This is a genomic window from Microvirga sp. CF3062 (assembly GCF_036314045.1).
Lineage (GTDB): Bacteria > Pseudomonadota > Alphaproteobacteria > Rhizobiales > Beijerinckiaceae > Microvirga.
The window spans coordinates 1-53996 of the sequence record NZ_JAYGGN010000001.1 but is presented as its reverse complement, the minus strand read 5'-3'; the positions used below and the strand labels follow the sequence as shown (position 1 = coordinate 53996).

63 protein-coding genes (1 of these 63 running past the window's edge) are annotated in these 53996 nt (G+C 63.3%); 34 read left to right on the top strand and 29 right to left on the bottom strand.

Annotated features, from left to right (window positions below; all coding sequences use genetic code 11):
• The 3 genes from VB618_RS00315 to VB618_RS00305 form a co-directional block, all read left to right on the top strand.
• A protein-coding gene (locus tag VB618_RS00315; protein WP_329794494.1) for a cytochrome c oxidase subunit 3 crosses the window boundary here: on the top strand, nucleotides 1–157 show its 3' portion. Its footprint begins 707 nt before the window's first position; only the last 157 of its 864 coding nucleotides appear in the window; its start codon lies off the left edge, out of view; the stop codon is at nucleotides 155–157.
• 111 nt (nucleotides 158–268) lie between these two features.
• Nucleotides 269–640 carry a DUF983 domain-containing protein gene (locus VB618_RS00310; protein WP_329794493.1) on the top strand — a complete coding sequence of 124 codons (372 nt, stop codon included), beginning with the start codon at nucleotides 269–271 and terminating at the stop codon, nucleotides 638–640.
• Entirely contained in the window at nucleotides 637–1413 is a 777-nt protein-coding gene (locus tag VB618_RS00305) for an SURF1 family protein (RefSeq protein WP_329794492.1), read from the top strand. Before VB618_RS00310 ends, VB618_RS00305 begins: the two co-directional genes overlap by 4 nt.
• On the opposite strand, the gene VB618_RS00300 is transcribed toward VB618_RS00305, so the two are convergent.
• A complete protein-coding gene (locus tag VB618_RS00300; RefSeq protein ID WP_329794491.1) occupies nucleotides 1387–1743 on the bottom strand; it encodes a hypothetical protein in 357 nt (118 codons plus the stop codon). The two genes, VB618_RS00305 and VB618_RS00300, sit on opposite strands and share 27 nt — an antisense overlap.
• Nucleotides 1744–1974: 231 nt before the next feature.
• On the opposite strand from VB618_RS00300, the gene VB618_RS00295 reads away from it, so the two are divergent.
• The 4 genes from VB618_RS00295 (at nucleotide 1975) to VB618_RS00280 (ending at nucleotide 8356) form a co-directional block, all read left to right on the top strand.
• On the top strand, nucleotides 1975–2505 hold the full coding sequence (locus VB618_RS00295) for a GNAT family N-acetyltransferase (protein WP_329794490.1): 531 nt from the start codon (nucleotides 1975–1977) through the stop codon (nucleotides 2503–2505).
• 75 nt (nucleotides 2506–2580) lie between these two features.
• Nucleotides 2581–3996, top strand: coding sequence for a threonine synthase (gene thrC, locus VB618_RS00290; RefSeq protein ID WP_329794489.1), 1416 nt, complete (start codon nucleotides 2581–2583; stop codon nucleotides 3994–3996).
• Nucleotides 3993–5276, top strand: a complete 1284-nt coding sequence (locus tag VB618_RS00285; RefSeq protein WP_329794488.1) for a M16 family metallopeptidase — start codon at nucleotides 3993–3995, stop codon at nucleotides 5274–5276. Before thrC ends, VB618_RS00285 begins: the two co-directional genes overlap by 4 nt.
• A 200-nt stretch (nucleotides 5277–5476) precedes the next feature.
• Nucleotides 5477–8356 (top strand): EAL domain-containing protein, encoded by a 2880-nt coding sequence (locus VB618_RS00280; RefSeq protein WP_442931600.1) that lies wholly within the window; start codon nucleotides 5477–5479, stop codon nucleotides 8354–8356.
• 17 nt (nucleotides 8357–8373) lie between these two features.
• On the opposite strand, the gene VB618_RS00275 is transcribed toward VB618_RS00280, so the two are convergent.
• Nucleotides 8374–8985, bottom strand: a complete 612-nt coding sequence (locus VB618_RS00275; protein ID WP_329794487.1) for a YqgE/AlgH family protein — start codon at nucleotides 8983–8985, stop codon at nucleotides 8374–8376.
• Between the two features lie 106 nt (nucleotides 8986–9091).
• Here VB618_RS00275 and VB618_RS00270 point away from each other — a divergent pair, with 106 nt between their 5' ends.
• Together VB618_RS00270 and VB618_RS00265 are read left to right on the top strand one after the other, a co-directional pair.
• Nucleotides 9092–9919 carry a protein-disulfide reductase DsbD domain-containing protein gene (locus tag VB618_RS00270; protein ID WP_329794486.1) on the top strand — a complete coding sequence of 276 codons (828 nt, stop codon included), beginning with the start codon at nucleotides 9092–9094 and terminating at the stop codon, nucleotides 9917–9919.
• A 40-nt stretch (nucleotides 9920–9959) separates the two neighbouring features.
• On the top strand, nucleotides 9960–10442 hold the full coding sequence (locus VB618_RS00265; protein ID WP_329794485.1) for a peroxiredoxin: 483 nt from the start codon (nucleotides 9960–9962) through the stop codon (nucleotides 10440–10442).
• Nucleotides 10443–10460: 18 nt separating this feature from the next.
• Here the strand turns inward: VB618_RS00265 and rnhA are convergent, their stop codons facing one another.
• From rnhA to ispH, 3 genes are read right to left on the bottom strand one after another with little or no spacing between them, the layout of a single operon-like run.
• On the bottom strand, nucleotides 10461–10928 hold the full coding sequence (gene rnhA / locus VB618_RS00260; protein ID WP_329794484.1) for a ribonuclease HI: 468 nt from the start codon (nucleotides 10926–10928) through the stop codon (nucleotides 10461–10463).
• Nucleotides 10925–11890, bottom strand: coding sequence for a homoserine kinase (locus tag VB618_RS00255; protein WP_329794483.1), 966 nt, complete (start codon nucleotides 11888–11890; stop codon nucleotides 10925–10927). Before VB618_RS00255 ends, rnhA begins: the two co-directional genes overlap by 4 nt.
• 3 nt (nucleotides 11891–11893) lie before the next feature.
• Nucleotides 11894–12853, bottom strand: coding sequence for a 4-hydroxy-3-methylbut-2-enyl diphosphate reductase (gene ispH, locus VB618_RS00250; RefSeq protein ID WP_329794482.1), 960 nt, complete (start codon nucleotides 12851–12853; stop codon nucleotides 11894–11896).
• Nucleotides 12854–13149: 296 nt separating this feature from the next.
• On the opposite strand from ispH, the gene VB618_RS00245 reads away from it, so the two are divergent.
• From VB618_RS00245 to VB618_RS00235, 3 genes are read left to right on the top strand one after another with little or no spacing between them, the layout of a single operon-like run.
• A complete protein-coding gene (locus tag VB618_RS00245; RefSeq protein ID WP_329794481.1) occupies nucleotides 13150–14997 on the top strand; it encodes a monovalent cation:proton antiporter-2 (CPA2) family protein in 1848 nt (615 codons plus the stop codon).
• Nucleotides 14997–16376 carry an MATE family efflux transporter gene (locus VB618_RS00240; protein WP_329794480.1) on the top strand — a complete coding sequence of 460 codons (1380 nt, stop codon included), beginning with the start codon at nucleotides 14997–14999 and terminating at the stop codon, nucleotides 16374–16376. Before VB618_RS00245 ends, VB618_RS00240 begins: the two co-directional genes overlap by 1 nt.
• Nucleotides 16377–16412: 36 nt before the next feature.
• Entirely contained in the window at nucleotides 16413–17153 is a 741-nt protein-coding gene (locus tag VB618_RS00235) for a DUF937 domain-containing protein (RefSeq protein ID WP_329794479.1), read from the top strand.
• Here VB618_RS00235 and VB618_RS00230 read toward each other — a convergent pair.
• Complete coding sequence (locus tag VB618_RS00230; RefSeq protein ID WP_329794478.1) at nucleotides 17150–17476, bottom strand: DUF1127 domain-containing protein; 327 nt, start codon at nucleotides 17474–17476, stop codon at nucleotides 17150–17152. The two genes, VB618_RS00235 and VB618_RS00230, sit on opposite strands and share 4 nt — an antisense overlap.
• Nucleotides 17477–17732: 256 nt before the next feature.
• Here VB618_RS00230 and VB618_RS00225 point away from each other — a divergent pair, with 256 nt between their 5' ends.
• Nucleotides 17733–18623 carry a LysR substrate-binding domain-containing protein gene (locus tag VB618_RS00225; protein ID WP_329794477.1) on the top strand — a complete coding sequence of 297 codons (891 nt, stop codon included), beginning with the start codon at nucleotides 17733–17735 and terminating at the stop codon, nucleotides 18621–18623.
• Nucleotides 18624–18626: 3 nt separating this feature from the next.
• Here the strand turns inward: VB618_RS00225 and VB618_RS00220 are convergent, their stop codons facing one another.
• Complete coding sequence (locus tag VB618_RS00220; protein ID WP_329794476.1) at nucleotides 18627–19556, bottom strand: DMT family transporter; 930 nt, start codon at nucleotides 19554–19556, stop codon at nucleotides 18627–18629.
• Nucleotides 19557–19821: 265 nt separating this feature from the next.
• Here VB618_RS00220 and VB618_RS00215 point away from each other — a divergent pair, with 265 nt between their 5' ends.
• Nucleotides 19822–20424, top strand: a complete 603-nt coding sequence (locus VB618_RS00215) for a hypothetical protein (RefSeq protein WP_329794475.1) — start codon at nucleotides 19822–19824, stop codon at nucleotides 20422–20424.
• Nucleotides 20425–20576: 152 nt separating this feature from the next.
• Here the strand turns inward: VB618_RS00215 and VB618_RS00210 are convergent, their stop codons facing one another.
• On the bottom strand, nucleotides 20577–22448 hold the full coding sequence (locus VB618_RS00210; protein WP_329794474.1) for a calcium-binding protein: 1872 nt from the start codon (nucleotides 22446–22448) through the stop codon (nucleotides 20577–20579).
• A gap of 890 nt (nucleotides 22449–23338) precedes the next feature.
• Nucleotides 23339–23929: a hypothetical protein gene (locus tag VB618_RS00205; RefSeq protein WP_329795127.1), complete on the bottom strand. Its 591-nt coding sequence runs from the start codon at nucleotides 23927–23929 to the stop codon at nucleotides 23339–23341.
• A 213-nt stretch (nucleotides 23930–24142) separates the two neighbouring features.
• Between VB618_RS00205 and VB618_RS00200 the strand changes: the two genes are divergently transcribed.
• From VB618_RS00200 to VB618_RS00185, 4 genes are all read left to right on the top strand, one after another.
• The gene (locus tag VB618_RS00200) at nucleotides 24143–24964 is read left to right on the top strand and encodes an alpha/beta fold hydrolase (RefSeq protein ID WP_329794473.1); all 822 of its coding nucleotides are present in this window, start codon (nucleotides 24143–24145) and stop codon (nucleotides 24962–24964) included.
• Between the two features lie 5 nt (nucleotides 24965–24969).
• The gene (locus tag VB618_RS00195) at nucleotides 24970–26631 is read left to right on the top strand and encodes an ATP-binding protein (protein WP_329794472.1); all 1662 of its coding nucleotides are present in this window, start codon (nucleotides 24970–24972) and stop codon (nucleotides 26629–26631) included.
• Nucleotides 26632–26730: 99 nt separating this feature from the next.
• On the top strand, nucleotides 26731–27204 hold the full coding sequence (locus VB618_RS00190) for a VOC family protein (protein WP_329794470.1): 474 nt from the start codon (nucleotides 26731–26733) through the stop codon (nucleotides 27202–27204).
• Nucleotides 27205–27339: 135 nt separating this feature from the next.
• Complete coding sequence (locus VB618_RS00185) at nucleotides 27340–28050, top strand: L,D-transpeptidase family protein (RefSeq protein ID WP_329794469.1); 711 nt, start codon at nucleotides 27340–27342, stop codon at nucleotides 28048–28050.
• 11 nt (nucleotides 28051–28061) lie between these two features.
• On the opposite strand, the gene VB618_RS00180 is transcribed toward VB618_RS00185, so the two are convergent.
• The 4 genes from VB618_RS00180 to VB618_RS00165 form a co-directional block, all read right to left on the bottom strand.
• Nucleotides 28062–29072 (bottom strand): Lnb N-terminal periplasmic domain-containing protein, encoded by a 1011-nt coding sequence (locus VB618_RS00180; protein WP_329794468.1) that lies wholly within the window; start codon nucleotides 29070–29072, stop codon nucleotides 28062–28064.
• A gap of 112 nt (nucleotides 29073–29184) precedes the next feature.
• Complete coding sequence (locus VB618_RS00175) at nucleotides 29185–30405, bottom strand: metal-dependent hydrolase family protein (RefSeq protein WP_329794467.1); 1221 nt, start codon at nucleotides 30403–30405, stop codon at nucleotides 29185–29187.
• Nucleotides 30406–30852: 447 nt separating this feature from the next.
• Nucleotides 30853–32346 (bottom strand): tetratricopeptide repeat protein, encoded by a 1494-nt coding sequence (locus tag VB618_RS00170; protein ID WP_329794466.1) that lies wholly within the window; start codon nucleotides 32344–32346, stop codon nucleotides 30853–30855.
• A 60-nt stretch (nucleotides 32347–32406) separates the two neighbouring features.
• Entirely contained in the window at nucleotides 32407–33111 is a 705-nt protein-coding gene (locus VB618_RS00165; RefSeq protein WP_329794465.1) for a TetR/AcrR family transcriptional regulator, read from the bottom strand.
• Nucleotides 33112–33352: 241 nt separating this feature from the next.
• On the opposite strand from VB618_RS00165, the gene VB618_RS00160 reads away from it, so the two are divergent.
• Nucleotides 33353–33787, top strand: a complete 435-nt coding sequence (locus VB618_RS00160; RefSeq protein WP_329794464.1) for a RidA family protein — start codon at nucleotides 33353–33355, stop codon at nucleotides 33785–33787.
• 85 nt (nucleotides 33788–33872) lie between these two features.
• On the top strand, nucleotides 33873–35420 hold the full coding sequence (locus VB618_RS00155; RefSeq protein WP_329794463.1) for an MFS transporter: 1548 nt from the start codon (nucleotides 33873–33875) through the stop codon (nucleotides 35418–35420).
• Nucleotides 35421–35520: 100 nt separating this feature from the next.
• Here the strand turns inward: VB618_RS00155 and VB618_RS00150 are convergent, their stop codons facing one another.
• Nucleotides 35521–36912, bottom strand: coding sequence for a M10 family metallopeptidase (locus VB618_RS00150; protein ID WP_329794462.1), 1392 nt, complete (start codon nucleotides 36910–36912; stop codon nucleotides 35521–35523).
• A gap of 358 nt (nucleotides 36913–37270) precedes the next feature.
• Here VB618_RS00150 and VB618_RS00145 point away from each other — a divergent pair, with 358 nt between their 5' ends.
• Together VB618_RS00145 and VB618_RS00140 are read left to right on the top strand one after the other, a co-directional pair.
• Nucleotides 37271–37519, top strand: coding sequence for a DUF6894 family protein (locus VB618_RS00145; protein WP_329794461.1), 249 nt, complete (start codon nucleotides 37271–37273; stop codon nucleotides 37517–37519).
• Nucleotides 37520–37646: 127 nt separating this feature from the next.
• Nucleotides 37647–37784 carry a hypothetical protein gene (locus tag VB618_RS00140; protein WP_329794460.1) on the top strand — a complete coding sequence of 46 codons (138 nt, stop codon included), beginning with the start codon at nucleotides 37647–37649 and terminating at the stop codon, nucleotides 37782–37784.
• A gap of 320 nt (nucleotides 37785–38104) precedes the next feature.
• On the opposite strand, the gene VB618_RS00135 is transcribed toward VB618_RS00140, so the two are convergent.
• Together VB618_RS00135 and VB618_RS00130 are read right to left on the bottom strand one after the other, a co-directional pair.
• The gene (locus tag VB618_RS00135) at nucleotides 38105–38320 is read right to left on the bottom strand and encodes a hypothetical protein (protein WP_329794459.1); all 216 of its coding nucleotides are present in this window, start codon (nucleotides 38318–38320) and stop codon (nucleotides 38105–38107) included.
• 207 nt (nucleotides 38321–38527) lie between these two features.
• The gene (locus VB618_RS00130) at nucleotides 38528–38815 is read right to left on the bottom strand and encodes a hypothetical protein (RefSeq protein WP_329794458.1); all 288 of its coding nucleotides are present in this window, start codon (nucleotides 38813–38815) and stop codon (nucleotides 38528–38530) included.
• Here VB618_RS00130 and VB618_RS00125 point away from each other — a divergent pair.
• Together VB618_RS00125 and VB618_RS00120 are read left to right on the top strand one after the other, a co-directional pair.
• Nucleotides 38814–39005 carry a hypothetical protein gene (locus tag VB618_RS00125; RefSeq protein WP_329794457.1) on the top strand — a complete coding sequence of 64 codons (192 nt, stop codon included), beginning with the start codon at nucleotides 38814–38816 and terminating at the stop codon, nucleotides 39003–39005. The genes VB618_RS00130 and VB618_RS00125 overlap by 2 nt on opposite strands.
• A complete protein-coding gene (locus tag VB618_RS00120) occupies nucleotides 39002–39235 on the top strand; it encodes a BrnA antitoxin family protein (protein WP_329794456.1) in 234 nt (77 codons plus the stop codon). Before VB618_RS00125 ends, VB618_RS00120 begins: the two co-directional genes overlap by 4 nt.
• A gap of 19 nt (nucleotides 39236–39254) precedes the next feature.
• Here VB618_RS00120 and VB618_RS00115 read toward each other — a convergent pair whose 3' ends face one another.
• Nucleotides 39255–39803, bottom strand: coding sequence for a sigma-70 family RNA polymerase sigma factor (locus tag VB618_RS00115; protein ID WP_329794455.1), 549 nt, complete (start codon nucleotides 39801–39803; stop codon nucleotides 39255–39257).
• Complete coding sequence (locus VB618_RS00110) at nucleotides 39793–40032, bottom strand: NepR family anti-sigma factor (RefSeq protein ID WP_329794454.1); 240 nt, start codon at nucleotides 40030–40032, stop codon at nucleotides 39793–39795. Before VB618_RS00110 ends, VB618_RS00115 begins: the two co-directional genes overlap by 11 nt.
• A 261-nt stretch (nucleotides 40033–40293) precedes the next feature.
• On the opposite strand from VB618_RS00110, the gene VB618_RS00105 reads away from it, so the two are divergent.
• The 3 genes from VB618_RS00105 to VB618_RS00095 are packed head-to-tail and all read left to right on the top strand — an operon-like array spanning nucleotide 40294 to nucleotide 43221.
• On the top strand, nucleotides 40294–40644 hold the full coding sequence (locus VB618_RS00105) for a HigA family addiction module antitoxin (protein ID WP_329794453.1): 351 nt from the start codon (nucleotides 40294–40296) through the stop codon (nucleotides 40642–40644).
• A complete protein-coding gene (locus VB618_RS00100) occupies nucleotides 40634–42130 on the top strand; it encodes an ATPase domain-containing protein (RefSeq protein ID WP_329794452.1) in 1497 nt (498 codons plus the stop codon). Before VB618_RS00105 ends, VB618_RS00100 begins: the two co-directional genes overlap by 11 nt.
• Nucleotides 42131–42132: 2 nt before the next feature.
• Entirely contained in the window at nucleotides 42133–43221 is a 1089-nt protein-coding gene (locus VB618_RS00095; RefSeq protein WP_329794451.1) for a sensor histidine kinase, read from the top strand.
• A 130-nt stretch (nucleotides 43222–43351) separates the two neighbouring features.
• Here VB618_RS00095 and VB618_RS00090 read toward each other — a convergent pair whose 3' ends face one another.
• From VB618_RS00090 to VB618_RS00080, 3 genes are all read right to left on the bottom strand, one after another.
• The gene (locus tag VB618_RS00090) at nucleotides 43352–43594 is read right to left on the bottom strand and encodes a hypothetical protein (protein ID WP_329794450.1); all 243 of its coding nucleotides are present in this window, start codon (nucleotides 43592–43594) and stop codon (nucleotides 43352–43354) included.
• 64 nt (nucleotides 43595–43658) lie between these two features.
• Complete coding sequence (locus tag VB618_RS00085; protein ID WP_329794449.1) at nucleotides 43659–43907, bottom strand: hypothetical protein; 249 nt, start codon at nucleotides 43905–43907, stop codon at nucleotides 43659–43661.
• Nucleotides 43908–44112: 205 nt separating this feature from the next.
• Nucleotides 44113–44361, bottom strand: coding sequence for a DUF6894 family protein (locus VB618_RS00080; protein WP_329794448.1), 249 nt, complete (start codon nucleotides 44359–44361; stop codon nucleotides 44113–44115).
• Between the two features lie 382 nt (nucleotides 44362–44743).
• On the opposite strand from VB618_RS00080, the gene VB618_RS00075 reads away from it, so the two are divergent.
• Entirely contained in the window at nucleotides 44744–45490 is a 747-nt protein-coding gene (locus VB618_RS00075; protein ID WP_329794447.1) for a Crp/Fnr family transcriptional regulator, read from the top strand.
• Complete coding sequence (locus VB618_RS00070; protein ID WP_329794446.1) at nucleotides 45487–45732, top strand: hypothetical protein; 246 nt, start codon at nucleotides 45487–45489, stop codon at nucleotides 45730–45732. The genes VB618_RS00075 and VB618_RS00070 overlap by 4 nt, the downstream gene beginning before the upstream one ends.
• A 68-nt stretch (nucleotides 45733–45800) precedes the next feature.
• On the opposite strand, the gene VB618_RS00065 is transcribed toward VB618_RS00070, so the two are convergent.
• Nucleotides 45801–46082 carry a hypothetical protein gene (locus VB618_RS00065; protein WP_329794445.1) on the bottom strand — a complete coding sequence of 94 codons (282 nt, stop codon included), beginning with the start codon at nucleotides 46080–46082 and terminating at the stop codon, nucleotides 45801–45803.
• Between the two features lie 342 nt (nucleotides 46083–46424).
• Here VB618_RS00065 and VB618_RS00060 point away from each other — a divergent pair, with 342 nt between their 5' ends.
• The 3 genes from VB618_RS00060 (at nucleotide 46425) to VB618_RS00050 (ending at nucleotide 49805) form a co-directional block, all read left to right on the top strand.
• Nucleotides 46425–47171 (top strand): Crp/Fnr family transcriptional regulator, encoded by a 747-nt coding sequence (locus VB618_RS00060; RefSeq protein ID WP_442931596.1) that lies wholly within the window; start codon nucleotides 46425–46427, stop codon nucleotides 47169–47171.
• On the top strand, nucleotides 47168–47413 hold the full coding sequence (locus VB618_RS00055; RefSeq protein WP_329794443.1) for a hypothetical protein: 246 nt from the start codon (nucleotides 47168–47170) through the stop codon (nucleotides 47411–47413). The genes VB618_RS00060 and VB618_RS00055 overlap by 4 nt, the downstream gene beginning before the upstream one ends.
• Nucleotides 47414–47531: 118 nt before the next feature.
• Complete coding sequence (locus tag VB618_RS00050) at nucleotides 47532–49805, top strand: bifunctional diguanylate cyclase/phosphodiesterase (protein WP_329794442.1); 2274 nt, start codon at nucleotides 47532–47534, stop codon at nucleotides 49803–49805.
• Nucleotides 49806–49835: 30 nt separating this feature from the next.
• Here the strand turns inward: VB618_RS00050 and VB618_RS00045 are convergent, their stop codons facing one another.
• The 6 genes from VB618_RS00045 to VB618_RS00020 form a co-directional block, all read right to left on the bottom strand.
• The gene (locus VB618_RS00045) at nucleotides 49836–50555 is read right to left on the bottom strand and encodes a lysophospholipid acyltransferase family protein (RefSeq protein ID WP_329794441.1); all 720 of its coding nucleotides are present in this window, start codon (nucleotides 50553–50555) and stop codon (nucleotides 49836–49838) included.
• A gap of 142 nt (nucleotides 50556–50697) precedes the next feature.
• The gene (gene rpsU / locus VB618_RS00040) at nucleotides 50698–51000 is read right to left on the bottom strand and encodes a 30S ribosomal protein S21 (protein WP_329794440.1); all 303 of its coding nucleotides are present in this window, start codon (nucleotides 50998–51000) and stop codon (nucleotides 50698–50700) included.
• Nucleotides 51001–51083: 83 nt separating this feature from the next.
• Nucleotides 51084–51278 carry a hypothetical protein gene (locus tag VB618_RS00035; RefSeq protein WP_329794439.1) on the bottom strand — a complete coding sequence of 65 codons (195 nt, stop codon included), beginning with the start codon at nucleotides 51276–51278 and terminating at the stop codon, nucleotides 51084–51086.
• Between the two features lie 16 nt (nucleotides 51279–51294).
• On the bottom strand, nucleotides 51295–51663 hold the full coding sequence (locus VB618_RS00030) for a DUF6481 family protein (RefSeq protein WP_329794438.1): 369 nt from the start codon (nucleotides 51661–51663) through the stop codon (nucleotides 51295–51297).
• Nucleotides 51664–51706: 43 nt separating this feature from the next.
• Nucleotides 51707–51907, bottom strand: a complete 201-nt coding sequence (locus VB618_RS00025; RefSeq protein ID WP_329794437.1) for a hypothetical protein — start codon at nucleotides 51905–51907, stop codon at nucleotides 51707–51709.
• A 109-nt stretch (nucleotides 51908–52016) separates the two neighbouring features.
• Complete coding sequence (locus VB618_RS00020) at nucleotides 52017–52226, bottom strand: cold-shock protein (protein ID WP_196262937.1); 210 nt, start codon at nucleotides 52224–52226, stop codon at nucleotides 52017–52019.
• 563 nt (nucleotides 52227–52789) lie between these two features.
• Between VB618_RS00020 and VB618_RS00015 the strand changes: the two genes are divergently transcribed.
• Both VB618_RS00015 and VB618_RS00010 read left to right on the top strand, forming a co-directional pair.
• The gene (locus VB618_RS00015; RefSeq protein ID WP_329794436.1) at nucleotides 52790–52936 is read left to right on the top strand and encodes a hypothetical protein; all 147 of its coding nucleotides are present in this window, start codon (nucleotides 52790–52792) and stop codon (nucleotides 52934–52936) included.
• Nucleotides 52937–53067: 131 nt separating this feature from the next.
• A complete protein-coding gene (locus VB618_RS00010) occupies nucleotides 53068–53688 on the top strand; it encodes an NAD-binding protein (protein WP_329794435.1) in 621 nt (206 codons plus the stop codon).
• Here VB618_RS00010 and VB618_RS00005 read toward each other — a convergent pair.
• Nucleotides 53586–53996 (bottom strand): KUP/HAK/KT family potassium transporter (locus VB618_RS00005; RefSeq protein WP_329794434.1); only part of this gene is annotated, 411 nt, incomplete at its 5' end. The genes VB618_RS00010 and VB618_RS00005 overlap by 103 nt on opposite strands.

Genomic DNA, 53996 nt, shown 5'->3' with positions numbered 1-53996 from the left:
GCTGCGCGCCTACCGCGGCGACTTCACGCCCCAGCAGCATCTCGGGTTCGAATTCGCGGCCTGGTACTGGCACTTCGTCGACGTGGTGTGGCTCTTCCTCTTCGCCGCCATCTATGTGTGGGGCTATGGAGGCCCTGTGGCCGGCGGCGGTCACTGACCCGTCACCGCAATCAAATCCTGCAGGGGCGGCTTCACAGCCGCCCTTCGCTTTTTCGGGGCTCCGTCACCATCTGTCGGTTAGCCCTGCCGGCCAATCTGGAGAAAAGCCGTGGCTCATGACCCGTCTGCCCCCTCGCCCATCACCACTGGCCTCAAGGGGCTATGCCCACGCTGCGGTAAGGGGCATGTGTTCAAGGGCTTCCTCACCGTGCAGCCGAAATGCGAGGTCTGCGGCCTCGACCTCGCGTTCACCGACACCGGCGACGGCCCGGCCTTCTTCGTCATGTCCTTTGTCGGCATCTTTGTCGTGGCCCTGGCGCTGTGGACCGAGTTCACCTACGAGCCGCCGATCTGGCTCCATCTCGTCATGTGGACGGTGCTCAGCATCGCCTTGAGCCTCCTCCTGGTGCGGCCGCTCAAGGGCGTTCTGATGAATCTGCAATACCACCACAAGGCCGAGGAAGGACGCTTCGAGAAGTGACTGCCTCCCGCCTGCACAAAGGCCGATCCCTCATTGTTCCGGGCCTGGCGGCCCTAGTGGCGCTTGCCATCCTGATCGGCCTGGGTACTTGGCAGCTCCAGCGCAAGGCCTGGAAGGAAGACCTGATCGCGCAGATCGAGACCCGCGCCTATGGCCAGCCCGGCGCCATCGTGCCGGAATCCGAGTGGCCCGCCTGGCGCGCGGACCAGGACGAGTTCCGAAAAGTCCGGGTGACCGGCACCTTCCTCCACGAGTTCGAAGCCCCGGTCTACGGCCTTGCTCGCGGCGAGCGGCAGGGGGCGCCGATCCAGGGCTATTACCTGATCACGCCGTTGAAGCTGGCATTAGGCGCCATCGTGATGGTCAACCGCGGCTTCGTGCCGACCGACCTGCGCGACCCTGGCACCCGCCTTGAGAGCCAGCCCGTAGGCGAAGTCACGGTCACGGGACTCGTCCGAGCGCCCGAAATTCGCACCCCATTCACGCCCGATGACACCCCTGCCCGCAACCAATGGTTCGCCCGCGATCCCCAGGCCATGGCGGCCGCCCGCAACCTCGAGCGGGTCGCCCCGTTCCTGATCGATGCCGAGGCGAGCCCTAATCCGGGCGGCTGGCCGCGAGGCGGGCAGACGCCGCTGACACTGCCGAACAGCCACCTGCAATACGCGGTTACTTGGTTTGGCATCGCGCTGACCCTGATCGGCGTCTTCACGGCCTTTGCTTGGCGGCGGCTGAAGGAAGCGAACTCAGACGAGCTGAAATTGGAAGAATAAGCCGAAGCCGAGAATGACCAGCCCGGCGCTGACGACCTTGGCGACGAACAGCCATTTGAGGAGCGCCTGCGACTCGGCCCGCCGCTCCGCCTTCTCGGCACGGCTCATATTCTCTTGAGCCTTGAACTGCTCGGCATAAAGCGAGGTCGTCATGGTGTGGCCTACGGCGCCGTCCTTCTCCAGCTCGATGCGCTGAGCCATGACGCCGATGATGAGGCCGAGAACGCCTAAGCCAATGAAGCCCGCGAGCAGGAACGCCCCCACGACGATTCCTGCCAGCACACCCACCAGGACGGGAAGCAGGATCCAGTCGATCCGTGTCATGCGCATGAACCCGGTCCTCTCTGCGGAAGGCGAGCTTGGCTTATAATCCTGTCTATTGTAGCATGTTTCCCATGTTCACGCTGCTCATGACCGTAACCCATCTCACGATGCGCCTTGCAGGGCGTACGGGAGAGGCTTTGCGCGTTTGAGTTAGCGTCGAGCATTCCTGACAAGCCCTGCGGAGACGAGCAGGGCTTCTCAAGGGTTCGGTTCGCCTCCGCCATCAAGGAGAGCGATATGGACCTGCAGCCCGAAATTCATCCACTCAGTTCCGCCGATGACATCGTCATCCGCGCGGCGCGTCCCGGCGATTGCGAAGGCATCGTGGCTCTAGGCAACATGCCCGGCTATCGCTGGGGCACCTTGCGCCTGCCCTATCAGACGCCCGAGGCCACCCGGAAATGGCTTGAGGGCATCAATCCGGCCAGCAATGTCAGCCTCGTGGTGGAGAAAGACGGCCGGATCATCGGCAACGGCGGCTTCGAGCGCCACCAGGGCCGGCGCTCGCACGTCGCCTATCTCGGTATGGGCCTGCACGACGATTTTCATGGTCGCGGCATCGGCTCCAGGCTGCTGCGCGAACTCATCATGATCGCCGACGACTGGCTGAACCTGAGGCGCATTGAACTCACGGTCTATGTGGACAACGCACCCGCCATCGCGCTCTACAAACGCAACGGTTTCGAGATCGAGGGCACGCACCGGGAATTCGCCTTCCGGGGCGGCGCCTTCGTGGATGCCTATGCGATGGCCAGGATAAAACCTTGAACTCTGCGACCGGATGCGGCTTGCCGTGTCCGGTCGCGACACCTAATGTCCGGCCGAATTTCCAGGAGATCGACATTGCTCCATGTCTCGACCCGGGGAGAAGCCCCGGCGCTCGGTTTTACTGACGCCCTGCTGACCGGCCTTGCCCGGGATGGCGGGCTCTACCTGCCGGAAAGCTGGCCGGTCCTGACGGCCGAGACGATCCGCGGCTTTGCCGGCAAGCCCTACGCCGAGGTCGCGAAAGCCGTGCTCGGACCGCTCGTCGACGGCGACATCCCTGAGGCCACGCTTGGCCGCATGATCGACGAGTCTTACGCTTCCTTCCGCCACGCCGCCGTCTGCCCGCTGACCCAGCTCGGCGACAACCTGTTCGTGCTCGAGCTTTTCCACGGCCCGACGCTGGCGTTCAAGGACGTGGCGATGCAGCTGCTCGGGCGCCTGATGGACCACGTGCTCAAGGCCCGCGGCGCCCGCGCCACAATCGTCGGCGCCACTTCGGGCGACACAGGCAGCGCGGCCGTAGAGGCCTTCAAGGGGCTCGATCAAGTCGACATCTTCATCCTCTACCCGCATGGCCGCGTCTCGGACGTGCAGCGCCGGCAGATGACGACGGTAGCCTCGCCCAACGTTCACGCGCTCGCAGTCGAGGGCACCTTCGACGATTGCCAAAATATGGTGAAGGGCATGTTCAACCATGCCCGCTTCCGCGACGAGCTGCAGCTCTCGGGCGTGAACTCCATCAACTGGGCCCGCGTGGCGGCGCAAGCGGTCTATTACTTCACCGCCGCCGTTGTGCTGGGCTCCCCTTACCGCCCGGTCTCGTTCTCCGTGCCCACCGGCAATTTCGGCGACATCCTCGCCGGCTGGGTGGCCAAGAGCATGGGCCTGCCCATTGAGCGGCTGATGATCGGCACCAACGCCAACGACATCCTGGCCCGCACGCTGGGCTCAGGCGCCTATGAGATGAAGGGCGTGCATCCCACGACCTCACCCTCCATGGACATCCAGATCTCGTCCAATTTCGAGCGCCTGCTGTTCGAGGCTTACGGTCGCGATGGCGGGGCGATCCGCCGCCTCATGGCGAGCCTCAACCAGTCCCGCGCCTTCCTGATCGACGCGGAGCCGCTGGCCCGGATCCGCCAGGAGTTTGCCGCCCAGGCTGTGAACGAGGACGATGTCATGGCAGAAATGGCCGAAACCTATCGCGGCACCGGGTATGTACTCGATCCGCACAGCGCCGTCGGCACCCGCGCCGCCCGCGCCCTGCTGAAGCAGGATCCTGAGACTCCCGTCGTGGCCCTCTCCACCGCGCATCCGGCAAAATTCCCGGACGCGGTCGAGCGCGCGACGGGCGTGCGCCCCGCACTTCCGCCGCACATGGCGGATCTGATGGGGCGTCAGGAGAGCTTCACCGTTCTTCCCAACGACCAGGCTGCGGTCGAGCGCTTCATCCGTGAGCGCGCGCGGGCGGTCAAAGGCGCTGCCGCATGAACCAGCATTTCGTCCGCGAGAAGCGGATCGACATCACCACTCTGCCCAACGGCCTGATGGTCGCCACCGAACAAATGCCCGAGATCGCGACTGCGACGCTCGGCGTCTGGGTCGGCACCGGCTCACGCCACGAACAGCCGCATGAACATGGCCTATCGCACCTCATCGAGCACATGGCGTTCAAGGGCACGGCGCGGCGCTCCGCCCGTCAGATCGCCGAGGATATCGAGAACGTAGGCGGCGACATCAACGCGGCCACCAGCGTCGAATACACGAGCTACACGGCGCGCGTTCTCGGCGAGAACGTGGACGTCGCCCTCGACGTGCTCGGCGACATTCTCATCCACTCGGCCTTCGATGCGGGCGAGCTTGCCCGCGAGAAGGGCGTGATCCTGCAGGAATACGCCGCCGTCGAGGATACGCCGGACGATCTCATCTACGACGCCTTCATGGAAACCGCCTTCGCGGGCCAAGCCGTCGGCCGCCCGATCCTCGGCACACCGGACACAATCAAGAGCATCGATGAGGCGACGATCCGCGCCTTCCTGGCGCGCGAGTACACGCCCGGCAAGATGGTGCTGGCCGCAGCCGGCGATGTGGAGCATGCCCGGATCGTCGATCTGGCCGAGCGCCTGTTCGGGGCCATGCCGGCTGTCGAGGCGCGCCAGCCCGAAGCGGGCCGCTATACCGGCGGCGAGCGTCGGATCTCGCGCAAGCTCGAACAGGCCAATCTGGTGCTGGGCCTGCCGGGACTCTCGTTCAAAGATCCGAACTACTACGCCGCACACCTCTTCGCCCACATGCTGGGCGGCGGCCTGACCTCACGGCTCTGGCACGAGGTGCGCGAGACCCGCGGCCTCGCCTATTCCATCGATTCCTTCCACTGGCCCTTCTCCGATTGCGGCCTCTTCGGCATCGGTGCCGGCACGGGCGGATCGGACGTGCGCGAACTGATGGACGTGACGCTTGCCTGCATGGTCCAGGCCACGCAGGACATCAGCGAGATCGAGCTGATCCGCGCCAAGGCCCAGATGAAGGTGGCCCTGCTCACCGCTCTGGAGACCCCGGGCGGCCGCATCGAGCGTGTCGCGCGCCAGCTCCTGTCATGGGGCCGGGTGGTCGGCAGCGAGGAAATCGTCAAGAAGGTCGATGCCCTCGAGGTGGAGCATGTGCGCGAGGCAGGACGCCGTCTGCTGCAGGGTTCCCCCACGATGGCTGCAATCGGCCCTATCAAGGCGCTGCCGTCGCTGGAGAGCATCGCCGCGGGGCTGCAGGGCTGAAATTTTTCCGCCGCATCTGCCGCAGGGGCATGGCGGCTTCTCCTCAATCCCGCCGCAAACGGGCCTCATGGCCCGTTCCAAGAACAACAATGAGTCCTGCGGACAAGTAGGGGCCTTTTCAGGCTCCGCCTTGCTCTCAAGCCTCCTGACCGGTACGAATTCCATTCCATTGTCTTAGTACCGGACGAAAGACCGAAGCATTGCGGATCGTATCTTTCGCCATAGCCCTTTTCTTGGCGACATTCCTGGGGCTCGCTTGGCCGACAGCCGGCTGGGCCGTGGAATCCGTGCGCGTCGACCCCAAGATGAAGGCCATCGACCTCACCCCGGCTATCGAGCGCTACAACTCGGACGGGGACGAGATCCGTATTTCCACGGCCCCTGGGCGCGATGGCATCGTCCGCCGCATTGCCGTGAAGGCGCGCGAGGCCGGCACCCGGCCGGACTGGATGGTCTTCGCGCTCACCAACGACACCGACGAGCAGATCGAGCGTCTCCTGGTCGCCCCGCATTTCCGCCTCACAGACTCCGGCGTGATTTGGCCCGATCTCGGGGCCACCCGTGTCGCGGCGATCACCGCCAGCCAGGGCATCCGGCCCGAGCGCGACGACGGCGAAGACGCAGACCTCTTCCTCATCACCCTGGACCCCGGCACGACCGTCACCTTCGTGGCGGAGCTGCGCTCCGACAACCTGCCCCAGGTCCATCTGTGGGATGCGGATGCCTATAAGGACCGGGTCAACGGCCTGACGCTCTACAAGGGGATCATCATCGGCATCGCGGGCCTTCTGGCCCTGTTCCTCACCATCGTGTTCGTGGTGAAGGGCGCCCTGATCTTCCCGGCGGCCGCGGCCCTTGCCTGGGCGGTGCTCGCCTATGCCTGCATCGATTTCGGCTTCTTCCAGCGCGTCTTCCCGATCACGGAAGCCACCGAGCAGATCTACCGTGCCGGCGCCGAGGCGGTGCTTGCGGCAACGCTCCTCGTCTTCCTGTTCGCCTATCTCAACCTCAACCGCTGGCACGTGCGCTACAGCCACGTCACGGCGTTCTGGCTCCTGTTCCTCGGGGGGCTGGTGGCACTTGCCATCGTCGATCCTCCGGTCGCCTCGGGCGTGGCGCGCATGTCGATTGCCGCCGTGGCCGGTATCGGCTTCGTGCTCGTGATCCATCTGGCGACGCACGGCTACGACCGGGCCGTGATGCTCGTGCCCACCTGGCTGCTGCTGGTGGCCTGGGTGACGGCGGCGAGCTTCACCGTGGTGGGTCAGCTCTCCTCCGATCTCGTTCCCCCTGCCCTCGTCGGCGGCCTTGTCTTGGTGGTCATGCTCATCGGTTTCACGGTCATGCAGCATGCCTTCGCGGGCGGCGGCTTCGCTCGCGGCTTCGTCAACGACACGGAACGCCGGGCGCTGGCGCTCACGGGGGCCGGCGACATCGTGTTCGACTGGGACGTGATCTCGGACAACATCTTCGTCAGCCCCGAGGTCGAGCATCAGCTCGGTCTCAAGCGCGGCTCGCTGGAGGGCCCGGCCTCCGCCTGGCTCGAGCTGATCCATCCCTTCGACAAGGACCGCTACCGGCTTGGCCTCGATGCGGTCATCGAGCAGCGCCGCGGCCGCCTGACCCAGGATTTCCGCCTGCGCTCGTCCGCCGGCGCGCACAACTGGTTCCGCCTCAAAGCCCGCCCGGTGATCGGCTCGGACGGCGAGGTGCTGCGCATCGTTGGCACCCTGGCAGACGTGATGGACAGCAAGACCGCGGAAGAGCGCCTGCTGCACGATGCCGTGCATGACAATCTCACGAGCCTGCCGAACCGGCAGCTCTTCTATGATCGCCTGGAGTCGGCCCTCACCTTCGCCAGCCAGGACGATTCCTTACGCCCGACCGTCGTGGTCATCGACATAGACAAGCTGAAGGACGCCAATGCCAGTGCCGGCTATGCCGCCGGCGACTCGATCCTGCTGACCCTGTCCCGACGGCTGAGCCGCCTGCTGAAGCCCCAGGACACGCTTTCCCGCATATCGGGCGACGAATTCGCGATCATTCTGTTGTCCGAGCGGGAGACCGACCGCATCATCTCCTTCGCCGACATGGTCCGGCGCGTGGTGACGACGCCGTTCACTTATTCAGAGCGGGAGTTCTTCCTCACCGCTTCCATCGGCATCGCGCTCCATGATCCGCAGATCGCCGCGCGGCGCGAGGAGGTGTTGCGCAACGCCGAGATCGCCATGGCCCATGCGCGGCGCAACGGCGGCGACCGGATCGAGGTGTTCCGGCCCACCATGCGCTCTGACCGCAGCGATCATTTCACGATGGAATCCGACCTTCGTCACGCCCTCGACCGAGGCGAGATGAAGGTGCTGTTCAAGCCGATCGTGCGCCTCGAAGACCGGACCATCGCTGGCTTCGAGTCGATGCTGCGCTGGGATCACCCACGGCTCGGACGCGTCGGACCTGAGGATTTCATGTCGATTGCCGAGGAGACCGGCCTCATCGTCAAGCTGAGCGTCTTCCTGCTCGAGCAGACCGGCCGTGAACTGGCCGCGTGGCAGAACGCGCTCGAGGTGGAGCCACCGATCTTCGCCAGCGTGAACATGTCGAGCCATCACTTGCTGCGACACGACCTGCTGCAGGATGTGAAAACCGTGATCGCCCGCTCAGGCGTCATTCCCGGCACGCTCAAGCTCGAGATGACGGAAAGCCTCGTGATGGAAAATCCGGAATACTCGGCCCAGATGCTCTCGCGCCTGCGCGATCTCGGCGCCGGCCTGTCGCTCGACGATTTCGGAACAGGCTATTCCGCCCTTGCCTACCTGCAGCGCTTCCCGTTCGACACGATCAAAGTGGACGAGTCCTTCGTGCGCCAGATGGCGGGCGGAAGGCCTGTCATCCTGCGCTCCATCGTCAAGATGGCGCACGAGCTTGGCATGGAGATCGTGGCGGAAGGCGCGGAGAGTGAATCCGAGGCAATCGAGCTCTACCAGCTCGGCTGCGAATATGCACAGGGGCCCGTCTTCGGCGAGCCGATGTCCAAGCTTCAAGCACGCCAGCTGGTGGGAGCTGCTCCCGCGGCGGCCTGATAGCCCGCAATGCCTGATCAGGCGTGGCCGGCCTCCATGGAGAGCATAGCCGGCTCGATCCCGATGCGGCGCAGAGCCATCTCGTAGCGCACATCTGCGGCCGTGTTGAAGACGATCTCCGCATCGGCCGGGGTGTTAAGCCAGCCGTTGGCCTGCAGCTCCGTCTCCAGCTGGCCCGCGCCCCAGCCGGCATAGCCCAGCGCCAGGACGGCGTTCTCAGGGCCACGACCAGCCGCGATGGCGCGCAGGATGTCGATGGTAGCCGTCAGGCAGATGCCGTCGTCGATGGGCAGGGTCGACTGAGCGAGGTGGAAGTCCGGCGAGTGGAGAACGAAGCCGCGGCTCGTCTCCACCGGCCCGCCCATCAGGACCTGCATGTTTCCGACCTTCTGCGGCAGGCGGATGCGCTCCATCTCGGGCACGATCTCGAGCTGAACCAGGAGGTCCGGCATGGTCACGTTGGCGGCAGGCCGGTTGAGGATAATGCCCATCGCTCCCTCTGCCGAGTGGGCGCAGATGAAGATGACGGCCCTGGCGAAACGTTCGTCCATCATCCCTGGCATCGCCACGAGAAGCTGCCCGTCGAGGTAAGTTGAATCAGTGCCGTATGGTGGAAGGTGAGAGCCCATATCCTACAATCTGCCTTGCCGGGCTTGCCCGCCCGATCACAGGATCGTGGATGGCAGACCCGAGAATAAACGCATAAGTGAAGTGCCTCAGGGAGGCGTCAGTTCCATGGCATCCATGTTCCGCGCCGCTTCGGTCGCGTTTTTTTGTGTATTGTCCTTTGCCGCAGCCATCGCGCAGCCCGTCAAGCCTTCCGCCTCGACCCAAGGGTTCCATTCCCGTGCCCGCCTGATAGGTGGAGGCCGGCAGGGAGAGCATTGGCTCGCCGGAGTCGAGATCACCCTCGACCAAGGTTTTAAGACGTACTGGCGCAACCCGGGCGACTCAGGGCTGCCACCACGGTTCGACTGGTCGGGCTCGGAGAACGTGGCCAGCACCGTGGTTCGGTGGCCTGCCCCCAAGAGATATGAGGATGCGGCAGGGGTCGCCTATGTCTACGGCAAGCAGGCGGTCCTCCCCGTCTTCGTGAAGGCCAAGGATCCGACCAAACCCATCAAGCTCGTCCTGGCGCTGGAATACGGGGTCTGCAAGGACATCTGCATCCCGGCCCATGCGGATCTCACCTTGGATCTCACCGGCGCTGATTCCGAGCGCAAGGCCATCGAGATGGCCCTGGCCAAGGTTCCCCTCCCTCAGCCCCTGGGAGCCCAGGCCGACCTGTCGATCGCCTCCGTTACCCCCCTCACCCAGGACAAGCCGGCCTTCTCAATCACGACCCGCGCGCCGTCCGGCACGAAGCCTGCTCTCTTCCCTGAAGGGCCGGAGAACTGGTTCCTCTCCGTCTCCCATCCCGCCGACGGCGATCGCTTCACCGTCACGGTGGAGGAGAAGCCGAAGGACGCCTCGGGTCCCGTCCCTCTGCGCCTGACGCTGGTGGCCGGGGGCAAGGCCGTCGAGACGGAAGTGAGCCTCGACGCGAGCGGGCAGCCGCGCTAGGGATAAAGCATTCAACAGCATAGCTTTGGAGAACCTGCCCATGCCCATTCAGGTCGGCGAACGCCTGCCCCAAGTCACCTTCCGCGTCATGACGCCCGACGGACCCGTGGCGAAGACCACGGACGATCTCTTTAAAGGCCGGAAGGTCGTTCTCGTCGCCGTCCCCGGTGCCTTCACTCCCACCTGCCACCGCAACCACCTGCCGGGCTATGTGCAGAAGAAGGACGAGATCCGGGCCAAGGGCGTCGATGCAATCCTTGTAACTTCTGTCAACGACGTCTTCGTGCTCGAAGCCTGGGGCAAGGCCTCTGAAGCTGAAGGCATCGAGTTCCTATCCGATGGCAACGCGGATTTCGCCAAGGCCATCGGCCTGTCCATGGACGGTGCGGGCTTCGGCCTCGGCACCCGCTCGCAGCGCTATTCCATGGTGGTCGAGGACGGTGTGGTGCAGGCGCTGAACGTGGAGGATGCCCCCTCCAAGGCTCAGCATTCCGGCGCCGAGAACCTCCTGAAGGATCTCTGATAATTAGCAGTCGGAGGGCTAAACGCTGGCCCTTCGGCCCTGCTTCTTGAACGGCTGCATCGCCGCGACCGCCAGTTCGTCGACGCGGATGTTGATCGGATCGTCGGCGTGTCCCTTGACCCAGTGCCAGGCGACGTCGTGGCGGGAGGCCGCCTCATCCAACTCCCGCCAGAGATCCTCGTTCTTCACCGGTTTGTTGTCGGCGGTGCGCCAGCCGCGCCGCTTCCAGTTGTGCATCCATTGGGTGATGCCCTGGCGCACATACTGAGAATCTGTGAACAGATCGACCGCGCAGGGGCGCTTGAGGGCGTTCAGACCCTCGATGGCGGCGCGGATCTCCATGCGGTTGTTGGTGGTGTGCGCCTCCCCGCCGGAAACTTCCTTCTCACGTCCATTGAAGAACAGAATCGCGCCCCAGCCGCCCGGTCCGGGATTTCCGGAGCAGGCGCCGTCCGTATAGATCATCACGCGTTCAGACCCGCTCATGCCTCAAGCCCGTATTCGCGCGCATGCTTCACGTGGCGGTGGAAGTTGAGCTTGCGGTCGTACTCAAGCGGATCCTTGGGCTTCACCAGCGCGCCCGGCGGCACGTTGAGCCAGTCGACCAGCCGGGTCAGCATGAAACGCATGGCCGAGCCGCGGCAAAGAGTCGGCAGGGCCTCGATCTCGTCCCCATCGAGCCGGCGGACGGCCTGATAGCCGGCCAGCATCGCCTGGCCCTTGGTGAGATTGAACGAGCCGTCGATCTCGAAGCACCAGGCATTGAGGCAGATGGCGACGTCATACGCGAAGGCATCCGTGCAGGCGAAATAGAAATCGATCAACCCTGAGACCTCCGGGCCGATGAAGAACACATTGTCGGTGAAAAGGTCCGCATGAATGATGCCGCTGGGCAGGCCGCGCGGCCAGGAAGCCTCAAGACTCGCCAGTTCCCGCCGCGTCCGATCGGCAAGACCCGAGGATACCGTGTCGGCCTGGACCTCGGCCTGAGCGAAAAGCGGCGCCCAGGCTTCCAGCGACAGAGCGTTGGGCCGATGCCCATCGAAATCCCGACCCGCCAGATGCAGCTTCGCCAAGGCGGCCCCGAGGGCCCCGCAATGCTGGGCCGTAGGACGGCGAACCGCGATGCCTTCCAGAAACGTGATGATGACGGCGGGCCGCCCGGCAACCCGACCCAAGGGCTCGCCTCGCCGATTGTTGACCGGCAACGGGCAGTTCAGCCCCTTGCGGGCCAGATGCTGCATCAAGCCGAGGAAGAAGGGCAGATCGGCCTCCCGCACCCGCTTCTCGTAGAGGGTCAGGATGTAGGAGCCCTTGGTGGTGTGGAGGAAATAATTGGTGTTCTCCACGCCCTCGGCGATGCCCTTGTAGGAGAGCACCGTGCCGATGTCGTAGGTTTCGAGAAACGCCGACAGCTCCTCGTCGCTGACTTCCGTATAGACCGCCACCTTTTACTCCGCCGCCTGCTCACGCAACTCGCGCGGCAAAGGAAAGAACACGCTCTCGTCCGCCGTCGACACGCTCTCGACGGAGACCGCGTAGCGCTCGGCGAAAGCGTCGATGATCTCCTCCACCAGAATCTCGGGCGCCGAGGCGCCGGCCGTGATGCCGAGGCTTCGAATGTTGCCGTACAGGCTCCAGTCGATGTCTTCGGCCCGCAGGATCAGGCGGACGACGGGGCAGCCCTCCCGCTCGGCGACCTCACGCAGGCGCTGCGAGTTGGAGGAGTTGGGCGAGCCCACCACGATCATGGCATCGACCTGCGGGGCTACCCGCTTGACGGCGCCCTGCCGGTTGGTGGTGGCGTAGCAGATGTCTTCCTTGTGCGGCCCGACGATAGCGGGGAAGCGCCCTTTGAGGGCATCCACCATGTCCTGCGTGTCGTCGACGGACAGGGTCGTCTGCGTCACGAATGCTAGATTGTCGGGATCCGCCGGCTGGAGCCGGGCGATGTCGTCCGCGGTCTCGACCAGGGTGACGGCCCCTTCGGGGAGCTGGCCCATGGTGCCGACGACCTCGGGATGGCCCGTATGGCCGATCAGGATGATGTGGCGGCCCCGCTTGTGATGGACCTGCGCCTCGCGGTGAACCTTGGTTACCAGCGGACAGGTGGCGTCGATGGCAAACAGATTGCGGGCTTGGGCCGCCTCCGGCACGGATTTCGCAACCCCGTGGGCCGAGAAGATGACTGGCGCCTCGGTGTCCGGCACCTCATCGAGTTCCCGGACGAAGACCGCGCCTTTCCGCTTCAGGTTTTCCACCACGTATTTGTTGTGCACGATCTCGTGGCGCACATAGACCGGTGCCCCATGGAGTGCGAGGGCCTTCTCGACGGCATCGATGGCACGAACGACCCCGGCGCAGAAGCCGCGCGGGGCACAGAGCAGAATGTCGAGGGGTGGCTTCGTCATGATGAGGCGATGTGGCGAGACCGGACCCTTCCTGTCAAGCGGGAGCGACGCTTATTCGCGGCGGGGATGACACCCACCTCGTCATGGTCGGGTCTGTCCCGGCCATCCCGATCCTGTAAGGCTCGTCGTTTCATGCAATCGGGGTCACCGGCACAAGCCCGGGGATGACGGAGAGGAGTCGTTCGCGAACCTGTGCGATCAGGCACGGGACCGGCCAACCGCCCTCAAGAAACGCTCGCGCCTGCGACCAAGAATCCCTACAAAGGTGCAACTATCCCTCATCCTCCCTGATCCCCATGGCATCCACCGCATCCCACGTCAGCTTCCTCCCACCCATCCTGACCTTCTGCGGGGCAGCGGTCGTGGCCGTCCCGGTGTTCCGGCTCATCGGCCTGAGCGCAGTGCTCGGCTATCTGGCGGCTGGCGTCGCCATCGGCCCATCCGGCCTGAGCCTGGTGGAGGATCCGCAGACGATCGCGACCGTGGCCGAGCTTGGCGTGGTGCTTCTGCTCTTCATCATCGGGCTCGAGCTCAAGCTGTCCCATCTTTGGGAAATGAAGCGGGACATCTTCGGACTCGGCTTCGCCCAGCTGACCATCACGGCAATCCTCCTCGGCTCTGCCGCCATGGCCATCGGCTTCTCGCCGCAGGCCTCCTTCGTCACCGGGGTTGCCGTGGCGCTCTCGGCCACTGCCATCGCTATTCAGATGCTGGGGGAGCGAAACGATCTGCCGACACCCTATGGCCAGCGCTCCTTCGCAATCCTGCTGTTTCAGGATTTGTCCGTCGTTCCGATTTTGGCCATTCTGCCACTGCTCGCCTCGCGGGTCGGGGACCAGGGATCCCTCACGGACAGTCTTCTGGCGGTCGGCGTGGCACTCCTCGGGATCGCCGCCGTCGTGCTGATCGGCCGCTACGGGCTCAATCCCTTCTTCCGGATTCTCGCCCGCAGCGGTGCCCGCGAGGTGATGACCGCATCGGCGCTGCTTGTGGTCCTCGGCGCAGCCCTGCTCATGCAGGAGGTCGGCCTGTCCATGGCCATGGGCGCCTTCCTGGCAGGGCTTCTACTGGCGGAGTCTAACTTCCGTCACCAGCTGGAGGCCGATATCGAGCCGTTCCGTGGCATGCTGCTGGGCCTCTTCTTCATGAGCGTGGGCATGTCGATCGATCTTGCCCTCGTTCGGGAGCAGTGGGTGATGCTCGCCCTTGCGGCGCCTGTTGTCCTCGTGGGCAAGACCGTCATCATCGCTGTTCTGTTGCGGCTTTTCGGCGCAAGCTGGCGTGATGGCCTGCGGTCCGGAACTATTCTATGCACCGCTGGCGAATTCGCCTTCGTGCTGATCCCAGTCGCGGCAGGACTCGGCATCATGTCACCAGCCGAGGCACAGCCGCTCACGGCTTTGGCCGCCATCACCATGCTGCTGGGACCGCTCCTGTCGACGCTTCTCGAGAAGCTTCTCAGTAATCATAGCAGCGCTGAGGACGAGCCGGACCTGCATGGGCTTCACAGTCCCGAGGGTGAACTCGAAAGCCGCGTCCTCGTGATTGGCTTCGGCCGGTTCGGGCAGATCGTGAACCAGGTCCTGTTGGCCCAGGGCATTCAGGCAACGGTGATCGACCGGGATGTGGAACGCATCCGCGACGCGGGACGCTTCGGCCTTCAGGTCTACTACGGCGATGGAACCCGCCTCGACGTGCTTCGTGCAGCGGGCGCTGAGAAGGCCGAGATGATCTGCGTCTGCATCGACGATCAGGAAGCGATGATGAAGATCATCGAGATCATTCACGAGAATTTCCAGAACGCCCGCAGCTTCGTGCGCGCCTTCGACCGCATTCATGCGATCGAGCTCATGAACCGGGATGTCGATTATCAGATCCGCGAAGTCTTCGAATCTGCGATCGTGTTTGGCCGTGCCGCGCTCGAAGAGCTTGGAACGGATCCCGACACGGCTGCCGCTGCCGCCAACGATGTGCGCAAGCGCGACATTGCCCGCCTCGTTCTGCAAAAAGAGGTTGGCACGATGGGTGGGGCGGAACTCGTGATGGGCTCCAAGATTACCCCCGAGCCGCTCACGGCTCCCGCCGGCAAGGCGAGAGCCCTCAGCCCTGAGACGCGCGACATCCTCGGCGAAGGGGTCATTTGATGGACGCAAGTCCCTCTGCGGAAGAATTGGGCCGGAAGGCCGACACGCCGCGCTTTGTCGCCGGCTCCACCATGCGCCACGTGCTCGTCATGACGGGAACGGGGGCGGCTGGCCTCGTGGCCATCTTCATCGTCGATCTGGTGTCGCTCCTCTACATCTCGTGGCTCAACGACCCGAGCATGACCGCAGGCGTCGGCCTCGCCACCGTGGTGATGTTCTTCACGATCTCGATCAATGTGGGCCTGATGATCCCCATTGGAGCGCTCGTCTCGCGTACTCTCGGCGCGCGCCGGCCCGACGATGCGCGTCGCCTGGCGACGTCGTGCAGCATTCTCATGACGCTGATTGCTGCCGCGGTCAGCGTAGCCGTGCTGCTCATGCTCCCCGTCATCCTCAAGGCGTTGGGAGGGCATGACCGGACCTACGACGTTGCCCTGAGCTTTCTCTGGATCGCTCTGCCGACCAACGCCGTGATGGCGCTCAGCATGGGATTTTCCACGGTGTTGCGCGCGGTGGGCGACGCCAAGCGGAGCATGTATGCCACGCTCTCCGTCGCTGTCGTGACGGTGTTTCTCGACCCGATCCTGATCTTTGGCCTCGACATGCAGTCGGACGGTGCGGCGATAACGATCAGCATCGCACGGTTCGTCACGGCCTATGTCAGTTTCCGGTATGTGACACGCGTCCACAATCTGCTGGCCCTCCCCACATGGAAGGGATTGCGGCACGATGCGCGCCCCTTCCTGGCCATCGCGATTCCGGCCATCCTGACCAACATCGCCGCTCCTGCGGCGAATGCCTTCTTCACAGGCGTCGTCGCCCGGTTCGGAGACGAGATCATCGCGGCCTCCGCCATCATCGATCGGGTCACGCCTGTGGCCTTTGCCGGCCTGTTCGCGCTCGCCGGTGCCATCGGTCCCGTACTGGGACAGAACTGGGGTGCGCAGCGCTATGACCGCATGAAGCAGATCCTGAAGGATGCCCTCACCATCACGGTGATCTATGTGGGGTGCGTCTGGCTGATCCTGTTCCTCGTGCAGGTGCCGCTGACCCGGGCCTTCAATGCCCCCGAGCAGACGGCCGAGCTCGTGCAGTTCTTCTGCCAGCTCAGCGGCTTCATCTGGCTGTTCATTGGCCTCGTCCTCGTGTCGAACGCCTCGTTCAACAATCTCGGCTATCCCCTACTATCCACCTTCTTCAACTGGGGCCGTGCCACCCTCGGCATGATCCCATTCGCCTATTTCGGAGCCCAGATGGCGGGCCCGAAGGGCGCCCTCGTGGGGATCGGACTCGGCTCGGTTGCGTTCGGTATTGCGGCTATCATCACGGCGTTCTGGACAATCCGGCGTCTGGAGAGGCAAGCTGTTCCGACCGCCTGATCGTCAGGTTCGGGCGGTTTTTGTGAGGAGGCTGCGATGTTCAACTGGTTCGATCTGATGCGACAGGCCCAGACCAGTGCAGCCCTGGATGCACTCGCACGGCAGTTCCATCTCTCCGGCGACCAGCCGCAGCGGACCATGGCTGCCTTCATGCCGGCCTTCGCCATGGGCCTTCAGCACGCCATGGCATCAAGCGATCCGACCCGCGTGCTTCAATCCATGATGGGAGGGGCCTATCAGAATTTCTGGCAGCCGGCCGGCAACCCCTTCACGCCCCAGGCGCAGCAGGAAGGCCGTCAGCTGCTCGACCAGGTTTTCGGCTCGGACGAGGTCAGCCGGCGGGTGGCGCATCAGGCGGCGAGCTATGCCGGCATCAACGCCGACACCATGCAGCAATTGCTGCCGGTGCTCGCCGGCATCCTGGCGGGCGGAACGTCCCAGTGGATGATGGCTCATACGCAGGCGTTTCAGAGTTTCGCCAACACAAAGGATAGCCCGCAGGCTCCGACGGGACCCGTCAATCCGTGGGCCGATCTCTGGACGAACTGGATGAAGGCCGCATCGCCCGAGAAGAAGCCGGCCAATCCTTTCGAGGAGATGTTCGCAGGCTTCTTCCAGATGCCTCCGCCGGCAGAGCCGCCGAAGCCCGAGCCAGAGCCGCAATCATCATCCCTCGACGGGATGATGGAGAAAGGACGCGAGATGCAGATGCAGTACCTCGCGTCCCTCCAGTCGATTTTCTCCGACGCCAACAAGAGTGGCGACGACAAGACTTAGGCGCAGCTTTTAACCTGCCTCACGATCGGCACCACCGGACGAACGGGCCGGCTCGACCGATCAGATCGTTCGCCCCGCGAGTGCCGCTCGGCGCTTCGAACCAGCACCCAGGACGGGTTCCGCAGCAGCGGCTCCGAGAGAGCGCACGACACGTCGCTGCGGGTGAGCCCGATATCCTTGAGCATCCGGTCGTCGAACTCGGCGAGATGCCTGATCTCGCCGCGATGCCGGAGGGCTCTGGAGAGATCCGTGAGCGAACGGACGAAGTTCACCAGAACGGACATACCTGAGACTGTCTTGGTGGATGTTGCAGACTGGTTCATCGGACCTCTCCTTGAGCTCACTCTCGATCATCTCGCTTGGAACGTTCCAAGCGTTCCAAGGCCGTTCCAGGACACGTTGCAGGAGCGTTCCAGGGAATGCCCTGGAACGCCCCACAGGAAGAAAATCTATATAAGCCGTTGATTTTACTGACTTATTTCTCGACTCTCCTGGAACACTATACTTGGAACGTTTCATCACTTGAAACGATTGTTTGAGATATGTATCATCAAGCTAATTGATGATGAGGTTTGCGCCATGCACCTGCTCGACATTGACCAGCTGAGGACGTTCGTTGCCATTGCCGATACGGGCTCGTTCACCCGCGCGGCGGAGATCGTGCACAAGACGCAGAGCGCGGTGTCCATGCAGATGAAGCGCCTGGAGGACCGGGTCGGCAAGGCGATCTTCGAGCGCGACGGGCGCCTGTCGAAGCTCACCGACGAGGGCGAGCGCCTGCTGGACTACGCCCGCCGGATCGTGCGGCTCAACACCGAATGCATGGCGTCCTTCAACGACAACGAGCTCACCGGCCGCGTGCGCCTCGGCCTTCCCGACGACTACGCCGACCGCTACCTGCCGGAGATCCTGGCCCGCTTCTCGCGCTCCAACCCGAAGGCGGAGGTGACGGTGATGTGCGAGCCCACGCACAACCTGATCGAGCGGGTGCAGCACGGCGACATCGATCTGGCGATCATCACCCATGTGGACCGGCGCGGCCCGTCCGAGATCGTGCGCATCGAGCAGCTTCTGTGGGTCACGTCATCCCGTCACGGGGTGCACGAGGAGACGCCGATCCCGCTGGCGCTCGGGCGCCCCAATTGCGACTGGCGCCATTCGGCGACAGAAGCGCTGGAGGCCGCCGACCGGCCCTTCCGCATCGCCTATGTGAGCTGGCACTCCACCGCCGTGGGTGCTGCGGTGCTCGCGGGCCTTGCGGTCTCCGTGCTGCCGGAAAGCGCCGTGCGCCCCGGCATGCGCATCTTAGGCCCCTCCGACGGCTTCCCGGCCCTGCCGTCGTGCAAGATCGGCCTCATCCGCGCCCGCGGCGAGGAGAACCCGCTGGCGGACGCGCTCGGCTTCCACATCAAGCAGTCGCTCGACAACCTCGGCTCCACCCGCACGATGGCACCGCTGGCCGCCGAATAACGCTCATTTTGCAGCAGGCCTGCGCAGCACGAGCACGTTGCCGACAAGCGCCAGCACGACGCCGATGACGGCAAGCGGCGTCCACACATAGCCCTCGATCAATGTCGAGACGGTGAGCGCCACGATGGGAAACAGCACCGTGGCGTAGCCCGCCCGCGCGGCCCCGAGGCGGCGCAGCAGGGTCAGGTACGACATGAAGGCCAGCACCGACGCGCCGATGGAGAGATACAACAACGAGCCCACGTACTTCACATTCGGCTCGATGACGAATGCGTTGCCGCGCAAGAGGTTCAGCGCCAGCAGCACCGCGCAGCCATAGGTCATGCCCCAGGCGGTAGCCGACAAGAGCGGCGCGCCCCGGCGCTGCACCATGGTCGAGATCATGTTGCCCGAGCAGAAGAACAGGGTGCCCATCACGCACAAAGCCAGCCCCTGCAAAGCCGCCGCGTTCAAGCCCGCGCCCGTGATCTCCGGCCAGAACAGGAACACGATTCCCAGCACCCCGATCACGCCGCCCGCCGCCACCCTGGCCTCCGGCCGCTGCCGGAAGATCACGAAGCCGAGCACCAGGTTGAACACGGAGGCGAGCGAGAACACCACCGAGAGCAGGCCGGACGGGATGCTCAAACCGCCGTAATAGAACGAGATGAAGTTGAACGAGAACAGGCAGCAGCCCACCGCGGCGAAACGCAGATGGTCGGCCAAAGCAAAGCGCACCTTGTGGCCGGTAGCCAGCACCCAGGCCCACATGAGAACCGCCGCCAGCAGGAAACGCCACAGCACCGACATCTCCGGCGCCACGACGCCGAGCTGCGCCCGGATGCCGATCCAGCTCACGCCCCACAAGAACACGGTGGCGGCATAGAGCCCGAGGGTCGACCCGTCGATCCGGTTCAGGTTCTGCGCGGGAAGGGCTGCGGTGGCGTGACTCATGGCATCGTCGTCCTCTTGGGACGACCGGAATACGCCCGGCGAACCATTAGGACAAATGATGATATCTGATCGTTTCCCCTTGGAACGGTGATGGAACACGTCGATTCCGGGCTCCCGCCCTGGAACGCCCTTGGAACAAACCCTGGAACAGCCTGGAACAGCGTTCCAAGCCGTTTCATCCCCAGGGCGCCTTCATGAACCTTGACAATTGCCCCATGAACGGCATAATGTTCTTCTTTTGTTCTCGTTCGAAGAAGTCATTGTGATGTCGTCTTTACCCTCTATCCCTCTCCCGGCCCTGCCCTCCGGTCAGAACCCCGCCTCCGCCTCGTCGGATGCTGCCGCAAGGAAGCCGGGGCTGCGCGATAAGCTGAACCCCGAACAGGTGGCCCGGATGCGGGAGATGGTGGAGGGCACCGACTGGCCCTACCGGCGCATTGCCGGAGAGCTCGGCCTGTCCATCGCCACCGTGTCTCGTTATGTGGCGGTAGACGGCTGGCAGCGGCCGCCGGCCCATGGGCCTTCTCAGGCGCCCTCCCCGGCCGCGACGGCCCAGTCCCGGCAGCGGCTCACCCAGAAGCTCTGGCGCCTCGCCGAGCGCCACGCGGAGGAGCTGGAGAACCAGCCCATCGACCGCGCCCAGCGCGCCCTCCAGCCGCTGGCCCGCCTCACCCGGACGCTCGGCGAGATGGACAAGCACGCCCACCCGCCCTTAGCCCCAGGGCAATACGAGATCGACAACCAGCCCCGCCGCAGCCTCCACGAGCTGCGCGACGAGCTCGTGGCCCATCTGGAGCGTATCGAGCGCGAGGAGCGGGACTATGATGAGCGCTATCGATGGACGTTTGAGAATGGGGCGGGGATTTAGTGGGGTTGAGAGGAAAGATCGGAGAGGACATAGGGAGCCGCTGGCATGCGTGACGGCTCAGGTAGCAGAGGTGCCGAACGTGGAGCATGACTGGAGCAGGACAGAGGCACCCCAAACCATAAGGCCGGGGTACCTTTGCTGGTGGTGAGGCGCTAGATCACGAAGAAGTCGGCTGCCGTGATGCTGGCCTTGTTGGTCAGCGTTGCAAACAGCGTCTGGTTGTCCCGCGCTCCGCCATCCGCATCGAAGAACAGGTTGCCTGTGCTCTGATCGTAGACGATTCGGTCGTCGGCCCCCGCGGCAGCGCTTGTGAGCGCGAACGCGTTGGTGCTCAAAGCTCCGTCCGTCAGCCCGACAAAGACGGCGTTGTCCAGCCGCAACGTGTCGTCACTGGCGCGGAAATCCCGGATCCTATCGACGTTGGCTGCCGGGTCGAAAGGGGCATTGAAGATGAAGACGTCATCGCCCACTCCTCCGGTGAGCACGTCATTGCCGCCGCCGCCAATGAACGTGTCGTCGCCGCGACCGCCATCGAGGCTGTCGTTGCCGGCACCACCCACCAGGAAGTCATCGTCTCGCCCGCCCGTCACCCGGTCATTGCCCATGCCGGCGTTGAAGTAGTAGGCATCACCCGACTGAACGGCCTTGAGATTGTCAGCACCTCTGGTGCCGAGACTGACCACGTCGAACTGATCGCCGCGGGCTGCGCCCGAGACGAGATCGCGGACGTCGAAGGTCAGTCCGGACCTCGCCGCAACGAACGTCACGCCTTCGTCGTCGAAGCGGCTGATGTCTCCGACAAGTTCGCCGGAGCCGTTCTCGGACTGGAGCCGGACCGCGAGACCGCCATCCTGGTTGAGCAGCGTGCCGGCATCGGTCGCCGTCCCGTTGCCCACCTCGGCGCTCGTGAAGGTCAGGCGGACCTGCCTGGCCGACGAGGCGGTGACGCTCACGATATCGGAGCCGGTGCCGAGATTGACGGAATCCGCACCGCCGGTCGACACATTGAAGAAGGCGCGGTCGTTGCCCGAGCCGCCGACAATGTGGTCATGGCCCGATCCGCCGGACAGCTCGTCATTGCCGGATCCGCCGACAAGATAATCCTTGCCGGAATTGCCGTACAGCTTGTCATTGCCGGAGCCTCCATCGAGGGCGTCATCGCCGGAGCCGCCGTACAGCGTGTCCCGATCGGAGCCGCCGCTCAGGTAGTCGTCACCACCCCGGCCGGAGAGGGAATCACGACCACCGCCGCCCTGGAGGTTGTCGTCGCCGCCCGTTCCGCGCAGGGTGTTGTTGCCGCCGTTTCCGACGACAGCCTTGCGCAGCTGAAGGTCGATTGAGTTCTGGAACGACGCGAGAGCACCTTCAAAGGAGAGCTGCCGGATTTCGCCGGAGGCGATGGGAAGCACGAGCTTGTAGCCGGCCGTGCCATCCACCTCGCCGCCCGTGCCCTGGCCATGCCCGGCAAGGACGGTCTTGCCGTGCAGAACGATCTCTCGCCTGTTGAGCGAAACGTCGTCCAGCAGCTGGGCCAGATCCCCGTTGCGCGGGTCGGACAGATTGTAGGTTTGCGAGAACAGGAACGACGTTCCCGTGGGATTGGGGAACCCTGAAGCCTCGGGTCCTGGAGGTGAGGTGAGGTTGAGAAGAACAGGACCATAGGTGTCCAGCCCTTCGGCCAACTCAACAAACCCGTCGCGGTCATCGTCCTGAGCCAGCGTCGGGACGGTTGCGTTGCTTCCATCGACGAAGCCGTGGATGTGCTGCGGGTGGATCTGGCCCGCCTCGACTCCGCGCGCGGCCGTGATGACGGTCAGCCGGTTGCCTTTGAGCAGGAGCAGAGCCCCGCCTTCAGCCTCCGAATTGTTAAGCTCGTTCAAGTCCGCGAAGAACACGCGGTCTGCACCGGCAAAGGCTTGGAGAGCGGCGTTGAGATTGGCGCTGTTCAGGTCTGCCGAGCTGTGCGATCCGCTGGTTCCTCCCAGAGCCGAACTGCTATGTCCCAAATGGTTCTGCTCAGTCATCGAAGACTCCCATAGTGTTGTGATTAAGTTAGCTTCAGGGATTTACGTGGCAGTAGCTTTCAAAAGCCGCACGCAAGACAAATAAGAAGCCAGCATTCACCCTGAGCAGACACTACACGGCAGCACCATCATTGGATGCAGAGTAAAAAGAATATTTCGAAAAACATTCGCTAAGCTTAGCAAATAGCTCCTTGGCAGGGGCGGTCGGCCACGAAATCTATTCCTATACACTGGGGGTTGACGTAGGACACACTTAGCTGGCGGGCGCATCCTGTAAGAAAGCAGTTACCCGGAGACACTTCTTCAACTCGCCCAGAAGGTGACGAACGTTCATGGCCTCGGAGCGATACCATCGAGCAGGAAGTCGGGAGCGCTCGATGATTGGATAGCGTTGGCTGGGATCGGTCAGACGCCGCTGCGCGGCGGCCCCACCGCCGAACCCGATAGTCACGCGGCGCCCTCGTGCAAAGAGGACCTTTGACCCACTATGGTTATCCGAACCGTTCCGCCCCAAGTCCGCGCCTTGGAGCCCGGATTTGCCAATCGGGCCGTGTGACGGCAATCTCCGGCCTAACCAAGACGTTCAGCGGGTGGTTGCCGGGAATTGTCGCGCCGGGCACCAAGACAAGGGAAACGGCCGATCATAATCATGAACCGTGGAAATGCCGGTGCCGGCGGGACGGTGCGCGTTCCGGTGATAGGTCATGTTGTGTGTGCGGGCTTCCCCTCCCCGGCTCAGGACTATGTCGAGGGCAACGTGGAGCTTCCGCGCTGGACGGCACCCAACCCGACCTTCCGCTGGTCGATGCGGCAACGAGGTTCAAGCGGATCGACCCATGCGAAGGGTCTCGTCTTGAGCCACGCCATTCACCTGATCACGTCAGCGCTCGTCAAAGCCCCTGCTGGTCACGGTGGGGTGCGTATCCGCGCCCTGTCCGGCCGTAATCCGGCACGTCAGGTTCCCGGTTTCTCCTCTCGCCGTGGATCAGCCAGGCGAGTGCGTATCCGGCCGCTGCCGCCATGAACAGCGCGAGCAAGGGGTTTCCTGTCACCTGCTGCGTCACGGCTTGCTGACCCTGGCGAATGTAGCGCTCCGCCTCCGGATATCGGTCGCGGGCCTGTCGGGCGTAGTGCTCGCCGCGATCGTACACGTCGCGGGCGACGCCTGACGCTTGATCCGAGACCTCGTGCAGGGCGTCACGCACCTGATTCAGAACATGCTCGGTCGAGGCCTGCGGCGGATCGCTCGGACGGTCACCCGCCGCCGGGCGGCGGGGTTCCCGCTCGGGCTCGGGACCTTTGGTGATGGTCACGGAGACCGGATCGCTCGTGGGAAAGGTCTCCTCGATGGCGTGGTCGAGCCTTGCATCGAGGTTCTCCTGCGAGTTCTCGGCGAGATCGTTGTCCGAAGGTTGCTTTGCAGACCTGTTCCCCTCCCTTTCAGGTGCGGATTGGCTGCCGACATGAGGGGGGTTCACCATGTGAGTTCTCCAGGACGCTCCGGGCGGGTCCATCGCTAAGCGTCCTCCTTGTAACGCCATGGCTGCAAAGGCTGTTCCGGCCCTGCTCCATCCGTTGAAACGGAGGCAGGCCCATCTATTTAGGTGCTCTGAATAGCAACGCTGACACCCGCCAGCATAAGCAAGCGGGACCTACTCAAGTCACCGACCTGTCCTGACTTCCACGGAGCGCCCATGTCTGCCGTCCTCAAGCGAAACAATGTCAAGGTTCTGGGGCGCGGCCAGCAGGCCATGATCTTTGCTCATGGCTATGGCTGCGATCAGAACATGTGGCGCTTCATCACGCCGGCCTTCGAGGACCGGTACAAGATCGTCCTCTTCGACCATGTGGGGCATGGGCAATCCGATGCCGCTGCGTTCGACCAGGCGAGGTACGCCTCGCTCGATGGCTATGCGGACGACATCCTGGCGATCTGCAGCGAACTGGACTTGAAGGATGTCATCTTCGTCGGCCACTCCGTCAGCGCCATGATCGGTGCGCTCGCCGCCATCAAAGAGCCTGAGCGTTTCGAGAGCCTCATCCTGATCGGCCCCTCGCCGCGCTACATCAACTACGGTGATTATGTGGGCGGGTTCAAGCAGGAGGATATCGAGGGCCTGCTCGACTTCCTCGACAGCAACCATCTCGGCTGGTCGAGCACCATGGCTCCGGTGATCATGGGCAACCCGGATCGCCCGGAGCTTGGTGAGGAACTGACCAACAGCTTCTGCCGCACCGACCCGGAAATCGCCAAGCACTTTGCCCGCGTGACGTTTCTCTCGGACAACCGGGCCGATCTGCCCGGCGTGAAGACCAGGGCGCTCATTCTCCAGTGCTCGCAGGATGCCATTGCTCCCGAAGCGGTCGGGCGCTACATGCACCAGAACCTTCCGGGCAGCAAGTTCGTTCAACTCAGGGCCACGGGGCACTGCCCTAACCTGAGTGCCCCTGAGGAGACCATCGCGGCCATGGAAGCCTTTCTCAGCGATCCGACAACGGCAAAGGCCGTCGCATAGTGAAGATGGACCAGGGGTCGCTGATCGAATCTGCCGAAGAACTCTACGAGAGCGCCCCCTGCGGCTACCTGTCGACCTTGCCGGATGGCACAATAATCAGGGCCAACCAAACGTTCCTCAACTGGATCGGCGTGGATCGGCAGGTCCTCGTCGGCCACAGGTGCTTCCAGGATTTGCTGAGCGTCGGCGCCAAGATCTTCTACGACACGCACCTGACGCCCCTCCTGCGGATGCAGGGCTTCGTGAACGAGGTCGCGTTCGATCTGACCTGCGCCGATGGGCGGCTCCTGCCGGTTCTGGCCAACATGGTTCAGAAGCGGGATGCGAATGGCCGCCCGATGGTCCATCGCATCACCCTCTTCAACGCTACCGACCGGCGCAAATACGAGCGCGAGTTGCTTCTCGCCCGCCAGAAGGCCGAGCAGGCGACCGAGGAGCTCAAGCGCCTGAATGAGACCCTGGAGGAGCGCGTCACCCAGGAGGTGGCCGAGCGCCTGAAGGCCGAGGAGGCTCTCCGGCAGGCCCAGAAAATGGAGGCCATTGGTCAGCTCACCGGCGGCATCGCTCACGACTTCAACAACCTGCTCACCATCATCGTCGGCAACATCGAACTCCTCCAGCGCCGCCTGCCCGAGGGAGCCGACCGCCTCCAGCGGGCCGCCACTCACGCCATGGAGGCGACACGACGCGCCGCAACCCTGACCCAGCGGCTCCTGGCCTTCTCCAGACGTCAGCCGCTCGATCCCAAGCCCATCGACGTCAACAAGCTCGTGGCCGGAATGTCCGACCTCCTGAGGCGGACGCTCGGTGAAGTGGTTGTGCTGGAGACGGTGCTCGGCGGCGGCCTCTGGCGCTCCCAGGCAGACCCGAACCAACTGGAGAATGCGATCCTCAACCTGGCGGTGAACGCCCGCGATGCCATGCCGGATGGCGGCAAGCTCACCATAGAGACGGCCAATGCCCGTCTGGACGAGGCTTATGTGGCGGCTCTGGCCGAGCCCGTTCCGCCCGGGCAGTATGTGCTCTTGGCCGTCTCCGACACCGGCACCGGGATGGACAAGGCCACGATGGAGAAGGTGTTCGAGCCGTTCTTCACAACCAAGGGAGTCGGCAAGGGCACCGGGCTGGGCCTGAGCCAGGTGTATGGCTTCGTCCGCCAGTCCAACGGCCATGTGAGGATCTACAGCGAGCCGGGCGAAGGCACGACGATCAAGATCTACCTGCCCCGCCTGATCGGCTCCGATGAGGAGCCTGCCGAAATGCCGGCCAAGAGCCCCGCGATGGTGAGGGGCACGGGCGAGACCATCCTGGTTGTGGAAGACGAGCCCGACCTGCGAACCTACACCACCGAGGCGCTGCGGGATCTCGGATACCGCGTCCTCGAGTCCGGCGACGGTCTAGGGGCTCTGGAGATCGTCGAGCAGCATCCGGAGATCGAGCTGCTGTTTACCGATGTGGTTCTTGCCGGAGGGATGAACGGGCGGGCGCTCTCGGATGAGGTGTCCCGGCGCAGGCCAGGGCTGCCGGTTTTGTTCACCACGGGCTATACCTCGAACGCCATCGTCCATCACGGTCGCCTCGACCCTGGCATGCATCTGATAGGGAAGCCCTTCACCTATGCAGAGCTAGCCTCCAAGGTGAGGCGCATGCTCGATGATCAGCTCTAATCAACGCTGACTACGGGCGGGAGAACACGGGCTGCTTCCGATCGAAGATCAGTTGGGAACGGGCCGAATTCTCGGCTTCAAAGGGATAAGGAACGCGCCATGGCAAAGAACACGATCTGCCTCTGGTACGACAAGGACGCCGAGGCTGCCGCCCGCTTCTATGCCGAGACCTTTCCCGACACCGCGGTGCATGCGGTGCACCGTGCACCCGGCGACTACCCATCCGGCAAGGAGGGCGACGTGCTGACGGTCGAGTTCACCGTTGCGGGCGTTGCCTGTCTCGGCCTCAACGGCGGTCCCGCCTTCAAGCACACCGAAGCCTTCTCGTTCCAGATCACCACCGAGGATCAGGAGGAGACCGACCGCTACTGGAACGCCATCGTGGGCAATGGCGGCCAGGAGAGCGCGTGCGGCTGGTGCAAGGACCGATGGGGCGTGTCCTGGCAGATCACGCCGCGCGTGCTGATGGAGGCGCTGGCCGTCGGCGGCGGCGAGGCCAAGCGCGCGTTCGACGCGATGATGGGCATGACGAAGATCGACGTCGCGGCCATCGAGGCAGCACGGCGCGGCTGATGCGCCATCGCGCCTGGAGGGCCCGGACTTGCCAATCGGGCCGTGTGACGGCAATCTCCAACTCAACAAGACGTTAGCGGGTGGTTGCCGGAGCATTGGCTCGTCGGGCAGCCAAGACAAGGGAAGCGGCCGATCATGATCAGGACGGTTAAGAATGCCGATGCCGGCGGGACGGACGAGGCTGCTTTGCTTAGGAACCGGGCGGGGCTTCTCAGCCGCCGGTCGTTTCTGGCGGGCTCGGCCGCCGGGGTCGGTGCGCTGGGTCTGGCCGGCTGCGCGACATCCGACGGCATGAGCCTCGCCGAGGCATCAAGGCTCTACGGGCCGGTGCCCGATGAGAAGTTCCCGATCCCGGCGATCGATGTCAGCAAGGTCGATCCGAAATATTTCCGCCGGACCGTTCGCTACAACACCAAGGAGGCGCCGGGCACGATCATCGTCGATCCGGGCAATTACTACGTCTACCGCATCGAGGACGACGGCAACGCTACCCGCTATGGGGCCAATGTGGGCCGCGACGGGTTCCGGTGGAACGGGGACGCCTATGTCGGGCGCAAGAGCGAATGGGCGACCTGGACCCCGCCTGCGGCGATGATCAAGCGTCAGCCCGAGGCGGCCAAATGGGCCCGCGGCATGCCGGGCGGCCTCGACAACCCGCTCGGCGCCCGCACGCTTCATCTCTATCAGAACGGCGCCTACACGCTCTACACGATCTACGCCAGCCTCGACGCGGAATCGATCGGCAACGGCATCACCAGCGGCTGCGTCGGCCTGCTCACCCAGGACATGATGCACCTGTTCGACCGAACCCCGGTCAAGACCAAGGTGGTCGTGCTGCCGGCTTGAAGCATAGGCGCTCAAGGGGCGCTCGGCGCATGCCGAGGTGAAGGACGATCCGGGGAATCTGTCGGCAGGGCTGCGCGGATGCGTTGCGAGAAGGCCGGATCGCCCTCGGCCGCCTGCGCCGCCTCGTTGATCAGGGAGCGCCGCCGCAGCTCGTCGAACGGCAGCGTCGTGTCCACCCGGCCCGAGTGGTAGAGATAGCTGTCGATCAGCCCGTTGAAGAGATGGCGGATGTCGAACCGGCCCTCCCGGCCGGCGGCATTGGCGTAGCGGATGATGTTGATCGTGCAGCTGTTGCTCAGCAGGTGGTAGAACTCGGGCCGATCCGCGAGCTCGTTGATCCGCTCGAGATAGACCAGCAGGAGCTGGCGGGCATTCTCGGCCGAGGTGTTCAGGCGATAGAGGTACACCGTCTCGTCGCGGTGGTTGGTGCGCACGCCGACAATGTCGCGCTCGTCCCCCACCACGTAGATGAGTTCGAACTGCTTGAAGAGGGAGGCGAGAGGGTTGAAGCCCTCGCCGACCTCCGGGCGCGTCTCGATCGAGATGCTCAGCGGCGGCGCGTTGTCGAAGATGAAGCTCACGAAGGTGTGCCCGACCGGCCCCTCGCTCCAGTACGAGATGTAGAAATCGAGGCCTGTCAGGTGTGACAGCAGCACCTCGCGCTCCTCATACCGCATCGTGAAGTCATCGGCGCTGCGATAGTCGAAGTTGCGCAGCCCGGTGAGGCGCACGCGGTCGCCGTCGATGGTGGCTCTCGGCATGACCGCGACTTCCGGGCGCCACAGGCGGTCATGCGAGGGCTGGATGGTCATCCACCACGCAACCACGCCGAGGAGCAGCAGCATCACGACCGCAGGCATGTGCCGTCGATGTGTCCACCAGAGCGCCCAGATCGCGAAAGCCGCAAAGGCCGCCGCCAATCCCAGCCGCAGCCCGGCCCATGGCAGGTTCGAATAGTAGATCGCCAGGCTGCTCCATGTGATGAGCACCGTCCAGAACAGGAACCGGATGCCGGCGCTCAAGACGCCAAGAGATCTGGACAGAAGTGAACCATTCAACCGTGATCGGAGCTTCACCCTGGCACCTGCCTGTCAGGCCTTCGCCCGCCTCAAAGGTCTCGTTCGGAGCAGCATCTCACTTCGGCAGCGTGTTCTTGTAGACCTTGCCATCCTTCATGATGACGAGGAAGTTCTTGTCCGGATCCGCGACGAGATCGAGGCTCTCGAGCGGATTGCCGTCGACCAGAAGCAGGTCGGCCAACGCGCCCTCCTCGACGATACCGAGCCTGCCGGGATAGGGATTGATGAAGCCGGACAGGGCCATCAGCTCGCCATTGTCGGCCGTCGCCATCTTCAGCACTTCGGCAGGCGCATACCATTTGGCCAGCACGACCAAGGCGGTACCCTGTCGACTGGCTGCTTCCGCATCGCCGAGGATGTCGGCGCCGAAGGCCGTCCTGACGTTGTATTTCCTTGCGAGCCGATAGGCGTTGTCGGTGCCCTCGAACACCTGCATGGCCCGCTGCCGCGACGTTGCCGGCATGTGCGCGGACATGTGCGTCTCATAGGTCAGCGGCTGCAGGCTCCACCAGACGCCCTTCTCCGCCATCATCCTGGCCGTTTCCTCGTCGGCGAGCTGGCCATGCTCGATGACCTTGACGCCCGCGCGGATCGCCATCTGGATGGATCGCGGATGATAGGCGTGGATGGTCACGTAGGTGCCCCAGTTCTCGGCCGCCTCGACCGCTGCCCGCAGCTCCGCCTCCGTGTACTGGGTCGACTCGATCGGGTTGTGGGGCGGTGAGCTCACGCCACCGCCGCCCATGAGCTTGATCTGGCTTGCCCCCAGCCTCAGTTGCTCGCGGACCCGCAGCCTGACCTCATCGGGGCTGTCGGCGATGGCGGAGACCCCCTGGAGCTCGGTGTAGCTCAGCGCTCCGCCCGGCTTCCGCGGCAGTTCGAAGAGGAAGCGGAAGTCGCCATGGCCGGAGGTCTGGGAGATGAAGGCGCCGGATGGATAGATCCGCGGGCCGATCGTGACGCCTTCGTCGATGGCGCGCTTGAGCCCGAACACCGGCCCGCCGAGGTCACGGATGGTGGTGAACCCCCTCATCAGGGTCGCCTCGGCCTGCCGGGCCGCCAACAGGGTGAGATAGGAGGGCTCGGCGGTCATCAGGAACGATTGCGGCGTTGCGGCCATGTACGCATGCCAATGAGCATCGATGAGGCCCGGCATCAGCACGCGTCCGCCTGCCTCGATGCGCTGGATATCGGGGTCGGCCCCGACATCGATCGGGGCTGCGGAGATGCGCTCGACGGCATTGCCCCTCACCAGCACATGGGAAGATGCCGACAAGGCCGCGTTCCTGCCGTCGAAGATCCGGACGTTCTCGAAGAGGGTTGCCGTACTGGGAACCTGAGAAGGCGATCCGCTCTGGGCCGCTGCCGTCGGACAATATCCGATGGACAGGATGCCGGCCGTCACAAAGCACAGGGATAATGTTCGCTTCAAACTTTCAGCAGTTATTGTGCCGAACATCGCTTGGCACTCCCCACTCAGGCAGCGTGGAAGGGTACCATATTGGAAGTCTGCTGACGAATGTCAGCCAATGGCACTTTAAGCCTCAGGGACGAGAAGTGTTAAGCTGCGGCTGATGTCTTGCGTGAGCGCCTGAAGCGAACCTTCCAGCGCATTGCGGGACAGGCGTGGAAAGGAGCCTGTTGCCGCGGTCGGTGCGATCACACGGCGCCCTGAAATTTCCCCTCCCTGAGACCGGCCGTCCCCCTGAGGTGTCCGCTCCTCTCACCGCCTCTGCATGACCACGTAGAGACCGGGCACCGGGCGGCCGGCTTCGAGCCGGATGGTGCTCTCCTGGATCTCCAGGATGACGAAGTCAGTGGCCGCGGCCTTGAGGTGGCCGAGGGAGTGGGCGAAGCGGCCGGAGGGCTGCAGGGTGAAGCCGCTGCCGTCATTATGCTCGATGCTGAGCGCAAACAGCCCGCCCGGCACCAGGGCGCCGGCGGCCGCGCGCATCAGGGGCTTGAGATCGCCGAAATAGATCAGCGAATCCGCCGCGAAGATGAGATCGAAGCGGTTCTGCGTGGCCTCCAGATAGGCGCCGGCCTCCGCCTTGACGAGTTCGGTGTAAGAGCCGCGCTTTTGCGCCTGCGCCAGCATGCCTGAGGAGAGATCGAGCCCGGTCAGGTCTTTGCCCAGCGGCTGCAGCTCCGCAGCGGCGAGACCCGTGCCGCAGCCGAGATCGAGCATGTGCGTGAAGCCGATGCGGTGCCCGGCTACGAGTTGCACCATCTGGCGCGGGGCGTTGTACTGCAGGGTTTCGGTGAGCTTGCTGTCGAACTGGGGCGCGAAAAGATCGAAATAGGTTTCGATGTATTCCGTGGGCGCGGCATCCATGCTCCGCCCGAGAACGGCGTCGAGCAGATAACGCCGGACCGGATCGTCGGGCTTCTCGGAAAGCCGCATCCGGCCGATCTCGGCGGCGGCTTCGAGATGGCCGGCGGCGCTGAGAACGGAAAAGGCATCGCGCGCGATGATGTCGAGATCCTCGCGGTCCTCGCCGGCGATTGCCCCATAGTCGTGCAGGGCTTCCCGAATGCTGCCTTCGATCATGGCCTGGAACGTGAGGGCGCGGGCCCGCTTCTGCCGGGTCGGCGCGTCGAGCTCCAGGGTCAGCCGGGCGGCCTCGTCGAAGGCGCGCGCGCAAGCAGCGAAATCGCACGCGATGAAGCACAGGTGCCCAAGGGCGCAATGCGCCAGGCCATTGACGGGATCGAGCGCCACGGAGGTGCGCACGGCCGCCAGTGCCTCCTGGTAGTGCTTCTTCCTGAACAGCAGCAGGCCGAGGCCGAGATGGGCCGCAGGCGCATTCGGATCGAGCGCTATCGTGCGGCGGTAGGCATCCTCGGCGGTCTCAGCATCGTCGAGCCGGTCCGCGATGCTGGCAAGGGCTTGCCAGGACGGGGCGCTGTGCGGGTTGAGCTCCAGGGCGGTCCGGATCGCCGTTAGCGCCTGCTCGTCGCGATCAGAGGCGCTGTAGACGCTCGCCAGATCGCGCCAGAGATCGGAATCCTCCGGCGCGAGGGAGAGCGCGGCCTCGAAGGTGCGGGCGGCCGTGTCGAAGCGTCCGTTCTCCCAATGCACGAGACCGAGCTTGCGCAGCGCCGGGGCCGGATGCCCGAACCGGTCGAGGATGCGGCCGAAATCCGGCAGGCTCGCCTGGAGGCTTGCCACAAGCGCCATGGTGACGCCAACGTCGGGAAGGTGGATGTTCGTCATGGTCGGGATCCGCTTGCGTCAAGGGTCTGAAATCAGGCCATTGATACAAGGATAACCGCGTTAGCTTTGCCGAGCCTTGCCGGGCCTTGGCGCGATGCCGTCGAGGAGGAAGTCGAGGCCTTTCCGGAAGGCGCCGTCCCAATCGTCGTCCAGCAGAAGACGCGAGCGCTCGATGGTCGGATAGCGTTGGCTGAGATCGGTGAGGCGCTGCTGCGCGGCAGCCCTGTCGTCGTCCGAGAGGTCGAAGCTTCCCCGGGTGATGGTGGCGCCCATCACGTAGTTCCAGAGCGACCAGATTCCGGCGTTCAGATCCGCGTCCGCGACGCCGGCTCCGGACAGGGTCTTGCCCAGCAGCTCCAGGCGACCGAGGATGTTCGGGCCGAGCGCCCGGCGCGGCAGCAGCGAGGCCGACCAGGGATGGCGCAGCATGCAGGCGCGCCAGTCTTCGACCATGTGAACGACGTCCTGGCGCCAGTCTCGGGTCTTGGAGGTTTGCCGCGGCTCGCGATAGGCGAGCACGGAGTCGAGCGCCAGATCGAAGACGTTCTCTTTGTTGTCGACGTGCCAGTACAGGCTCATCGCGCCCGCGCCGAGGCGATCGGCCAGCCGGCGCATCGTCAATCCGTCGATCCCTTGCGTGTCGAGCAACTCCACCGCAGTCGCCACGATGCGCTCCAGCGACAGCGAAGGCTCCTGCGCGGCTTTTGAGGACGCCCCTGCCTGTCGAGGTTGCTTGCTCCCGGCGCTGTTGCGTTTGGCTGCCATCCGTCCTTCCCTGCCGATCGGAACGCCGATCTAGGCCAATAGCCCGAGGATTGTCGATCCCGGGCCGTTGACTCGTACGGCGTACGATGTCATCTGTCGTACAGCGTACGAGTTGAGCATAGCGGCGGCGGGTTGAAGGTCAATCCTGCCGCCGCTGGAGCTCAAGGCTCCCGGCCGTCAGGGCCAGGAGACGATTCTATCACGCGCAATCAGGCATCTGCCAACCGGAGGGTTGATCATCATGAATATGGGCGTTTCCCAGGCGAGCGAGACCGATCGCAAGCTGACCATTGTCAATCCGCAAAACCTCTACGATCCGTCGCCGAACGGCTATAGCACGGCGGTGATCGTGCCCGCCGGCGCCAGAGTGGCGTATATTTCAGGCCAGGGCGGCCAGGACGCCACGGGAGGCCTGTCGCCGGACTTCGCTGTCCAGGTCGAGCAGGCCTATGCCAACCTGCGCACCGCCATCGAGGCCCTCGGAGCGAGGCCGGATCAGGTCGCCAAGCTCACGATCTTCGTGGTCGATCACGACATGTCCAAGCTCGATGTGCTGACCCGGAGCGTGAAGGCCATGTTCGGCGCGGCGCTGCCGGCGCAGACCCTGGTCCCCGTCCCCAAGCTCGCCATCGACCCCATGCTGTTCGAGGTCGAAGCAGTGGTTGTTCTGGACTAGCGCAAGTTCAGATCAGCCTGTTCGAGTTGCCGAATCCTTGCAAGGCCGTGTAAGTAGCTGCCCCTACAGCGAAGAAAGTCGGTTCATGCAAGTACAGGCCATTGTTCAAGACCAGCCGCTTGCTGGACGCCGTGAATGGATCGGGCTCTGCGTTCTGTCGGTCGCCTGCCTGATCTACTCGATGGACCTGTCCGTCCTCTTTCTGGCGATGCCCGCCATCGTGGCGGATCTTGACCCATCGGCATCCGAACTTCTCTGGATCAACGACATCTACGGCTTCATGGTCGCGGGCTTTCTCGTGACCATGGGCACGCTCGGCGACAGGATCGGCCGCCGGCGCGTGCTGCTCATCGGCGCCTCCGCGTTCGGCGTGGCATCCGCGCTTGCCGCGTTCTCGAACACGGCGCAGCAGCTCATCATTGCGCGCGCGCTGCTCGGCATCGCCGGCGCGACCTTCGCTCCGTCGACCCTGTCCCTCGTGGTCAATCTGTTCTCGAACGAGAACGAGCGCCACCGCGCCATCGGCATCTGGGGTGCCGCCTTCGCGTTGGGCGGGCTGGTGGGGCCTCTCATCGGCGGAGTGCTGCTGCAATACTTTCATTGGGGATCGGTGTTTCTGATCAACATCCCCATCATGCTCGCGCTGCTGATCGTTGCGCCCTTCCTGCTGCCGGAATACAAAAACGAGGGCGGCGAAAAGCTCGATCTGCTCAGTGTGGCGCTGTCGCTCGCGACCGTGCTGCCGATCATCTACGGCTTCAAGCATATGGCGGCCGATGGCTTCGCACCGCGCCAGCTGGTGGCCATCGCGGCCGGTGTGCTGGTCGGCGTGCTGTTCGTGCGCCGCCAAAAAAGCCTCGCGCATCCGCTGATCGATCTGCGCCTGTTCCGCATCCCGGCGTTTACCGCCTCGCTGATCGTCAATCTCGCCGGCATGTTCTTCGTGTTCGGCGTGTTCCTGTTTCAGAACCTGTTCCTGCAACTGGTTCTCGGCCTATCGCCTTTGGAGGCGGCCTTGTGGTCCGTGCCGTCCGCGCTCGTCTTCACGATCATGTCGTTCCAGGCCTACCGGTTCACGAGCCGGCTCGGGCCGGTCAAGACCGTTCTCCTCGGCCTGCTCGTCTATGCCGTCGGCGTCTCTGTGATGGCAGCCGCCGCCTATGCCGAGAGCCTCGTCGGCGTCCTTACGGCCAGCATGCTGGTGGGTCTCGGCTTCGTGCCAGTGGTCCTCACCACGACGAGCCTGATCGTGGGCACCGCACCGCCGGAACAGGCAGGGTCGGCCTCCGCCATCTCCGAGACGAGCGCGGAGTTCGGCGGAGCGCTCGGCGTCGCTCTTCTTGGCAGCCTTGGAACGCTTGTTTACCGCATGACGATGGACGGCGTGGACCTGAGCGGGCTGAACGCCGCGCAGCAGCTTGCCGTCTCCACCACGCTCGCCGGCGCGGTCGAGACCGCAAAGGCTATGGGCGACACCGCGCCTGTATGGCTGGAAGCGGCACGCAGCGGCTTCTCGCTGGGCTTTGCGGTTTGCTGCGCTATCGCTGCCGTCACGCTGCTCGGTCTGGCAGCGCTCGCGCACAGGATCTATTCCAGCGCCCATATCGATGAGAGCGCGGCGGTGCCTCACTAAAGCATCGGACCCAAAAGTGGACTTGCACTTTTGGGATTGAATCCGATGCTTCCCCTTTGAGTGAGAGCACCGCCTGCCGACCGTCTCCGGTCCGGGTGGATCAGAGATAGAAGTCCGTGGCCGCCAGCGATGATAGCCCTGAGACGATGATGCGGAGATCAGCGACCTTGTCGCCGTTCACATCGCCCGACAGCACATTGCTGCTGAAGTTCAGCTGCCCCACATGGCCCGAGAAGGACTTGGACCCGATGAACGAGAAGGCCTGATCCCCGGCCGCTCCGGCATTGGCATCGACATTGCGCAGGTCGATGCGATCGGCGCCCCGCACGAAGTCGAGGATCGTGTCACGTGCTGCAGGCAAGGAATCCTTGGCGGCATTGAAGTCGAAGATATCCCCTCCGGCTCCTCCCGAGAGCATATCGGCTCCCACTCCTCCATCGAGGTTGTCGCTTCCGCTGAGGCCGGACAACCTGTCCGATCCGGTTCCGCCTGCGAGCCTGTTGTTTGCATCGTTGCCGGTCAACGCATCGCTGCCGGAGCCGCCCACCGCGTTCTCGATAAGGGAGCGTTTGTCGCCGTTGTGGAGCAATGCATTGGCGATGTTGCCGACAGCGACCTTCGAACCATCCCAATGCAGCTTCGCAAGCTGGGTTCTGGACGTTGTGGTCCACTCGCCAGGGCGAAGGTCCACTTTCAGATTGTTCGCGTAGTTCGAGAAGTCATAGGTGTCGCTCCCTCCACCATCCCATACTGTCAGAAGGATCCGGTTGGCTCCGGGAGTGCCTTGGCCGACACCGTCGATGGCCATCTCACCGGTGTTCGAATGCCATGAATATTTCGTGTTGCCGCTGTTCGTGGCGTAGTTCGCTCCGTACATGTGCTGCACGGCGGCGATGTCATACATCATCAGCGACTGCGCATAACCCCAGGTCTCGTTGGTGTAGCCGGCAGTCGTAGAGGCACCCACATACGAGCGATAGCTCACGACCGTGAACTCCATCGAGTCCCGGTCGTATGGCATGATGGTGCCTTCGTGCGCGTGCTCCAGCCCCAGTGCATGTCCGATCTCGTGCAGGAATACCAGATTGGCGTAGTTTCCCTTCGCAGGACTGATGTAATAACCGTTAGAACTGTTGAACCAGACATCGCCACCCTCTGGCGCTGTTGCCGGAAGATATGCCCAGGCGGTTTCTTCTTTGTCCGAAATAGCGAAGCGCAGGTCTGCGTGCTGGGTCGCGGTTTCAGCAGTCTTCGTAAAGGTGAGGTTCGCGATCGACGAGAAGGTCTTCAGAGCGTTGTGGGCGGTTGCCTGCTGGGTCGTGCTGAGGACACCGAAGTTGGTCATGTTCTCAGCTGCGCCGTACGATTTTCCGTAAAACGATGCATCTGTCGGAAAGCTGTAGGTCAGGCTGTTGTTAGCCCATTTGTAATTGCCAAGGATACCATTGATGTATGCATTTGCAGTCAGGCTATAGGGAGCAATAGCAGGCATAAACTACCCCTTCTGGAAAATTATTCTATCAATATGAAAAGCTTCAGTATCAACGCAGGACTGTTTAGGTTCTGATCCGAATGCGAAACTGGCAACTACTCCAAAGTGGTAGTCTGCCATTCTTAACGTCACACCTGGTCTGCTATAGCAGAACCTCCCAACTGCTCCGGTGCGAGCACGAGCGAGAAAGGCTGCACTGAATCCTTGGTTGGGGTTTTGACTTAGCCTGAGCAAAGATGCACTTTCGACAGCGGCACTGAGAAGGCGTGCTGCCTTGGCTGGCAATTCCGGGGAGCCCTACGGAACCGATTGCATCCAGCCTGATTGGCCTCTCACCACTCAAGCTTCAGGGACACTCATGCCGCGCTACTTCTTCAACGTGCATATCGGTGAGGCCGCTCTCGCCGATCCCGAGGGGCAAAATCTGCGCGATGCGGATCAGGCCTGGGAGGTGGCAAAGACCATGGCGCAGAACCTGATGAGCACCGAGTTCGAGCACCCGGTCAACTGGGCCACGGCGCATATCGAGGTGAAGGACGATCTGGACAAGATCATCCTGGAATTCCCCTTCCTGGAAGCCATCACGCTCACACAGCAAACTCATTGAGTTCGGGTGGGTTCTAAGAGCATGGACAGCCGCAGCTCACTTAGCAGGTTGCGGCTGGGATCGACTTTGACCTATGCTCTTTCGGCTCCATGCAAACGCATGGTCAATCAGGGAAGAGATCAAGCCTATGGCCGGTAAAGCTCGCACAAGACCTTCGTTCAAGAAACGCACCCGCCGCTACAAGGATGTGGTTGCCCCGGCCAAGGTGCTCGAAGGGCAGCGGAACCTCACGAAAAAGCGTCGCTACGCCAACCGCCACGGGTAGCTGAACAACGGGCGCGATAACGAGAGGGGCGATCGGCGCCCAGATCATCGGGATTGCGCCCGCACGACCCGCGAGCTGAGACATCGTAGTATCCTGGATCGTCCAGGCGCGATCAGACAGCGGCCAACCGGCGAGAGCTGTCGTGACGAGCCGACGCATATGTCACGAACCCAAGAACGCTTATTCGGAACTTACGCTCAGCCCCCCGGTTCACCCAGGCGCTCGTTTTTCACGATCCAAGACGCCGTTCCGAAAGAATGTTTGCGCGCATTCCCTTAAGGCGTCGCCTGATGGAGGCCCATATGCGGAAAGCCCTCATACTAGCAGCGGGACTGGCCCTGATAGGAACGTCGGCCTGGAGCCAGAGCCCATCGCGAGATGGCCCATCGCGAGATGACGACGATGACCGGCGTGGACGGTGGTATGACAACCGCGACGGATGGGATGGCGACAGAGATCGCGGCGACGACCGGGGTGAGCGTCGCCGGCGTGCCATGCATCACGATGATGACGATCGTCCAGGCGGCAACGCGCATTTCTTCGTGCGCAGCGGCGATACGCAGCTTCGCGTCGTCTGCAGCGACCGGGAATCGACGCAGGCCTGCGTCGATGCGGCACTTCGGATGTTTGATCGGGTGCAGTCGCAGCCTCGCGCTGCAACGGGCGCGCCTGCTCCGACGCCATCAACCCCCCAGTGAGACCTCAAGGCCGGTGGTGGAGATGCTGCCACCGGCCTCGATGGGCTAGTCGTCGCAAACGCGATAACGCCTGACGATCGATTCGCCGTAACGGTTCCGCTCGCGCCGGGTCTCATAGTAGCAGTCGCGTTCCCTCCAACGGCGGTCGCGCTCCCAACCCCGATCCCGGTCTCGGTAGCCTCTGTCAGGTCTCCACTCCTGAGGCCGGTCCCGCCATTCGCGGGTCTCGTCCCAGTCACGATCAACTCTGGGCTGCGCAGAAACGCCCGTGGCGAGGCTGCCGGCAAGAATGCATCCCGCAAGAACAGCCGATAAACGTTTGAGCTTTGTCATGGCCAACCTCGACCTCCACATGGACATAGAGGTCAACAGAGATGATCAAGTCTCGTTCCTGTGGCGCTCGAACCGGTTGCCCAACTTTGGTGGAACGGCAGCGGCCTTCCTGGTTGCGCGCAGACCTGCCATGATCGCGCAGGCAACGATCGTGCGGCTGCCCAACACTTCAATGCGGAGACAGACATGAGATCACCAGGAGGACGCAGACCGACCGATCCCTTTAAGACGGCCGAAGCTGCTTTCAAGAAGGCCACCACCAAGCCCGTCGAGGGCCCTTCGCAGGCTCCCTCCATCCCGGGCGTGAGGGAGAGTGTCACCCTGCGGATAGACCAGGATGTGCTCGAACATTTCCAGCAGGGTGGCCCGGGATGGCAGGATCGCATCAATGCGGCCCTGCGCAAAGCCGCCGGCAAGTAAGGGACTGAGCCGCTCGGCCTCAGGGCGTCTGCATGAACAACGCGGCCTTGACCAGACGGTCGGGACCGAGATCCTCCTCGGCATCGAGGGCCAGGAGTTCCGCCAGGCGGGTCCGGGCGCGGTTGATGCGGCTCTTGATCGTGCCGAGATTGGTGCCGCAGATCTGCGCCGCCTCCTCGTAGGATACGCCCTCGGCGCCCACCAGCAGCAGCGCCTCGCGCTGCTCGACGCTGAGCTTGGTGAGAGCCACCTGCATGTCGGCGAAATCCAGCCGTGCGCCCTGCTCCGGCATGATCGCCAGCTTGCCGGCAAGCGCCCCCTCTGGGTCGTTCACCTCCCGGCGGCTCTTGCGGATATCCGTGTAGAACTGGTTGCGCAGGATGGTGAAGAGCCACGCCTGCATGCTCGTGCCGGGCTGGAACTTGTCGAGGTTCTCGAGACCGCGCAGAAGCGCCGCCTGCACGAGATCATCGGCATAGGTGACGTTGCCGGTCAGCGAGATGGCAAAGGCGCGCAGGCGGGGGATGGCTTCCAGCATCGCCTGACGGACGGGATCCTCACTCGCCATCGCGGCCGTTCCGTTTCTGGTCCAGTTGCGCAATGAGTTCAATGAGACGATCGGGCACCGGCTCGCTCATCAATTGGGCGTAGTAGGCCTGGAGCTGCTCGCCCAGGAAGGTCGCCACATGGGGCGGCAGGGCAGGCTCCGGACCGGGATCACCGTTGACGTTCAAGAGATCCTCAAGGGTGTCCTGTTCTTCCAGAACGGTGCTGTTGTTGTGGTTTTTTGTGGACACGCTTGCTTCTCCAGACACGACCAGGACGCCCAACCCGCCGGTTGTCTGCGGAGAACACCTCTGCCTTACCTGATTGAAGGGGTGCTGCCATTAACTTACGATAAGCGTGTGTGGCGGAGCAAGATCAGCGAGGCATCTCCTGCACATCCCAAGATGCGCCCAAGCTTGGCGGCGAGGTCATGGAACCGGGAACCGCCAAGGCCCTTGTCTTTCGCGCCCTGTCACCCATAACGCTACAGTTGGATCAACAAAGGCAGGATCATGCCCCGCTCCCGAGACTATCTCCCGGTGGCTCCGCCCCACCCGGGATGGATCCTGCGCGATCGGGTCCTGCCCGGCCTCGGCCTGTCCGTCAGCCAAGCCGCCCGCGAGCTTCGCATCGCCCGCCAGACGCTCCATCGGGTCCTTGCCGGCAAGGCGGCGGTCAGTCCGGAGATGGCGACCCGCCTTGCCCGCCTCTCAGGCACGACGCCCCACTTCTGGCTCGAGCGGCAGCAGCAGCACGATCTCTGGCACGCGGAGCAGGCGCTTACAGGAATTCTCGGGCTGATCCCGACCCACACGCTTCCGGCCGCTCTGCAGGCCGAGATTGGACTTCATCATGACCGCTAAGCCCCAGCCCAAACCGAAGGCGAGGACCGGGATCACGGGCCTCGACGACATTCTCGTCGGAGGCCTCTCGCCCGGCCACGTCTACCTGCTGGAGGGCAGCCCCGGCACCGGCAAGACCACCATCGCGCTCCAGTTCCTGCTCGACGGCGCCAAGGCCGGGGAGACCGGGCTTTACGTCACCATGTCGGAGACGGAGTCGGAGCTGCGCGACGGTGCGGCGTCCCATGGCTGGACCCTCGGCGACAGCATTCACGTGTATGAACTCGTGCCGCCGGAGAATCTGCTCGACGACGAGCACCAGCAGAGCCTGCTCTACTCGTCCGATCTCGAGCTCGGCGAAACCACCAGGGCCGTGTTCGCAGAGATCGACCGGACGAAGCCTGTCCGCATCGTGATCGACAGCCTGTCGGAGATTCGCCTTCTGGCGCAGAGCTCCCTGCGCTATCGCCGCCAGATCCTGGCCATGAAGCACTACTTCGCACGCCAGGGCGCGACGGTTCTTCTGCTCGACGACCTGACCACGGACACCAACGACAAGACCGTCCACAGCCTTGCCCATGGGGTGATCCGCCTGGAGGGGCTGACGCCCAATTACGGCGCCGAGCGCCGCCGCCTGCGGGTGATCAAGTATCGCGGCCAGTCGTTCCGGGGCGGCTACCACGACTACATCATCGCGCCAGGAGGCGTCGAAGTGTTTCCACGCCTCGTCTCGGGCGAGCACAAGACCGGCTTTGCCCGCAACGTCCTCACGAGCGGGATCACTGAGCTCGACGCGCTCCTCGGCGGCGGCGTCGAGCGGGGATCGAGCACGCTGGTGATGGGGCCGGCCGGCACGGGCAAATCCCTCCTGACGGTGCAGTTCGCCATCTCGGCGGCCGCGCGGGGCGAGAAGGCGGCCCTGTTCATCTTCGACGAGGAGCTCGGCCTCCTGATCGACCGGACCAAGCTGATCGGCATCGACCTGGAAGCGCTGTGCGCCTCGGGCAACCTGTTCATCGAGCAGGTCGACGCCGCCGAACTCTCACCTGGCGAGTTCACCGACCGGGTGCGCACCAAGATCCATCGTCATGGCGTGAAGACGGTGGTGATCGACGGCCTCAACGGCTATCAGGCCGCCATGCCGGAAGAAGAGTTCCTGACCCTGCACATCCACGAGCTGCTGCAATACCTGAACCGGCAGGGCGTCTCGACTTTCCTGACGGTCGCGCAGCACGGGCTCGTGGGCGACATGAAGTCCCCTGTCGACGTCACGTACCTCGCCGACACGGTGGTGCTGCTGCGCTACTTCGAGGCATTCGGTCAGGTTCGGCGGGCGATCTCGATCATCAAGAAGCGGTTCGGCTCGCACGAGAACACCATTCGCGAGATGCGGATCACCAACAAGGGCATCGCTATCGGCGAACCCCTGGAGGGCTTCCAGGGCATTCTGCGCGGCACCCCGGTCTTCACCGACGGCGACCGCGCGCAGCTGCTCAAAGATCGCTGAGCATGAGCGACATTCTTCACTCGCATTCGGAGTGCGCAATCATCCTGGCGCCTCATGGGCGGGATGCGGCGATCGCTGCCGACATTCTGCACGGCGCCGGCATCGCGTCGGAGGTCTGCCCCGACCTGTCGGCGCTCGTGAACGGGATTACGCAGGGGGCGGGCTTTGCAATCGTCACCGAAGAGACGCTGCGCAATGCGGATCTGAAGGACCTCTCCTGCTGGCTGCTGGATCAGCCCCCGTGGTCGGATTTCGCCTTCGTGCTCCTCACCCTTCGCGGCGGCGGCATCGAGCGCAATCCGGCCCTGGCGCGTCTGTCCGAACTTCTCGGCAACGTGGTGTTTCTGGAGCGTCCCTTCCACCCGGGAACGCTGGTGAGCGTCGCCTGCTCGGCCTTGCGCGGGCGGCGCAGGCAATACGAGGCCCGCGCCCGGCTTGAGGACCTGCATCGGGGCGAAGAGCGCCTGAGGGCCGCTCTCGACAAGGAGAAGCGCGCGGCCGAGCATCAGCGATTGCTCATCGACGAGCTGAACCACCGGGTGAAGAACACGCTCGCGACCGTGCAATCCATCTCAGCCCAGACCTTGCGCACGGCGGACACGAAAGAGGACGCGCAGGATGCGCTGGAGAGGCGGCTTCTCGCCCTCTCCCGGGCGCATGACGTGCTCACCCGTGAGAGCTGGGACGGGGCCGACCTTGTGGAAGTGATCGAGAAGGCTCTCGAGCCCTACCAGATCCCAGGTGAGAACCGGCTTCACATCACCGGTCCGCATGTGCGCGTGACGCCCCGCATGTCGCTCGCGCTGGCCATGGCCATGCATGAGCTGGCAACCAATGCGGTGAAGTACGGCGCCCTGGCGAACAAGACCGGCACCATCGAGGTGGCGTGGAGCGTGCGAAACGGAACCGCACCGCCCAGGCTGGCCCTGCGCTGGACGGAGGCCGGCGGGCCGCCCGTTATTCCCCCACGCCGGCGCGGATTCGGGTCCCGTCTGATCGAGCGTACCCTGGCCAACGATCTGGACGGCCAAGTGGAGATCGCATTCGCTCCGACAGGGGTCGTTTGCACGGTGGATGCCCCTGTTTCCTAAAGCATCGGACCCAAAAGTGGACTTGCACTTTTGGGATCGATCCGATGCTTTCTCCTTGAGTGAGAGCATGAAGGGAACATGGATTCTTTGCGATATGCCTATGCAGATTCCATAAAGGGTGCTCTGCGAGCTACGCGCCGTCCTTCCGGCTGCCATTCAAGCGGTTATGTTCCTCGCTCAAACTTTCGATCTCGCGTGAGATATCCGCTTCGGATTTGCTGAGCGCCCGCGCACGAGCAATTTCCGCGCGCGACTCTGCGATCACCCGGTTGGATCGCTCGAGTGCATCACCAAGCGATGGCTGACTCTGCTCAGGCTTTTTGTCAGGCTGATCAGGCTGGGTCATACCTTGGCAGGTTACAGAAAGCCGCATGGCGTGGCGTTAATCTGTGTTAACGATACGCTTCGGTTCATCTCCTGAAGACTCACCTGCGACATCATGCGCTCCAGGAGTCGTTCTGCTTCATGCTGGCTGTCCGCTCGTCGAATGACGCGCCATCGGCGAGCGCCTGTCTGATCACCTGAGCCATCCTGGCGCCAATGCCGTCGAACTGCTCAAGCTGGTCAGCATGGATCATGAGTTGCTCGAGGGTTTCGATATGCTCCCGATGCAGCACGTCCCAAGCAACCAGGGGCAGATAAAGACCTGGAATGGACCCGGCGCAGGTATCGTAAAAGTGGGGCATGAAAAGCTCCGGAGCTTCACAGGCGGGAGCGTACATCTCTCAGTCGCCGGCACCTGGATCGTCCATAGCAGCAATGCTCTGTTGTACGCCCTTGCCAAGCATATGCCTATGAAAAACGGGTGTGCCCGATGTTTTGCGGGCGCTTTTCTTTGCGCTTCTGCCAGTTACATTCCAGAATACCATTTCGAAGGTCCACAACCGGTCTTCACGGGAGGGCGCGGACCGTCCGGCGAACCGCCATGGTGACATCCACGGTGAACAGCAGGAAACCCTCTTCATCCCTGACCCGCACGCAGATCTCAGAAGTGCGGCGCCTTGGCAGGTTGTTATGGGCGATCTCGGCCGCGGCGCGGGTCGCCTCGTATTCCGCGATGTTCAGGCTCTCGTATTCGAAGCCTGTATCGTCGCGAGTGAAGTCGTCCCCCACTGAGACGTCGAAATAGAACCGAGGCATGCGATCTCCCCTGTTGTTCGCTACTTGGGAACCACAGGAGGAGTTGTTAGTTCGGCACGGATCCTGAAAAGCTTAAGCGATTAACATATGCTATTTCAGGCATTTAACGTAAATGATGCCATGGATTTCACATGGCGATATATGGGCCGTTTTTCCCGCATATGCCGAACGCAGCTGCGAACCGTGAAAGGCTATGCCTGCCCGTGCTGTGACATAAGCGCCGCCTCAGCTCTGATCGACCACTTTATGCGCCAAGATCGACATAGATCTAAGCAAGAGGTTCATTTATGTGCTACAGTCATTTTATCGTCAGCAACCGTTTCCAGGCGCTGATGGCAGAGAGATCCAATGTGCTCCCGCCTGTAACAGGACGAGCACTGCCATGCACTCTTCTTTTGAACATCACTATAGTCCGCTCATCCGCAAGCTGGAGAGCATCTTCACCCTCGCCGATGACGAGCGGCGGGTCCTCGAAAACCTGCCGATGCAAGTCGTGACCATCAAGGCCGACCAGGACATCGTGCGCGAGGGAGATAGTCCCTCCCGGTCATGCCTGATCCTGAGCGGCTTCGCCTGCACCTACAAAGTCACCCGAGACGGCAAGCGTCAGATCGTATCCTTCAACCTGCCAGGCGACATTCCCGACCTCCAGAGCCTGCACCTGAAGACCCTGGACAACAGCATCGGCACCATCAGCCCGTGCAGCATAGGGTTCATCCCCCACGAGGTCCTGCACGACCTCTGCACACGCTATCCCCGCATCACAGCCGGCCTCTGGCGCGAGACCCTTGTCGATGCGTCCATCTTCCGCGAGTGGATGATGAATGTCGGACGGCGCGAAGGCTCCAGCCGGATGGCCCATGTTCTCTGCGAGCTGCTGGTGCGCCTGAGGGCCGTGGGCCTTGTCGAGGACCATGTCTGCGACCTGCCGATCACCCAGAACGAGTTCGCCGATGCGCTCGGCTTCACCACGGTTCACGTCAACCGGATCATCCAGCAGATGCGGGCCGAGGGCCTGATCGAACTGAAAGGGGAGCGGCTCTTCATTCCCGATTGGGGGAAGCTGAAGCGGGCCGGTGAGTTCGACGCGGCCTACCTTCATCTGGAGAATGAGAAGGCCGCCGCATGACCTTCACCCTTCAGCCTGTGCGTGTCGGCAATGGCAGCGATGAGGATGGCATGCTGGTCTTCGATGAGGACCGGCGGCTCCTGGCGGTGCTGACCCATCTCTCGAACCAGTATGACGGCTTATCCGGGCACTGGTATCTGGAAGCCGGTTTTGGCCGATTGGAAAATCGGCACCAGCCCACTTTCATCAATCTTGAAGCAGCTCATGAGTGGATCGTCCAACGCCTTGCCCGTCGGATCTAGAGCATCGGACCCGAAAGTGGATTTGCACTTTTGGGATATATCCGATGCTCAAACCTTTAAGCGGCACATCAATCGGCTTCTGTGGGTTCAGCGACCTTGCCCGTCAGTGCTTGCTTAACCCAGGCTCCGGCCTCCTCGGGCGTCATGAACACGGGTGGAGCAACACGGACATCGCATTTGCCGAACCCCGCCTCCAGGTGCCAGAGTCCCTTGTGCTCAGGGTAATGAGTCTGTCCGTCAAGACGGACAATCACGGCGGCGAGTTGGCTGTCTGCGAGGATGAGAAGGCCTTCGCTGTCATGGCCGTCAATGAGCACGCGCATGGGTTGGAACGAGATGTCGAGAGCCATAACCTCTACCTTTAAGTAAGGGCGGAAGGTCAGCTGCCAAATGGCCGGACACCCAAGAGAAACAAGGAAATCATCATAGGCTGTCTGGCCCGAGCGGTCCTTAAACTGGGTGGGGTTTGCCGAATAACATATGTCAGTCCGACTTCTTATTTCTTGGACAGCTCCCAGCGCATCTAATCTAAGTTAATGTGTTTCATCAACCTAGGTTACCAACATGGGTCAATCCAGTTGAGCGACAGAAATCCACGTGCATGCGACGGATGGATCATCGTCAGCAAGCAGACATAGGCGCTGATGCCTGAGAGATCCGTGTGCTCCCGCCTGCAAACAGGGAGCATGATCTTGTCGGCAACCTTCCATCCCGGCTACAACCCGATGATCCGCAAGATCGAGAGCATCTTCGCGCTCAACGACGGCGAGCGACAAGCCCTCCTGAAGCTGCCGATGCAAGTCATGGCCATCAAGGCCGACCAAGACATCGTGCGCGAGGGGGATAGTCCCTCCCGGTCATGCTTGATCCTGAGCGGCTTTGCTGCCACCTATAAGGTCACAGCGCAAGGCAAGCGCCAGATCGTCTCCTTCAACCTGCCGGGCGACGTCCCCGACCTGCAGAGCCTGCACCTGAAGGTTCTCGACAACAGCGTCAGCACCATCAGCCCGTGCAGTGTGGGGTTCATCCCCCATGAGGCCCTGCGCGATGTCTGCGAGCGTTATCCCCGCATCACAGCCGCCTTCTGGCGCGAGACCCTCATCGATGCGGCCATCTTCCGGGAATGGGTGCTGAATGTCGGGCGCCGCGAGGCCTATACCCGCATGGCGCATGTTCTCTGCGAGCTGCTGACGCGCCTCAGGGCCGTTGGCTTGGCCGAGGATCACTCCTGTGACCTGCCCATCACCCAGAACGAGTTCGCCGATGCCATCGGAGTCACGAACGTTCATGTGAACCGTGTTCTCCAGCAGCTGCGGGCCGAGGGCCTGATCGAGCTGAACGGCGACCGGTTGAACATTCTCGACTGGGAAAAGTTGAAGCAGGTAGGTGAGTTCGACCCGACTTATCTTTACCTGGAGAATAATCAGGCCGCCGCATGACCTTCACCCTTCAGCCTGTGCGTGTCGGCAATGGCACCGATGAGGAAGGCATGTTGGTCTTCGACGAGGAGCAGCGGCTCCTGGCGGTACTGACCCATCTCGCGGACGACAACGAGGTGGCTTCCGGACAATGGTTCCTGGAGGCCGGCTTCGGACGGCTGGATGGGGTCAACCAGCCGACATTCGCGGATCTGGACGCAGCCCAGCTTTGGATCGGTCAGCGGCTCGCAAGACAACGGTAAGCAACATTTGTTTTTTTCCCTAAAGGAAGCTTGGTCCGGGCAAAAGTTAACGGAATAACCACACCTCCGGGCCGATTGTGGCGCAGATCGTCGCTCACAGGCCTCATCGATACCCGTCGTGCCCGCTCCCCTGATCATCATCCTCGGCATCGTTGTCGTGACGGCCGTCATCGTCGGCGCGGTGCTCCTCCTGGTGCGGGGCTACACCGACGATCTCGCGCGCGCCGAAGGCGATCTGGCGAACCTCGCACTGACCCTCCAGGAGCGGACGGACGGCATCCTCCAGTCCATCGAAAGCGTTCTGCGCGATCTGGTCGAGCGCATCCCGCAGGCAAGCCTCCGGACAGGCGAGTTCGACGGCTTCGCCGCGTCACAGGCCACGAAGGCCGTTCTGGTCGGAGCGTCCTGCACCCTGCCCCAGATCGTCCGCATCGATTTCGTCAACGCCCGGGGTAAGCTCGTCGGCACCTCGAACCCGCGCCCGATGTCCGATCCGATCTATCTGACGGGCGCATCCTATTACCAGGCCCTCACGACGGACCCGTCGCTCACCTCTTACTTGAGCGAGCCGATGCGGATCCGCACGACGGGCAAGAAAGTCCTGTCGCTCGCGCGCAGGATCGACGACGCTGAGGGAAACCTCCTCGGCATCGCCGTCTCCACCATCGACCTCGGCCATTTCGAGGCGCTCTACAAGGAGCATCTCCGCAAGCCCACATCGGCCGTGACGTTCTATCGGCGCGACGGTGTCGTTCTGGCGCATATCCCGAACTCTGAGCGGGCGCTCGGACGCAGGATCGGCAAGCCCGACACGCCGCTGCAGCGGATGATTGCGAAGAGCAGCCCGACGCTCATTCGCGACGTGAGCTGGATCGACAGGCAGGAGCGGCTGTTCGCGCTGCATCCGCTGGCCCATTATCCGGGCGGCATCGCCGTCAGCCGCACTGTCGCGGAGCTCATGGCCGGACAGCGCTTTGAAGCGCGCGTGATCGGGCTCGTTGCCTATCTCATGGGCGTTGCGGTCGACACGGCGAGCCTGATGGGCTTGAGGCATGTGAAAACCGGAATCTTAAGGGCCGCGAGCGAGAGCTACCTGTCGCGCCACGATGTCCTGACGAGGCTGCCCAACAGGCCGTTCTTCATCGAGGAGCTGAAGCGCACCTATCTCGCCTCGCAGCGATCCGGCATGGACTTTGCGCTGCATCTGCTCGATCTCAACCGGTTCAAGGACATCAACGACAATCACGGCCATGGCGCGGGAGACGAGATCATCCAGACCTTGGCGCGGCGCTTGCGCGAACGTCTGCGGAAGAGCGATTTCATCGCCCGCATCGGCGGCGATGAATTCGCCATCATTCAAAGGCCGGTCAGGGGCCGCCAGCAGGTCACGGATCTCGTCACGGCCATCCAGGCCGCGATGAAGACGCCCTGCACAATCGGCAACACGGAGATCGATGTGGGGATTTCCGCCGGTATCGCGATCGCCTCCTCCGACGCCAAGACCTCGACCGAGCTCATGCGAGCGGCCGACATCGCGCTTTACGCGGCAAAGTCCGACCCCAACAGCAGCTATCGGTTTTACGACCCGGACATCCAGGATTCCCGCGCGGAACGCCGCGCGCTTGAAGGAGCCCTCAAGAGCGCCCTCGATAACCGGGAGTTCGAGCTGTTCTACCAGCCGATCCTCGATCTCGCGACGAACCGGATGTGGGGCTGCGAGGCCCTGGTTCGCTGGAAGCACGCAACGAAGGGGATGATCCCGCCCCTGCAGTTCATCCCGACCGCCGAAGAATCAGGCCTCATCGCGCCGATCGGCGACTGGATCCTCGAGGAGGCCTGCGCGACGGCCATGACCTGGGATCTCCCGTTGAAGGTTGCGGTCAACCTCTCGCCGGTGCAGTTCAAGCGCCGGGACGTTTTCGCCAGCATCACGAAGGCCCTGAACCTCTCCGGTCTGCCGGCCCATCGCCTCGTTCTGGAGATCACGGAATCCGTCAAGCTCACCGAGGAGGCAACCGCGACGCTCCGGCGGCTGAAAGGCCTGGGCGTGGGGATCTCGCTCGACGATTTCGGCACTGGCTATGCGTCGATGAGCTATCTCAGGAGCTTTCCGTTCGACAAGATCAAGATCGATCAGTCCTTCGTGCGCGGCATGATCGACTCGGCAGGCAGCCGCGCGATCATCAAGGCCACCATCGGGCTCGCGAACGACCTGAAGATGAGCACGACGGCCGAAGGCGTCGAAACGCAGGAGCAGCTCAACGCCCTGCGCGTGGCCGGCGCCTCACAGGCTCAAGGCTATCTGATCGCCAAGCCGATGCCCCGCGAGGCGCTTGCGGCTTTCATTGCCGACACTCAAGGCTCTCAGCAGACCGCGCGAGCCGTCGCCTGAACCTCGGCGCTCGACAATCGAAGCCCAGACTCAGGCGGCCTGCGGCCAGGAATGCTGCCTCTCCGCCTCGAGCAACTGCTCGGCCCTGCGGGCGAATTCGTTGCCGGGCAGGCCCGGCTCGATTGGATCGAGATAGGAGACAGAGATGGTCCCTCCCCGCTTGACGGACCGATCCACGCCCCAGAAATGACCGGAATTCAGGGCCACCGGCAGAACCACCCGGCCGAGCTTCGCGTAGAGGATCTCCACGCCGCGCTTGAAAGCGATGGGCTCGGAGACGGACTTGCGGGTGCCCTCGGGGAAGATCAGCACGGAGCGGCCCTGGGCCAGAGCGGCCCGGCTCTCGTCCACCATCTTCCGGACAGCCTTCGGGCCGCTCTCGCGATCAATCAGGATCATCGGCGAGTTGCGCAGGAACCACGAGAAGACCGGGATGGTCAGCAGCTCCTGCTTCGCGACGATGGCCACATCCGGAAAGAGCGCCAGGAACGCCAGGGTTTCCCAGGTCGACTGATGATTGGCGATGATCAGGCAGGGCTCGTCGGGGATGTTGTGAAGCCCGCGCTCCGTATAGGTCAGGCCGACGATATGCTTCAAGCCGGCCAGGATGCCCCGCGCCCACAGCCGCGAGGCCAGGCGCACGCCGCGCTCGGGAGCCCCGCACAGCCACAGCACGGCCAGAACGGGCGCGAAGAGGCCGGTCCAGACAGCCAGATAGACATCGAAGAGTTTGGAGCGGAGGAGCTGCATGGCAATGAAATGCTTTGGATGAACCAACGTTTGACGTGCACCACGCTCTGCCGCGATGCCGGCTTGCAATCAATAAAAAAGAAGCGGCGCGTGATCATCATGCGCCGCCTGAATGCTTGTAGGAGAGCCTTGAGAGGAGGCTTTACTCGGCAGCCTCGGTACGGGGCGCAGCGCTGGGAGCCGACATCGGCCGGCGGGGGCCGCCGGCGCCCCCGGGACGGGGCTTCGGCTTGGGAGCTGCAATCAGCCCTTCGCGGATGGCCTGCTTGCGGGCGGCCTTGCGACCGCGCCGGATGGCCTCAGCCTTCTCACGGGTCTTGCGCTCGGACGGCTTCTCGTAAGCCTTCCGTGCCTTCATCTCGCGGAAGATGCCTTCGCGCTGCATCTTCTTCTTGAGAACCCTGAGAGCTTGATCGACGTTGTTGTCGCGTACCAGAACCTGCAATGGATGTCCTCTCTACATGTTGGCGTGTTGCTCCGCGTCGACTTACGCCTGGCGGATTGAAACTGAGTTCGAGGCGCTGGCGCCTAGGCGCTCCGGATTTCGCCCTCGCGGACGGCCCTCTCGGTCATGCCCGACTTGATACGGTATGACACTTCACCGGTCTGGTCGGCCGGCAGGAGCCGCACGACCTCATAAACATTGCCCGACCCTGCCCGGTTATCAGAAAAACCAGGCTGTGTCAGCCGGACCATCTGTCGAACTTTGAACTTGTGGGACATCGCTTGATCTCCTCCCTTACTTGCGGGCCTTGCGGGCTGCATAGCGGGCATCGCGGGCCGCCTTGCGCTCGACCTCGAGCCTTGCGTCATCCGCGACCTTCTCGGCAGCCATCCGCTCGTTCTGCTCAGCCTGCAGCTTGTCCTGCTCCACCTGCTCGACCGCACGAGCTTCGCGCTCGGCCGTCAGGCGGGCATCATCGGCGAGGCGCTTGGCCTCGCGCTCAGCGATCCTGGCATCACGCGCGGCGCTCACCGAAGCCCGGGCAGCACGCCGCTCGGCAACCGCCGGATCGTCAAGTCCCGGACGTTTCCGAAACTTTTCCGCCATGGCCTGCTTGGCGTTCTTGGCCACATTGAGCCGCTCGCCGAAATCCTGATGCTTCATTCCGCTCATTGATCCTATTTGCTGCTTCGTCGAACGAAGCCGATTACCGGACGCGCCGGATGGTGGCGATGTCGCCGCCCGGGAGAGTGCCCTGTTCCTGCTGCTCGCGTGCGATCAGACCGACCGCGCGGGGATCGTTGGCCTTTCCGGGATTATCGACCCAGAGATAGGCTCTGCGGGCGTCGGAATAGTCCACCACGAACATTACAGATTTCGCAGGAGAGGCTTTTCGAAAGGTGTTCATCGCGTCCTCGCCGGTATCGCCACCAAAGATGGCGTTGCACAAACAAGAAGCCGCCCCACCAGGGGGCGGCTTCGTCTTCAGGCGCTGTATAGGGCGCCCAAAATCATCATTAGGCCGCTTGGATGTTGTTCACGGCAACCTTGCCGGAGCGACGATCTTCGGCGGTGTCGAAGGTGACCTTCTGGCCTTCGCGCAGACCGCGGATGCCAGCACGCTCGAGAGCGGTGGCATGGACGAACACGTCCTTCTCGCCATTGTCAGGCTGGATGAAGCCGAAACCTTTTTGATCGTTGTAGAACTTAACGGTGCCTGTCATCATGGCAGTATTCCTTAGGTTATGCATCAGTGCACGTGAGCACGAGAGCGTGCGAGAGCACGGCCCCGGGCTCGGGTTCGTCGAAGTTTGGGAAGGGCGTCTGCACGTGCGCCTGGCATGCCAAGGCGTAACGGCCCGATTGTCCGGCCAAATGTCGATGATCCTGATGTAGGGCGCTATCACCCTAAATACAAGCCACCATTTTGAGAAAATGCTGACGTTCACGTGAGCATTGGCTCTCGAGGAGAGCTCGGCTTTCTGGAAAATCATTGGAATAAGCGCGGCTTGGCTCATGGTTTTACTTTCCTCGGAGGCGCCGATTCATCCGATTTTACAAAGTTTCAACTTGCCATAAGCCGGCTGATGCCCCATATTGATCCGGTCCAACCGAGATGTTCGGCCTGCTCTCCCTAGCTCGTGATCGAGCCGCCGAGCCCGCTTACCGTTCCCATCGTTTGCTACCTCCAGCCCTTTCGGGCGGATTCCTTCCTGTCGGTGCGTTGCGCCGACGGCATCATTCAATTCAATGCTGTCCGGGCCGTGCCCGGCGCGGCCACAGGTTTATTATGTCGACTGCCATTCAAGTTCAGAACTCCAAGAAAACCCATCAGCACGCCAAGGCTCCTCTGCAGGCCAAGTCTGCCCCGAAGCCGCAATCCTCCGGCCTGTCGCGGGAAGAAATCCGCCAGATCGTCCTCGATATGATCGGCTGAGCGCCTGCCCTCAGACCCTAAAACCGGATCGGTCCGCCTATAGGACCGGTCCCTGAAGATCGATTTGTGTATTCCACGGCCTGTGCCCTACATAACCCCAAAGCCAAGCGTATCTGGGTAATGAGGTCGCCGTGAGAGTTATCGTCTGTGGTGCCGGACAGGTCGGTTCGACCATCGCCCGCCACCTCGCCTCCGAAGGCATCGATGTGACGGTGGTGGACATCTCACCCGATCAGGCCAGACGGGCGGACGAAAGCTACGATGTCCGCGGGATGGCCGGCCACGCCGCTCATCCCGAGGTTCTCGAGCGGGCGGGCGCGCAGGATGCGGACATGCTCATCGCCGTGACCCGCTCCGACGAGGTCAATATGGTCGCCTGCCAGGTGGCCTATTCCCTGTTCAATGTCCGCCGACGCATCGCCCGCGTCAGGCACCACGGCTATCTGGAGCCGATCTGGCAGGGTCTCTACGCCTCCGACCAGCTACCCATCGACGTGATCATCTCGCCCGAGGTCGAGGTCGCCAACGGCATCGTCCGGCGTCTCAGGACGCCCGGCGCCTTCGACACCGTCGCGCTGGCCGATCCCCGACCGTGTTCATCTCCTCGGGGTTCACTGCAACACGGGCGGATGCTCCCTGGTCGGGCGGCTCAGATCGTGATGCGTGAGCCCACCTCGACCGCCCGATCCTCCGGGATGCAGAAGTGGTCCGACACGTCACTCGCGGAGCGGGCCATCGGGATGAAGATGTAGTCCTGCCACAGCGGCAACCCGGACTGGGCCGACGCTTGCAGCGCCCGCCGCGACAGGAAGAACGAGACGTCGTTCAGGTCGAAGCCCGCCGTCTTCAGGGCCGTTGGCACGCCCGGCCGTTCCATGAATCCGAACCGCACCGTCACCCGCGAGAAGCGGTCCGAGAGCCTCTCGACGGTGACGCGGCCTTCGTCGGGTAGGCGCGGCACCTCTTCGGTCACCACCGTCAAGATGACATTCTGGTCGTGCAGCACCTTGTTGTGCTTCATGTTATGCAGCAGCGCGGCCGGGACATCGTTGGCATTGCC

What these genes read in the sequence shown, in the direction of transcription:
- VB618_RS00015 (WP_329794436.1), top strand. Translation starts at nt 52,790, where the DNA reads ATGTCGACTGCCATTCAAGTTCAGAACTCCAAGAAAACCCATCAGCAC.
- VB618_RS00200 (WP_329794473.1), top strand. Translation starts at nt 24,143, where the DNA reads ATGTCTGCCGTCCTCAAGCGAAACAATGTCAAGGTTCTGGGGCGCGGC.
- VB618_RS00285 (WP_329794488.1), top strand. Translation starts at nt 3,993, where the DNA reads ATGAACCAGCATTTCGTCCGCGAGAAGCGGATCGACATCACCACTCTG.
- VB618_RS00240 (WP_329794480.1), top strand. Translation starts at nt 14,997, where the DNA reads ATGGACGCAAGTCCCTCTGCGGAAGAATTGGGCCGGAAGGCCGACACG.
- VB618_RS00105 (WP_329794453.1), top strand. Translation starts at nt 40,294, where the DNA reads ATGCCCCGCTCCCGAGACTATCTCCCGGTGGCTCCGCCCCACCCGGGA.
- VB618_RS00190 (WP_329794470.1), top strand. Translation starts at nt 26,731, where the DNA reads ATGGCAAAGAACACGATCTGCCTCTGGTACGACAAGGACGCCGAGGCT.
- VB618_RS00235 (WP_329794479.1), top strand. Translation starts at nt 16,413, where the DNA reads ATGTTCAACTGGTTCGATCTGATGCGACAGGCCCAGACCAGTGCAGCC.
- VB618_RS00095 (WP_329794451.1), top strand. Translation starts at nt 42,133, where the DNA reads ATGAGCGACATTCTTCACTCGCATTCGGAGTGCGCAATCATCCTGGCG.
- VB618_RS00025 (WP_329794437.1), bottom strand. Translation starts at nt 51,907, where the DNA reads ATGAACACCTTTCGAAAAGCCTCTCCTGCGAAATCTGTAATGTTCGTG.
- VB618_RS00100 (WP_329794452.1), top strand. Translation starts at nt 40,634, where the DNA reads ATGACCGCTAAGCCCCAGCCCAAACCGAAGGCGAGGACCGGGATCACG.
- VB618_RS00020 (WP_196262937.1), bottom strand. Translation starts at nt 52,226, where the DNA reads ATGATGACAGGCACCGTTAAGTTCTACAACGATCAAAAAGGTTTCGGC.
- VB618_RS00225 (WP_329794477.1), top strand. Translation starts at nt 17,733, where the DNA reads ATGCACCTGCTCGACATTGACCAGCTGAGGACGTTCGTTGCCATTGCC.
- VB618_RS00075 (WP_329794447.1), top strand. Translation starts at nt 44,744, where the DNA reads ATGCACTCTTCTTTTGAACATCACTATAGTCCGCTCATCCGCAAGCTG.
- VB618_RS00065 (WP_329794445.1), bottom strand. Translation starts at nt 46,082, where the DNA reads ATGGCTCTCGACATCTCGTTCCAACCCATGCGCGTGCTCATTGACGGC.
- VB618_RS00080 (WP_329794448.1), bottom strand. Translation starts at nt 44,361, where the DNA reads ATGCCTCGGTTCTATTTCGACGTCTCAGTGGGGGACGACTTCACTCGC.
- VB618_RS00215 (WP_329794475.1), top strand. Translation starts at nt 19,822, where the DNA reads ATGTCGTCTTTACCCTCTATCCCTCTCCCGGCCCTGCCCTCCGGTCAG.
- VB618_RS00265 (WP_329794485.1), top strand. Translation starts at nt 9,960, where the DNA reads ATGCCCATTCAGGTCGGCGAACGCCTGCCCCAAGTCACCTTCCGCGTC.
- VB618_RS00195 (WP_329794472.1), top strand. Translation starts at nt 24,970, where the DNA reads ATGGACCAGGGGTCGCTGATCGAATCTGCCGAAGAACTCTACGAGAGC.
- VB618_RS00170 (WP_329794466.1), bottom strand. Translation starts at nt 32,346, where the DNA reads ATGACGAACATCCACCTTCCCGACGTTGGCGTCACCATGGCGCTTGTG.
- VB618_RS00150 (WP_329794462.1), bottom strand. Translation starts at nt 36,912, where the DNA reads ATGCCTGCTATTGCTCCCTATAGCCTGACTGCAAATGCATACATCAAT.
- VB618_RS00045 (WP_329794441.1), bottom strand. Translation starts at nt 50,555, where the DNA reads ATGCAGCTCCTCCGCTCCAAACTCTTCGATGTCTATCTGGCTGTCTGG.
- VB618_RS00210 (WP_329794474.1), bottom strand. Translation starts at nt 22,448, where the DNA reads ATGACTGAGCAGAACCATTTGGGACATAGCAGTTCGGCTCTGGGAGGA.
- VB618_RS00070 (WP_329794446.1), top strand. Translation starts at nt 45,487, where the DNA reads ATGACCTTCACCCTTCAGCCTGTGCGTGTCGGCAATGGCAGCGATGAG.
- VB618_RS00030 (WP_329794438.1), bottom strand. Translation starts at nt 51,663, where the DNA reads ATGAAGCATCAGGATTTCGGCGAGCGGCTCAATGTGGCCAAGAACGCC.
- VB618_RS00125 (WP_329794457.1), top strand. Translation starts at nt 38,814, where the DNA reads ATGGCCAACCTCGACCTCCACATGGACATAGAGGTCAACAGAGATGAT.
- VB618_RS00165 (WP_329794465.1), bottom strand. Translation starts at nt 33,111, where the DNA reads ATGGCAGCCAAACGCAACAGCGCCGGGAGCAAGCAACCTCGACAGGCA.
- VB618_RS00300 (WP_329794491.1), bottom strand. Translation starts at nt 1,743, where the DNA reads ATGCGCATGACACGGATCGACTGGATCCTGCTTCCCGTCCTGGTGGGT.
- VB618_RS00230 (WP_329794478.1), bottom strand. Translation starts at nt 17,476, where the DNA reads ATGAACCAGTCTGCAACATCCACCAAGACAGTCTCAGGTATGTCCGTT.
- VB618_RS00140 (WP_329794460.1), top strand. Translation starts at nt 37,647, where the DNA reads ATGGCCGGTAAAGCTCGCACAAGACCTTCGTTCAAGAAACGCACCCGC.
- VB618_RS00130 (WP_329794458.1), bottom strand. Translation starts at nt 38,815, where the DNA reads ATGACAAAGCTCAAACGTTTATCGGCTGTTCTTGCGGGATGCATTCTT.
- VB618_RS00245 (WP_329794481.1), top strand. Translation starts at nt 13,150, where the DNA reads ATGGCATCCACCGCATCCCACGTCAGCTTCCTCCCACCCATCCTGACC.
- VB618_RS00275 (WP_329794487.1), bottom strand. Translation starts at nt 8,985, where the DNA reads ATGGGCTCTCACCTTCCACCATACGGCACTGATTCAACTTACCTCGAC.
- VB618_RS00160 (WP_329794464.1), top strand. Translation starts at nt 33,353, where the DNA reads ATGAATATGGGCGTTTCCCAGGCGAGCGAGACCGATCGCAAGCTGACC.
- VB618_RS00085 (WP_329794449.1), bottom strand. Translation starts at nt 43,907, where the DNA reads ATGCCCCACTTTTACGATACCTGCGCCGGGTCCATTCCAGGTCTTTAT.
- VB618_RS00055 (WP_329794443.1), top strand. Translation starts at nt 47,168, where the DNA reads ATGACCTTCACCCTTCAGCCTGTGCGTGTCGGCAATGGCACCGATGAG.
- rnhA (WP_329794484.1), bottom strand. Translation starts at nt 10,928, where the DNA reads ATGAGCGGGTCTGAACGCGTGATGATCTATACGGACGGCGCCTGCTCC.
- VB618_RS00155 (WP_329794463.1), top strand. Translation starts at nt 33,873, where the DNA reads ATGCAAGTACAGGCCATTGTTCAAGACCAGCCGCTTGCTGGACGCCGT.
- VB618_RS00135 (WP_329794459.1), bottom strand. Translation starts at nt 38,320, where the DNA reads ATGCGCGTTGCCGCCTGGACGATCGTCATCATCGTGATGCATGGCACG.
- VB618_RS00205 (WP_329795127.1), bottom strand. Translation starts at nt 23,929, where the DNA reads ATGGTGAACCCCCCTCATGTCGGCAGCCAATCCGCACCTGAAAGGGAG.
- VB618_RS00220 (WP_329794476.1), bottom strand. Translation starts at nt 19,556, where the DNA reads ATGAGTCACGCCACCGCAGCCCTTCCCGCGCAGAACCTGAACCGGATC.
- VB618_RS00295 (WP_329794490.1), top strand. Translation starts at nt 1,975, where the DNA reads ATGGACCTGCAGCCCGAAATTCATCCACTCAGTTCCGCCGATGACATC.
- VB618_RS00145 (WP_329794461.1), top strand. Translation starts at nt 37,271, where the DNA reads ATGCCGCGCTACTTCTTCAACGTGCATATCGGTGAGGCCGCTCTCGCC.
- VB618_RS00185 (WP_329794469.1), top strand. Translation starts at nt 27,340, where the DNA reads ATGATCAGGACGGTTAAGAATGCCGATGCCGGCGGGACGGACGAGGCT.
- VB618_RS00120 (WP_329794456.1), top strand. Translation starts at nt 39,002, where the DNA reads ATGAGATCACCAGGAGGACGCAGACCGACCGATCCCTTTAAGACGGCC.
- VB618_RS00035 (WP_329794439.1), bottom strand. Translation starts at nt 51,278, where the DNA reads ATGTCCCACAAGTTCAAAGTTCGACAGATGGTCCGGCTGACACAGCCT.
- VB618_RS00270 (WP_329794486.1), top strand. Translation starts at nt 9,092, where the DNA reads ATGGCATCCATGTTCCGCGCCGCTTCGGTCGCGTTTTTTTGTGTATTG.
- VB618_RS00090 (WP_329794450.1), bottom strand. Translation starts at nt 43,594, where the DNA reads ATGCGGCTTTCTGTAACCTGCCAAGGTATGACCCAGCCTGATCAGCCT.
- ispH (WP_329794482.1), bottom strand. Translation starts at nt 12,853, where the DNA reads ATGACGAAGCCACCCCTCGACATTCTGCTCTGTGCCCCGCGCGGCTTC.
- VB618_RS00115 (WP_329794455.1), bottom strand. Translation starts at nt 39,803, where the DNA reads ATGGCGAGTGAGGATCCCGTCCGTCAGGCGATGCTGGAAGCCATCCCC.